Annotated in this window: 52 protein-coding genes, 1 other RNA gene and 1 pseudogene (1 of these 54 only partly in view); 33 read left to right on the forward strand and 21 right to left on the reverse strand. The window is 60.8% G+C overall.

The genetic code is table 11. From position 1 onward, the window contains the following. Positions 1–117: pseudogene (locus ACJ8PN_RS20900) on the forward strand (transketolase-like TK C-terminal-containing protein); the annotation flags it as partial. A 69-nt stretch (positions 118–186) separates the two neighbouring features. On the opposite strand, the gene brnQ reads toward ACJ8PN_RS20900, so the two are convergent. From brnQ to ACJ8PN_RS20915, 3 genes are all read right to left on the reverse strand, one after another. Next, positions 187–1509, reverse strand: a complete 1323-nt coding sequence (gene brnQ / locus ACJ8PN_RS20905) for a branched-chain amino acid transport system II carrier protein (RefSeq protein WP_351110204.1) — start codon at positions 1507–1509, stop codon at positions 187–189. Between the two features lie 199 nt (positions 1510–1708). Continuing rightward, complete coding sequence (locus ACJ8PN_RS20910; RefSeq protein WP_015379003.1) at positions 1709–2590, reverse strand: 2OG-Fe dioxygenase family protein; 882 nt, start codon at positions 2588–2590, stop codon at positions 1709–1711. Positions 2591–2620: 30 nt separating this feature from the next. Beyond that, the gene (locus ACJ8PN_RS20915; RefSeq protein WP_004931561.1) at positions 2621–2953 is read right to left on the reverse strand and encodes a tRNA-binding protein; all 333 of its coding nucleotides are present in this window, start codon (positions 2951–2953) and stop codon (positions 2621–2623) included. A gap of 287 nt (positions 2954–3240) precedes the next feature. On the opposite strand from ACJ8PN_RS20915, the gene ACJ8PN_RS20920 reads away from it, so the two are divergent. From ACJ8PN_RS20920 to ACJ8PN_RS20935, 4 genes are all read left to right on the forward strand, one after another. After that, positions 3241–4158: a DMT family transporter gene (locus ACJ8PN_RS20920; protein ID WP_442535190.1), complete on the forward strand. Its 918-nt coding sequence runs from the start codon at positions 3241–3243 to the stop codon at positions 4156–4158. A 169-nt stretch (positions 4159–4327) separates the two neighbouring features. Then, positions 4328–5416 (forward strand): ABC transporter substrate-binding protein, encoded by a 1089-nt coding sequence (locus ACJ8PN_RS20925; protein ID WP_411261751.1) that lies wholly within the window; start codon positions 4328–4330, stop codon positions 5414–5416. A 78-nt stretch (positions 5417–5494) separates the two neighbouring features. Then, entirely contained in the window at positions 5495–7264 is a 1770-nt protein-coding gene (locus ACJ8PN_RS20930; RefSeq protein WP_004931567.1) for an ABC transporter permease, read from the forward strand. Then, positions 7257–8327 (forward strand): ABC transporter ATP-binding protein, encoded by a 1071-nt coding sequence (locus ACJ8PN_RS20935; protein WP_049240099.1) that lies wholly within the window; start codon positions 7257–7259, stop codon positions 8325–8327. Before ACJ8PN_RS20930 ends, ACJ8PN_RS20935 begins: the two co-directional genes overlap by 8 nt. Before the next feature lie 30 nt (positions 8328–8357). On the opposite strand, the gene ACJ8PN_RS20940 is transcribed toward ACJ8PN_RS20935, so the two are convergent. From ACJ8PN_RS20940 to ACJ8PN_RS20960, 5 genes are all read right to left on the reverse strand, one after another. After that, a complete protein-coding gene (locus ACJ8PN_RS20940) occupies positions 8358–9323 on the reverse strand; it encodes a PDR/VanB family oxidoreductase (RefSeq protein WP_411261752.1) in 966 nt (321 codons plus the stop codon). A 41-nt stretch (positions 9324–9364) separates the two neighbouring features. Then, positions 9365–10813: an NAD-dependent succinate-semialdehyde dehydrogenase gene (locus tag ACJ8PN_RS20945; RefSeq protein ID WP_442535191.1), complete on the reverse strand. Its 1449-nt coding sequence runs from the start codon at positions 10811–10813 to the stop codon at positions 9365–9367. Between the two features lie 45 nt (positions 10814–10858). Next, the gene (locus ACJ8PN_RS20950; protein ID WP_437189658.1) at positions 10859–11983 is read right to left on the reverse strand and encodes an aromatic ring-hydroxylating oxygenase subunit alpha; all 1125 of its coding nucleotides are present in this window, start codon (positions 11981–11983) and stop codon (positions 10859–10861) included. Between the two features lie 26 nt (positions 11984–12009). Further along, positions 12010–13620 carry a BCCT family transporter gene (locus tag ACJ8PN_RS20955; RefSeq protein ID WP_171454715.1) on the reverse strand — a complete coding sequence of 537 codons (1611 nt, stop codon included), beginning with the start codon at positions 13618–13620 and terminating at the stop codon, positions 12010–12012. Positions 13621–13984: 364 nt separating this feature from the next. Then, positions 13985–15070 carry a tartrate dehydrogenase gene (locus ACJ8PN_RS20960; protein WP_004931578.1) on the reverse strand — a complete coding sequence of 362 codons (1086 nt, stop codon included), beginning with the start codon at positions 15068–15070 and terminating at the stop codon, positions 13985–13987. Positions 15071–15152: 82 nt separating this feature from the next. Between ACJ8PN_RS20960 and ACJ8PN_RS20965 the strand changes: the two genes are divergently transcribed. The 4 genes from ACJ8PN_RS20965 to fbaA all read left to right on the forward strand — a co-directional run bounded on the left by ACJ8PN_RS20965 (position 15153) and on the right by fbaA (position 19871). Next, positions 15153–16112, forward strand: coding sequence for a LysR substrate-binding domain-containing protein (locus ACJ8PN_RS20965; protein ID WP_306211264.1), 960 nt, complete (start codon positions 15153–15155; stop codon positions 16110–16112). 312 nt (positions 16113–16424) lie between these two features. Next, positions 16425–17441: an erythrose-4-phosphate dehydrogenase gene (epd, locus tag ACJ8PN_RS20970; protein WP_004931582.1), complete on the forward strand. Its 1017-nt coding sequence runs from the start codon at positions 16425–16427 to the stop codon at positions 17439–17441. A 70-nt stretch (positions 17442–17511) separates the two neighbouring features. Continuing rightward, the gene (pgk, locus tag ACJ8PN_RS20975) at positions 17512–18675 is read left to right on the forward strand and encodes a phosphoglycerate kinase (protein WP_015378994.1); all 1164 of its coding nucleotides are present in this window, start codon (positions 17512–17514) and stop codon (positions 18673–18675) included. Positions 18676–18791: 116 nt separating this feature from the next. Further along, positions 18792–19871: a class II fructose-bisphosphate aldolase gene (gene fbaA, locus ACJ8PN_RS20980; protein WP_004931586.1), complete on the forward strand. Its 1080-nt coding sequence runs from the start codon at positions 18792–18794 to the stop codon at positions 19869–19871. 219 nt (positions 19872–20090) lie between these two features. Here the strand turns inward: fbaA and ACJ8PN_RS20985 are convergent, their stop codons facing one another. Beyond that, on the reverse strand, positions 20091–20759 hold the full coding sequence (locus ACJ8PN_RS20985; protein ID WP_265261358.1) for a DUF1345 domain-containing protein: 669 nt from the start codon (positions 20757–20759) through the stop codon (positions 20091–20093). Between the two features lie 205 nt (positions 20760–20964). On the opposite strand from ACJ8PN_RS20985, the gene mscS reads away from it, so the two are divergent. Further along, positions 20965–21831 (forward strand): small-conductance mechanosensitive channel MscS, encoded by an 867-nt coding sequence (gene mscS, locus ACJ8PN_RS20990; RefSeq protein ID WP_015378992.1) that lies wholly within the window; start codon positions 20965–20967, stop codon positions 21829–21831. Between the two features lie 82 nt (positions 21832–21913). On the opposite strand, the gene ACJ8PN_RS20995 is transcribed toward mscS, so the two are convergent. The 3 genes from ACJ8PN_RS20995 to ACJ8PN_RS21005 all read right to left on the reverse strand — a co-directional run bounded on the left by ACJ8PN_RS20995 (position 21914) and on the right by ACJ8PN_RS21005 (position 25470). After that, on the reverse strand, positions 21914–23263 hold the full coding sequence (locus ACJ8PN_RS20995; RefSeq protein ID WP_442535192.1) for an MFS transporter: 1350 nt from the start codon (positions 23261–23263) through the stop codon (positions 21914–21916). A 172-nt stretch (positions 23264–23435) separates the two neighbouring features. Further along, positions 23436–24467 (reverse strand): methionine synthase, encoded by a 1032-nt coding sequence (locus tag ACJ8PN_RS21000; protein WP_171454712.1) that lies wholly within the window; start codon positions 24465–24467, stop codon positions 23436–23438. A 25-nt stretch (positions 24468–24492) separates the two neighbouring features. Then, complete coding sequence (locus ACJ8PN_RS21005; protein WP_171454711.1) at positions 24493–25470, reverse strand: DUF1852 domain-containing protein; 978 nt, start codon at positions 25468–25470, stop codon at positions 24493–24495. Between the two features lie 304 nt (positions 25471–25774). Between ACJ8PN_RS21005 and ACJ8PN_RS21010 the strand changes: the two genes are divergently transcribed. After that, positions 25775–26314 (forward strand): DUF2058 domain-containing protein, encoded by a 540-nt coding sequence (locus tag ACJ8PN_RS21010; protein ID WP_004931599.1) that lies wholly within the window; start codon positions 25775–25777, stop codon positions 26312–26314. Between the two features lie 7 nt (positions 26315–26321). On the opposite strand, the gene ACJ8PN_RS21015 is transcribed toward ACJ8PN_RS21010, so the two are convergent. Beyond that, the gene (locus tag ACJ8PN_RS21015; RefSeq protein WP_442535193.1) at positions 26322–27020 is read right to left on the reverse strand and encodes an RluA family pseudouridine synthase; all 699 of its coding nucleotides are present in this window, start codon (positions 27018–27020) and stop codon (positions 26322–26324) included. Positions 27021–27231: 211 nt separating this feature from the next. On the opposite strand from ACJ8PN_RS21015, the gene argO reads away from it, so the two are divergent. Next, the gene (argO, locus tag ACJ8PN_RS21020; protein WP_171454709.1) at positions 27232–27849 is read left to right on the forward strand and encodes an arginine exporter ArgO; all 618 of its coding nucleotides are present in this window, start codon (positions 27232–27234) and stop codon (positions 27847–27849) included. A gap of 121 nt (positions 27850–27970) precedes the next feature. Continuing rightward, positions 27971–28702 (forward strand): oxidative stress defense protein, encoded by a 732-nt coding sequence (locus tag ACJ8PN_RS21025; RefSeq protein WP_031300626.1) that lies wholly within the window; start codon positions 27971–27973, stop codon positions 28700–28702. 48 nt (positions 28703–28750) lie between these two features. Here the strand turns inward: ACJ8PN_RS21025 and ACJ8PN_RS21030 are convergent, their stop codons facing one another. Further along, complete coding sequence (locus ACJ8PN_RS21030) at positions 28751–29644, reverse strand: LysR family transcriptional regulator ArgP (protein WP_004931613.1); 894 nt, start codon at positions 29642–29644, stop codon at positions 28751–28753. A 204-nt stretch (positions 29645–29848) separates the two neighbouring features. Here ACJ8PN_RS21030 and rpiA point away from each other — a divergent pair, with 204 nt between their 5' ends. Both rpiA and serA read left to right on the forward strand, forming a co-directional pair. After that, positions 29849–30505, forward strand: a complete 657-nt coding sequence (rpiA, locus tag ACJ8PN_RS21035; RefSeq protein WP_004931614.1) for a ribose-5-phosphate isomerase RpiA — start codon at positions 29849–29851, stop codon at positions 30503–30505. Between the two features lie 292 nt (positions 30506–30797). Then, positions 30798–32036, forward strand: coding sequence for a phosphoglycerate dehydrogenase (serA, locus tag ACJ8PN_RS21040; protein ID WP_004931617.1), 1239 nt, complete (start codon positions 30798–30800; stop codon positions 32034–32036). 48 nt (positions 32037–32084) lie between these two features. On the opposite strand, the gene ACJ8PN_RS21045 is transcribed toward serA, so the two are convergent. From ACJ8PN_RS21045 to zapA, 3 genes are all read right to left on the reverse strand, one after another. Next, complete coding sequence (locus tag ACJ8PN_RS21045) at positions 32085–32693, reverse strand: 5-formyltetrahydrofolate cyclo-ligase (protein WP_033632150.1); 609 nt, start codon at positions 32691–32693, stop codon at positions 32085–32087. 52 nt (positions 32694–32745) lie between these two features. Then, positions 32746–32928: non-coding RNA, 6S RNA (gene ssrS / locus ACJ8PN_RS21050), on the reverse strand. Positions 32929–32968: 40 nt separating this feature from the next. Further along, positions 32969–33298: a cell division protein ZapA gene (gene zapA / locus ACJ8PN_RS21055; RefSeq protein WP_004931621.1), complete on the reverse strand. Its 330-nt coding sequence runs from the start codon at positions 33296–33298 to the stop codon at positions 32969–32971. A gap of 319 nt (positions 33299–33617) precedes the next feature. Here zapA and ACJ8PN_RS21060 point away from each other — a divergent pair, with 319 nt between their 5' ends. From ACJ8PN_RS21060 to ACJ8PN_RS21095, 8 genes are all read left to right on the forward strand, one after another. Then, complete coding sequence (locus ACJ8PN_RS21060; RefSeq protein WP_004931622.1) at positions 33618–34196, forward strand: YecA/YgfB family protein; 579 nt, start codon at positions 33618–33620, stop codon at positions 34194–34196. A 55-nt stretch (positions 34197–34251) separates the two neighbouring features. Next, positions 34252–35568 carry a Xaa-Pro aminopeptidase gene (gene pepP, locus ACJ8PN_RS21065; protein ID WP_004931624.1) on the forward strand — a complete coding sequence of 439 codons (1317 nt, stop codon included), beginning with the start codon at positions 34252–34254 and terminating at the stop codon, positions 35566–35568. Position 35569: 1 nt separating this feature from the next. Then, positions 35570–36748, forward strand: a complete 1179-nt coding sequence (gene ubiH / locus ACJ8PN_RS21070; protein WP_442535194.1) for a 2-octaprenyl-6-methoxyphenyl hydroxylase — start codon at positions 35570–35572, stop codon at positions 36746–36748. Between the two features lie 81 nt (positions 36749–36829). Beyond that, complete coding sequence (gene ubiI / locus ACJ8PN_RS21075) at positions 36830–38032, forward strand: FAD-dependent 2-octaprenylphenol hydroxylase (protein ID WP_411261760.1); 1203 nt, start codon at positions 36830–36832, stop codon at positions 38030–38032. Between the two features lie 506 nt (positions 38033–38538). Continuing rightward, entirely contained in the window at positions 38539–39636 is a 1098-nt protein-coding gene (gene gcvT / locus ACJ8PN_RS21080) for a glycine cleavage system aminomethyltransferase GcvT (protein ID WP_442535195.1), read from the forward strand. Positions 39637–39681: 45 nt separating this feature from the next. Continuing rightward, the gene (gene gcvH / locus ACJ8PN_RS21085) at positions 39682–40068 is read left to right on the forward strand and encodes a glycine cleavage system protein GcvH (protein WP_004931633.1); all 387 of its coding nucleotides are present in this window, start codon (positions 39682–39684) and stop codon (positions 40066–40068) included. 92 nt (positions 40069–40160) lie between these two features. After that, a complete protein-coding gene (gene gcvP, locus ACJ8PN_RS21090; protein WP_346596508.1) occupies positions 40161–43040 on the forward strand; it encodes an aminomethyl-transferring glycine dehydrogenase in 2880 nt (959 codons plus the stop codon). 108 nt (positions 43041–43148) lie between these two features. Then, positions 43149–44114: a quinone oxidoreductase family protein gene (locus ACJ8PN_RS21095; RefSeq protein ID WP_171454703.1), complete on the forward strand. Its 966-nt coding sequence runs from the start codon at positions 43149–43151 to the stop codon at positions 44112–44114. A gap of 9 nt (positions 44115–44123) precedes the next feature. Here ACJ8PN_RS21095 and ACJ8PN_RS21100 read toward each other — a convergent pair whose 3' ends face one another. The 3 genes from ACJ8PN_RS21100 to ACJ8PN_RS21110 are packed head-to-tail and all read right to left on the reverse strand — an operon-like array spanning position 44124 to position 46733. Continuing rightward, a complete protein-coding gene (locus ACJ8PN_RS21100) occupies positions 44124–44651 on the reverse strand; it encodes a GNAT family N-acetyltransferase (protein WP_031300620.1) in 528 nt (175 codons plus the stop codon). 11 nt (positions 44652–44662) lie between these two features. Further along, the gene (locus tag ACJ8PN_RS21105) at positions 44663–46069 is read right to left on the reverse strand and encodes an ATP-binding protein (protein WP_411261761.1); all 1407 of its coding nucleotides are present in this window, start codon (positions 46067–46069) and stop codon (positions 44663–44665) included. Between the two features lie 4 nt (positions 46070–46073). Next, positions 46074–46733, reverse strand: a complete 660-nt coding sequence (locus ACJ8PN_RS21110) for a response regulator (RefSeq protein ID WP_442535196.1) — start codon at positions 46731–46733, stop codon at positions 46074–46076. Positions 46734–46922: 189 nt separating this feature from the next. Here ACJ8PN_RS21110 and ACJ8PN_RS21115 point away from each other — a divergent pair, with 189 nt between their 5' ends. The 10 genes from ACJ8PN_RS21115 to rbsK all read left to right on the forward strand — a co-directional run bounded on the left by ACJ8PN_RS21115 (position 46923) and on the right by rbsK (position 56281). Further along, entirely contained in the window at positions 46923–47156 is a 234-nt protein-coding gene (locus ACJ8PN_RS21115; RefSeq protein WP_004931645.1) for a hypothetical protein, read from the forward strand. 96 nt (positions 47157–47252) lie between these two features. After that, a complete protein-coding gene (locus ACJ8PN_RS21120; RefSeq protein WP_031300616.1) occupies positions 47253–47999 on the forward strand; it encodes an SDR family oxidoreductase in 747 nt (248 codons plus the stop codon). 343 nt (positions 48000–48342) lie between these two features. Then, entirely contained in the window at positions 48343–49161 is an 819-nt protein-coding gene (locus ACJ8PN_RS21125) for a DeoR/GlpR family DNA-binding transcription regulator (RefSeq protein WP_004931653.1), read from the forward strand. A 47-nt stretch (positions 49162–49208) separates the two neighbouring features. After that, entirely contained in the window at positions 49209–50192 is a 984-nt protein-coding gene (locus ACJ8PN_RS21130; RefSeq protein WP_141998910.1) for a substrate-binding domain-containing protein, read from the forward strand. 2 nt (positions 50193–50194) lie between these two features. Beyond that, complete coding sequence (locus tag ACJ8PN_RS21135; RefSeq protein ID WP_411261763.1) at positions 50195–51712, forward strand: sugar ABC transporter ATP-binding protein; 1518 nt, start codon at positions 50195–50197, stop codon at positions 51710–51712. Then, the gene (locus tag ACJ8PN_RS21140; protein WP_171454697.1) at positions 51705–52691 is read left to right on the forward strand and encodes an ABC transporter permease; all 987 of its coding nucleotides are present in this window, start codon (positions 51705–51707) and stop codon (positions 52689–52691) included. The genes ACJ8PN_RS21135 and ACJ8PN_RS21140 overlap by 8 nt, the downstream gene beginning before the upstream one ends. Before the next feature lie 10 nt (positions 52692–52701). Further along, entirely contained in the window at positions 52702–53736 is a 1035-nt protein-coding gene (locus ACJ8PN_RS21145; RefSeq protein WP_004931662.1) for an ABC transporter permease, read from the forward strand. Between the two features lie 31 nt (positions 53737–53767). Then, positions 53768–54439, forward strand: coding sequence for a D-allulose 6-phosphate 3-epimerase (gene alsE, locus ACJ8PN_RS21150; RefSeq protein WP_033632165.1), 672 nt, complete (start codon positions 53768–53770; stop codon positions 54437–54439). A gap of 10 nt (positions 54440–54449) precedes the next feature. Further along, positions 54450–55358 (forward strand): allose kinase, encoded by a 909-nt coding sequence (gene alsK / locus ACJ8PN_RS21155; protein ID WP_171454696.1) that lies wholly within the window; start codon positions 54450–54452, stop codon positions 55356–55358. After that, entirely contained in the window at positions 55355–56281 is a 927-nt protein-coding gene (gene rbsK, locus ACJ8PN_RS21160) for a ribokinase (RefSeq protein ID WP_015378971.1), read from the forward strand. The genes alsK and rbsK overlap by 4 nt, the downstream gene beginning before the upstream one ends. A gap of 323 nt (positions 56282–56604) precedes the next feature. On the opposite strand, the gene ACJ8PN_RS21165 is transcribed toward rbsK, so the two are convergent. Further along, positions 56605–57030, reverse strand: the 3' portion of a protein-coding gene (locus ACJ8PN_RS21165) for a DUF4214 domain-containing protein (RefSeq protein WP_442535197.1). The gene runs 2727 nt beyond the window's last position; the window shows 426 of its 3153 coding nt (coding positions 2728–3153); its start codon lies beyond the right edge, outside the window; the stop codon is at positions 56605–56607.

Below are 57030 nucleotides of genomic sequence, written 5' to 3' on the forward strand. Positions count from 1 at the left end.
GGCGCCATCGTGGGCATGACCACCTTCGGTGAGTCGGCGCCGGCGGAGCAGCTGTTCGCCGAGTTCGGCTTCACCGTGGACAACGTGGTGGCGAAGGCGCAGGCGCTGCTGAAGTAAGCGGCCTGGCGCCAGCCGATAAAAAAGCCGGTCATGATGACCGGCTTTTTTTATGGGCGGAAATCGCGCTTACGACGCGGCGTTGGCGCTTTCGACGCCGCGCACACGGTCGTAAGCCGCCGCCAGCAACAGCACCAGCAGCGTAGGCTGCAGCCAGACCAGCCCCTGTTCGGCCAGCGGCAGCTTATCGAACCAGGCGGGCAGCAGGTCGCTGAAGCTGGAGGCCTTCAGGCCGTCGGCCAGACCAAACACCAGGCTGGTGGCGATCACTGGCGCAAAGACGCGCCTGGCGCTGCGCCAGCGGTTCTGGCTGAAGCTGAGCAACACCAGCGCGATGCAGGGCGGGTAGATCGCCGTCAGCACCGGCAGCGAGACGCGGATCAGATTGGCCAGCCCCATGTTGGAAACCAGCATGGCGAAGAGGGCGAGGATGACCACCAGCGTGCGGTAAGAGAGCGGCAGGTAGCGTGAGAAGAAGTCTGCGCAGGCGCAGGTCATGCCAACCGCCGTTACCAGGCAGGCGATGAACATCAGCACCGCCATAAAGACGCTGCCCAGATCGCCGAAGGTGTGCTGTACATAGGCGTGCAGGATTGAAGCGCCATCCTGAGCACCGCTGCCGACCAGGCTGCCGCTGCCGGCGCCGAGTTTGAACATGCAGATATAGACCAGCGTCAGGCCGACGCCGGCGATCAGGCTGGCCCACAGCGTATAACGCAGCAGCAACCCGCTGTCGCTGACGCCGCGCGAGCGGGCGGCGGTAACGATAATCGAACCGAACATCAGCGCCGACAGCGTGTCCATGGTTTGATAACCCTGTACGAAGCCGGTGGAAAACGCCGAGGCCTGATAGCTGCCGACGGCGGAGAGCGGCGCGCCTGCGGGCCAGATCAGGGCGGCGATGCCGAGCGCGGCCAGCGCCAGAATTTTCAGCGGCGCCAGAATATGGCCGACGTTATCGAGCAACCGTCCGGGATATAGCGACACAATCATCGCCAGGGTAAAGAACAGCAGGCTGTAGATGAACTGCGGCAGGGCGCCGTCGCCGGTGAAAGGCGCAATGCCGAGGGCGAAAGAGACATTGGCGGTTCGCGGCGTGGCGAACAGCGGGCCGAGCGCCAGATAGCAGACGGTCGCCAGCAGCAGGCCGGCGGTGCGGCCGATGGGGCCGGTAAGCAGGCTGATGCTGCCGCCGACGCGCGCCAACGCGATCACGGCGATCACCGGCAGGGCGACGGCGGTCACCATAAACCCGAGGGCGGCCGGCCACAGATGTTCGCCGGACTGCAGCCCCACCAGCGGCGGGAAAATGATGTTGCCGGCGCCGACAAACAGGGCAAAGGTCATAAAGCCCAGGGCGATAATGTCTTTCGGGGATAAACTCTTGGTCATAACGGTATGGCACTGCCTGTATTCATGAAATAAACGGGCCGCCTGCAGAGGGCTGGCGCGTGGGGCAGCGAGCGCCCGCAAAAATTTTCGTCCGGCAGGATATAATAATTCGGCGACAAAAACCTGATTAATCCAGAGCTGTTTATCCTGGCGTGAACCGGCCGCACAGAGGGATCCTGGCGGCCGGCCCGGCAGCGCGTTAGCTCGCGCGCGCCACCATGTCTATCGACAGCGGGATTTCGATATGCGGCTTGAAAGAGTCATACGCGAAAGAGACGTGGCCGTCTTCGACCGGTTTGCGGGTGAAAAAGATCAGCATATCGCGGGTTGAATCCTTACGTTTGTCCTGCGCTTTTACCGGAGAGAGGCTGTGTTTGCGCTCGTGGTCGACAATCAGCAGGGTGTCGAGGAAATGCCGATGCTGTATTTCGCCCAAAATCCATTCGGGCCGGGCCCGATCGAATTTGATCCCGCTGGTTTCGCGCATATCGTGAATAAAGGTCTTGGCGCTGTCGTCGGTCATGTTGTCGCAGCCGAGGAAGGTTGTCATGGTGTGGTCGACGCCGTCGCTGTGCACGCCTTCCAGCGCCGGTTCGCCCAGCATCTGCGGCGTGGTGACGGTGCGCAGGTTGAATACGGTGCAGACGAACTTGTTGATCTTCTGATTAAGCCGGGGGCGCGGCGTCACGCCCACGCCATCGATCACGTAGGCTTTGAATTTCATCAGCGCCTGAAAGGCCGTATTCAACTGCAGATCGTCGTTGATGCCGCGGAAATGGCGCACCTTTCCCGAATCGTAGCGGATGAAGTCTTCCTCGACCGAGAGCACGAAAGGCTGGAACTCCAGCCGCTCAATCCGGGCGCGATCGAAGTCGAAACAGAAACGGCCGTTTCTGGACTTGCGGAAAGGCAGCGTGGGATCGTCCGCCAGATTGGCGCTGACCTGCTGCAGCCTGGCGAAATCTTCCGGCCGCGCGCCCAGCGCCAGCAGGATTGCCTGCATGGTAGCGCCGGGGATAAAGGCTGAACGGTGTTCCTGGTATGCCTTCTTAACTTCATCAAGCAGAGATAACTGTCGCATTTCTCGGTGGCCTCACGAATGATGGGGCGGTTATAAAATCTTGCTGCCTATCTCCACGTCGAAATCGGGTTTCAGCAAGACGGTGCCTTGATCCCTAGTGACCGCGGCAAGAACCAGCACTTCGGATTTAAATCCGGCAACCCGCCTGGCGGGGAAATTAACGACGGAGATGACTTTTCTGCCAAGCAGGTCATCTTCCTGATAGTTTTCGCATAATTGTGCCGAGCTGTTTTTAATGCCAATTTCCTCGCCGAAATCAATGCGCAGCTTATAGGCGGGTTTTAACGCCTTGTCGTTATATTCCACGGAAATAATTTCGCCAATACGCATATCCAGTTTCATAAAATCAGTGATTTCGGCCATGAGTCAGTCCCGTTAATTAAATGGCTTCAGAAAGGCTAGCAAAGGGGAATTATCCCGACAATGTCGCCAAGAGGGGAATATTTATACTCGATGTAGCAATTAATTTACATTGTCGTAACGTAGCGTAATTAATTATAAGCTTGATGAATTATATGAAATTGAAACTTCATTATTCACCGGTAATTATGTGCACCATCTGAACTTGGGCGTCCGCTCGGCACTGTTAAGCCCGTGTTAAATTGGTTAGTATGCCTTTATTCATCAACCGCATTCTTTCAGGTAGTGATATGGAAATAACCCCGCGTGAAAAACGCGATCGGCGAAAGGCATTTATCGCGCCGTTTTTCCTGATATTAATTTGGTCGACGGGTTTTATTGCCGCGCGGGCGGTGGCGGATCATGCCGATCCCAACCTTTTCCTGACCTTTCGCTTTTTGATCGCCGCCGCGGTATTCGCTTTGCTGGCATTGCACTGCGCCTGGCCCAAGGGGCGGCAGTTCGTGATGCACCTGCTGACCGGCATGTTGATGAATGGCGTTTATCTCGCTGCAAGCTGGTGGGCGGTAGCGAACGGCCTGGCGGCCGGGGTGATGTCGCTGATCGGCGGCTTGCAGCCGCTGTTCACCGCGCTGATTTTCGCGTTGGTGCTGCGCAAATCGATAGGGTTACGCTCCTGGGCCGGGCTGGCGATCGGCTTTATCGGCGTTGCGCTGGTGCTTTCTCCCCGGCTGACCGGCATTGATGTCGGCAATATGGCGCTGTTGCCGATCCTGATGGGGTTTGGCAGCATCGTCGCGCTGACGATCGGCATCATGGTGCAGAAGTCTTCGCTGGCGGCGGCCGATCTGCGGGCGGCGGGCGCCATTCAGCACCTCGGCGCGGCGATCGTGACCGGCGCGTTGGCTGCCGTGATGGGCTCCGGCGCCTGGGACAATTCGCCGACGCTGTGGTTCTCGCTGCTGTGGTCGGCCGGCGTGTTGTCGCTGGGCGGCACCGCGCTGTTCATCTGGATGGTGCGCCACGGCGATTTGACTCGCATTACCGCGCTGATGCTGCTGGTGCCGCCGGCGGCAGCGCTGCAGGCTTATGCGCTGTTTGGCGAGGCGCTGTCGCTGGTGCAGTTGGCGGGGTTTACCTTGACCCTGCTGGGGGTCGCCATCGTACAGCGAATTCGCCTGCTGCGGCGTTCTCGCCTGGCCGAATAGTTTGCGACTGGAAGTGCCGTAAAGCCCGCGCTGCCGGGCTTTTTTATTGGCTGAAAAACGTCCAACCTCACAAAACCGAAAGATAACAAAGCAACGCCGTTGCCTCGTCACAGTTATTAACTATATGTTAATTTTTGGTTTATTAAATGTGATCAGGGGATGGATGATGATGATGAAAAAAATCAGCGCGACCGTAGCGGCAATCACCTTGCTGGGCTCCGTTTCCGCCTATGCGGCCTTCCCGGCGGGCTACCCCGCCGACTATCAGAAACTGGTCGACGGCGCGAAGAAAGAAGGCAAGGTGGTGATTTACTCGACCACCGACACCAAGGCGGCGGCGCCGCTGATCCAGGGGTTTGAGGCGTTGTATCCGGGCATCAAGGTCGAATACAACGACATGAACAGCACCGAACTGTATAACCGCTTCATCAGCGAGCAGGCGGCCGGCGGCACCAGCGGCGACCTGGTGTGGAGTTCGTCGATGGACACCATTTTGAAACTGGCGGGCGATTACGCGCAGGAGTATGCCTCTCCGGAGCGGGCTCAGCTGCCGAAATGGGCGGTATGGCAAGATAAAGTGTATGGCACCACCTATGAGCCGGTGGTGTTCATCTATAACAAACGCCTGATCCCGCAGGGCGATGTGCCGGATTCGCACGCGGCGTTGGCCAAGCTGATCGCCGGCCAGACGGACAAATTCAAGAAGAAAGTCACCACTTACGACATCGAAAAATCCGGCGTTGGCTTCATGCTGTCGGTGCAGGACTTCAAGGCCGATCCCAACTACTTCAAAACGCTGGCCGACGTGGCCAAGGGCGGGTTGGCGGTGCAATCCTCCACCGGCACCATGATGGAACGCGTTTCCTCCGGTGAAAACCTGATCGGCTTCAATATCCTCGGTTCGTACGCCGAGGCCCGCGCCAAGAGCGACCCGTCGCTCGGCATTGTCTATCCGAAAGACTATACCCTGGTGCTGTCGCGCGTGAGCTTCATCAGCAAAGAGGCCGGCAACCCTAACGCCGCCAAGCTGTGGTTCGACTACGTGCTGTCGGAGAAAGGGCAAAATATTCTCGCCAATCAGGCTGATATCCCTTCGATCCGCAACGATGTCGAAGGCAAGAACGACATCGACGGCATGACCAAGCTGCTGGGCAACGCGCTCAAGCCGATCCCGGTCGACGACAGCCTGCTGGAGTATCTGCAGCCGGCCAAGCGTCTCGACTACATCAAACAATGGCGCGCCGCCGCGGCGAAATAACAGGGACTGCATTCGGACGCGCGCCTGACGTACAGGCGCGCGCCCTTTGGTCGTCGTTTACAACCATAGGGAGCATTTATGCAAGCATGGCGCAGAAAGTGGCAGAGCCTGCCGCGCGGCCTGGTGGTGTTGATAACCGCGCTGGTTATCTATGTCCCCCTGTCGTTTATCATCATTCAAAGCTTCCTCTCGGCACCGTTTTTCTCTCCTTCCAAGGTCTTCAGCCTTGAGGCCTTCGAGTTCATCTTTACCGATCCGGATTTTTACAAAGCGCTGAAAAGCGGCTTTATTCTGGCATTCGGCCTGGTGATTATCGCCATCCCGCTCGGCGGTATTTTGGCCTTCCTGATGGTGCGCACCGATCTGCCGGGGCGGCGAATCATCGAACCGCTGATTCTGGTGCCGATCTTCGTGTCGCCGATGGTGCTGGGTTTCGGTTACGTGGTGGCGGCGGGGCCGGTAGGCTTCTTCTCGCTGTGGGCGGAGGCGCTGCTGGGCTTCGTGCCGTGGAACATCTACTCAATGGCCAGCATCGTGGTGATAGCCGGATTGACGCACGTGCCCCACGCCTACCTGTACATCTCCTCGGCGCTGCGCAGCGTGGGTTCCGACGTTGAAGAAGCGGCGCGCACCGCCGGCGCCACGCCGCTGCAGGTGATGACCGCCGTCAGTCTGCCGATGGTGCGGCCGTCTATCTTGTACGCCGGGGTGCTGCTGTTCTTCCTCGGGCTGGAAGTGTTCGGCCTGATGCTGGTGCTGGGCGATCCGGAAGGCAACCTGGTGCTGGCGACCTACCTGTACCAGTTGACCAACAAGCTGGGCACGCCGTCTTACCATCTGATGGCGGCGGTGGCGGTGGTGCTGATTTGCATCACTATTCCGTTGGTGATGCTGCAGCGCCGGCTGATGCGCACTGCCAACCGCTTTGTCACCGTCAAGGGCAAAGCCTCGCAGGCCCGCGCGCTGCCGCTGGGTAAATGGCGCTGGGTGGCCGGCGCGGTGGTGGTGTTCTGGCTGACCGTGACCATCGGCGTGCCGCTGATCGGCGTGGTGCTGCGCGCCTTTATCTCCAACTGGGGCGTGGGCGTGTCTGTCTGGGACGAACTGTCGATCAACACCTTTCGCACCATCTGGGCGCAGCCCAACCTGCTGCGCGCCATCGTCAACTCGATGGCGATCGGGGTGATCGGCGGGGCACTGGCGGTGGCGTGCTACCTGTTTATCGGCATCGCGATGCACCGCAAGCCGGATGGCGCCACGCGCTTCCTCGACTACAGCGTGCTGGTGCCGCGCGCGGTGCCGGGGCTGCTGGCCGGTTTGGCGTTTCTGTGGGTGTTCCTGTTCCTGCCGATGTGGCTGGACAAATCGCTCAAGGAAGGCTGGCTGTCGGCGTTGCCGATGGCCGAGTGGCTGCGTGCTAACTGGATTGTCTGGCTGCGTTCGCTGCGCAGCACCATCTTCAGCGTCTGGCTGGCCTACACCGTAGTATGGATGGCCTACGGCCTGCGGCTGATCTCTTCCACGTTGCTGCAGGTGGGGCCGGAGCTGGAAGAGGCGGCGCGTAGCGCCGGCGCCAGCCGCGGCCAGATCACCCGCCACGTCACCATTCCGCTGTCGCGCTATGGCCTGATCGGCTCCTGGCTGCTGATGTTCCTGATTTTTGAACGCGAATATTCCACCGGGGTGTATCTGCTGTCTCCGGGCACGGAAACCATCGGCTCGATGCTGGTTTCTCTGTGGGCCGCGGGCGCTATCGATATCGTCGCCGCGCTGTCGTTCATCAATATTCTGCTGGTGGTGCTGGGGCTGGGGATCGCCTTGCGCTTTGGAGTGAAATTACATGATTGAACTTTCGGTAGAGAATCTGCATTTGACCTATGGCGACAACCCGGTGCTGAAAGGGGTGTCGATGGATCTGAAACGGGGCGAAGTGGTCTCGTTGCTGGGCCCGTCGGGCAGTGGCAAAACCACGCTGCTGCGGGCGGTGGCCGGGCTGGAGAAACCGAGCCAGGGGCGGATCGTCATCGGCAACAGCGCGGTGTACAACGGCAGCGCGCGCAGCGAAATTCCCGCCGAAGAGCGCAACCTGGGGTTGGTGTTTCAGTCCTACGCCCTGTGGCCGCATAAAACGGTGTTTGAGAACGTCGCTTACCCGCTGAAGCTGCGTAAGACCGGCTCGGCGGAAATCGCCCAGCGGGTACAGGCGGTGCTGGATCAGCTCGGGCTGGGGCATTTAGCCAAGCGGCACCCGCACCAGCTTTCCGGCGGCCAGCAGCAGCGTGTGGCGATCGGGCGTGCGCTGGTCTACAACCCGCCGGTGATCCTGCTGGATGAGCCGCTGTCCAATCTCGACGCCAAGCTGCGCGAAGAAGCGCGGGTATTCCTGCGCGAGCTGATCATCAAGCTCGGTCTGTCGGCGCTGATGGTGACCCACGATCAGAACGAGGCGATGGCCATTTCCGATCGCATCCTGCTGCTCAATAACGGCAAAATCGAACAGCAGGGCACGCCGCAGGAGATGTACGGCTCGCCCACCACGCTGTTCACCGCCGAGTTCATGGGCAGCAACAACCGCTTGCCGGGCAAGGTTGTCGCGCTGGAAGGCGACAGGGCGCGCATCGAAGGCAAGGATTGGGCTCTGTGGGGCAAAGCGGGCGCAGGCGTGCAGGTCGGGCAGGAGGGCACGGCGGTGATCCGCGTGGAGCGCGTGCAGTTGGGCGAAGATCCGCAGGGCAACCAGCTTGAGCTGCCGTTGTTGACCAGCATGTATCTTGGCGATCGCTGGGAATACCTGTTCCGCACCGTGGCCGAAGACTTCGTGGTGCGCGCCTATGGGCATGAGGCGCGCGATCGGGCGCTGTGCCGGCTCTCCCTGCCGGCCGAGCATCTGTGGATATTCCCGAAAGCCTAACCAGGACGCCCGCCGATGCGGGCGCTCCTTTTACAAATCCAGCACCAGCCGGCTGCCTTTGGCGCGCGAGCAGCAAATCAACAGGGTTTGCTGCGCCGCGCGTTCTTCGTCGCTGAGATACTGATCGCGGTGGTCGGCTTCCCCCTCGACGATGCGGGTTTCACAGGTGCCGCAAATGCCTTCGCGGCACAGGCACTCGACCCTGGCCGCCTTGCTGTTTTCCAGCGCCTGCAGGATGGTCATGTCTTCCGCCACTTCAAGTTCAATACCCGACCGGGCCAGCACCAGCGTAAAGGCGCCGCCCGCCGTGTCTTCGGCGGCAAAGGCTTCGCTGTGTAAACGCGCGGCGTCGATACCCCGTTCGGCGGCGATCCGGTAGACCGCTTCGTTCAGCGCCGCCGGGCCGCAGACATAGATATGGGCGCCGGGTTCCACGTCGGCCAGCGTGCGCGCCAGATCCAACCGGCCGCCAAGGCTGGAGATATGGCAACTGACGTTGTCTGCGAACGGCGCTTGCGTCAGCTGCTGCTGGAAGGCATTGTGCTCTTCACTGTGGAAGCAGTAGTGCAGATGGTAGCGTTGGCCGCTGCGTTGCAGCTCATGCAGATGGGCCATAAACGGCGTGATGCCGATGCCGCCGGCGATCAACACGTGATGCTGTGCCTCCGGCGCCAGCGCGAACAGGTTATTCGGGGTGCTGATGGTCAGCGTATCGCCGATCGCCAGCCGATCGTGCATGAAGTCGGAACCGCCTTTGGAAGGGGACTCGCGCCGAACGGCGATCTGGTAACGGTCGAGCTCGAACGGTGAGCTGAGCAGCGAATAAGCGTTGCTGTAGCGCTGCTCGCCGTCCAGCATTTGCACGATGATGTGGCTGCCGCCGCTGAAGGCGGGCAGTGGCCGGCCTTGCGGATCCGCCAGGGTAAAGCGCTTGACCTGTGCGGTGACGGTTTCGATGTCGACGACGCGAACATCAAGCATCTGATAGCTGGTCATTCATTGGCTCCAAAGCGCGGGCGTCCCCGCGCATAAAAAAGTTATACCGCCTGGCACAGGTATTTGAGCTCCAGATAGTCTTCGATGCCGTATTCGGAGCCTTCACGCCCCAGGCCTGACTGTTTCACTCCGCCGAACGGCGCCACCTCGTTGGAGATAAGCCCAGTATTGATGCCGACCATGCCGTACTCCAGCCGCTCCGAAACGCGCCAGATGCGCGCCGCATCGCGGGTGTAGAAGTAGGCGGCCAATCCGTAGATGGTGTCGTTGGCCTGGCGGATCGCCTCGGCTTCGTCATCGAATATCACCAGCGGCGCGACCGGGCCGAAGATCTCTTCTTCCAGCAGTAGCGAGCCGGGCTGCACGTTGCCCAGCACCGTCGGGGTGAAGAAATTGCCGCCCAGCGCGTGCGGCGTGGCGCCAGTCAGCACCTGAGCGCCTTTGCTCTGCGCGTCATCGAGCAGCTCCAGCACCTTGTCGCGCGCCTTGCGGTTGATCAGCGGGCCTATTTGCACGCCCGGTTCGAAGCCGTTGCCGACCTGCAGCGCCGCCACGCGGGCGACAAACTTCTCGGCGAACTGCGGGTAAACGCCGCGCTGCACGTAGAAACGGTTGACGCAGACGCAGGTCTGCCCGGCGTTGCGGTATTTGGCGATCAGCGCGCCTTCCACCGCGGCATCGATGTCCGCATCGTCAAACACGATGAACGGCGCGTTGCCGCCCAGCTCCAGCGACACTTTCTTGATGGTGTCCGAGCTCTGGCGCATCAGCAGCCTGCCCACCGGCGTGGAGCCGGTAAAGCTGAGTTTGCGCACCTGCGGGTGGCGGGTCAGCTCGGCGCCGATCGCCTGCGAGTTGCCGGTCACTACGTTGAACACCCCGGCGGGAATGCCGGCGCGCTCGGCCAGTTCGGCCATCGCCAGCGCCGAATAAGGGGTTTCGTTGGCGGGTTTGACCACCAGTGTGCAGCCGGCCGCCAGCGCCGGCGCGGCCTTGCGGGTGATCATCGCCGCCGGGAAGTTCCAGGGCGTGATCGCCGCGCACACGCCGATGCCCTGCTTCAGCACCATCAGGCGTTTATCGCTGCTCGGCGAGGGGATGATGTCGCCATTGGTGCGCTTGGCCTGTTCGGCGAACCATTCGATAAAGGAGGCGGCGTAGCGGATTTCGCCCAGCGATTCCGCCAGCGGTTTGCCTTGTTCCAGCGTCATCAGGCTGGCCAGATCCTGCTGGTGTTCCAGCATCAGTTCGAACCAGCGGCGCAGCAGCTGCGCGCGCTGTTGCGCCGGCAGCGCGCGCCAGCCTTCCAGCGCCTGCTGGGCGGCGTCGATCGCCGATTGGGTTTCGGCCGTCGCCATGTTGGGCACGCTGCCGATGAGTTGGCCGGTGGCGGGATCGCTCACCGGCAGGGTTTCCTGGTTGTCGGCGTCGCGCCATTGGCCGTTGATGTAGGCCTGTTGGCGGAATAGCGCCCGATCGGAAATATTCACGAGAACCTCACAAGTCAGGGGAAGGGGCCCTTGGGCCCCGTCGCATCAGGGTTGATAAACCTGCGCCAGCAGGTTGTGGAAGTGGGCGATGCCGTGCTCGCTGACGCCACTGCCGGCGCCGTCGGCCATGATGCGCCCCTGGCCGCGATAGCCGCGCGATTTGAGGCCTTTTTGCACGCTCTCCACCAGCCGCAAATCTTCCGGGCGGAACACGTCGCGGTACCAGTCGATCAGTTTGAGCTGTTCGTCGCTCAAATCGGCGTTGGTGAAGTAGATGTCGTAGTGCTGCAGGGTGGTTTCCGCATCGACCGGGAACTCATAGATCACCGTCATCATGCCTTCCAGCGGCGGCATGTTGAACATGGTGCACGGCCACAGCCAGATGCCGTGGAAGCTGGCTTCTTTACCCTCTTCAAACTTGAACGACTGCTCGGAAGGGCGGGCGTAGCCGAACTGCAGCGTCCAGTTGCCGTGCAGGGTGTGCCAGTAGCGGTCGACCTGCACCGAGTCGGCGAAGCCGGGGTGCGCCGGGCCACAGTGGTAGCACTCGAGGTAGTTGTCGACGATGTTCTTCCAGTTGGCCGGGGTACGGGTGACGAAGCGCGCCGCCAGCTTGAGATCGTCGACCTGCGGGCAGGCTTCGCGCACTTTGGCGCCGAGGCCCGGCAGTTGGTCCTCCACCGTGCCGGCCTGCGAGTCCATATTGACGTAAATAAACCCGGCGTATTCTTCGACCCGCACCGGTATCAGGTGCGAGTTTTCTTTATCGAAGTTCTGCACGTTTTCACAGTTGCGCGCGTGCGCCAACTCGCCGTCCAGCTTGAACGCCCAGGCGTGGTAAGGGCAGGTGATGACGTTTTTCGCCCGGCCGTCGCCCGCCAGCAGCTGGTGGCCGCGGTGCGGGCAGACGTTGTAAAAGGCGCGCAGCACTTTGTCGCGGCCGCGCACCACCAGAATGTTTTCACCGATGATCTCACGGGTGATGTAGTCGTTCGGTTCGGCGAGCTCGCTGCGGTGCGCCACGCAGATCCAACTGGTGGCGAACACCTGCTCTTTTTCGTGCTCGAACGCCGCCTGGTGGGTATAAAAGCGGGCCGGAATGGTGTAAGCCTCGCGGGCGTCGGCGCAGAAATCTTTCGGTAAGGTAAATTCAGGGATCAGAGTGCTCATAAGTTAACCTTCCTCTTTTCTTATTGTCATTTCGCCATAGGGCGCGGTTGATACGACGATGGAGCGGAGAGTTCGGCGGCCGGCGGCGCGTCTGGCAGCGCCGGCGGGCTGCTTTCGATCAGGTGCGCCGGGATGGCCGCGTAGTCCTGTTTCAGCCAGCGGGCAAAGCCGTAGGTTTTCACCAGCAGCACCAGCAGGAACGGCAGCGCGGTCAGGATCACCGTGGTTTTCATGGTGTCCAGCGAGGCGCCGGTAAACAGGATCGACAGCGGGATCAGGGTGATTACCACGCACCAGAACAGGCGCAGCATCGGGCTGGGATCTTGCCCTTCCTGCAGGTTGCGGGTGCTGGTGGCGGCCATGGTGTAGGCCACGGCGTCCATGTGCGAGGCCAGGAAAATGATCATGATGAACAGATAGGCGGCCAGGAACAGCTTGCCGAGCGGCAGCGCCGTCAGCAGCATCTGCACGGCGGTTTCGCCGCCCTGAGTGCTGAGGATCTCCGGCACGTTGAGCTGCCCGCTGATGAACTGGTGCATGGCGTAACTTTCCAGCGAGCCGAAGAAGAACCAGCAGCCGAGGGTGCTGCCGAGCAGCAACGCCCAGATCACCTCTTTAATCTTGCGGCCGCGCGAGACGCGGGTGACGAACATCGCCACGCCCGGGGTATAGGAGATCCACCACAGCCAGTAGAACACCGTCCAGCTGCGGCTGAAGCTGCCGTCGCCCATCGGGTCGGTGAACAGGCTCATCTGCAGGAAGTTTTGCGCCGTCAGGCCGATGGCGTTGATGGTGTTGTTGATGGTGAACTCGGTGGGGCCGACCAGCAGCACCAGCCCGGCGAAGGCGAAGGCGCCCCAGCCGACCATTTTGCTCAGGCGCTGCATGCCGCCGTCGATGCCGATGTAAGAGCTGAGACAGAAGATCACTGCCGCCAGCAGGATCACCGTCGCCTGTACCGTGAAGTTATCCGGGATGCCGGTCAATGCCGTCAGCCCGCGGGTAAAGGTGGAGGCCGTCAGCACCAGCGAAATGGTGAGGGCGCCGACGGTGGCGACCAGGAAAATCAGATCCACCATCCGCCCGATCGGACCGTTGGCACGCACGCCGGTGATGGCGGCAATGATCCCCGACAGGCTGAGCCCTTTGTTCTTACGCACGTGGAAGTGGTAGGCCATGATCAGCGAGGCGAGGGCGTAGGTCGCCCAGGCGCTCAGGCCCCAGTGGAAGAAGGAGTAGCTGATGCTGTATTCCAGCGCCTTTGGGGTGCGCGGCGCGATGTTCAGCCCCGGCGTTTGGTAGTAATACGCCCATTCCATCACCCCCCAGTACAGGGTGGACGAGCCCAGGCCGGCGCAGATGAACATGAACAGCCAGGCCAGCGTGGAGTATTGCGGTTTGCCTTCGCCGAGGCGGATGTTGCCGTATTTGCTCAACGCCAGATACAGCACCACCAGCAGGGCGATCAGCACCAGGATTTGAATGGTTGAACCGAACAGCCGGGTGACGCCGTTGAAAATGGTGTTGGCGATAAGCGCGGATTGAGCCGGAAAGAGCATCAGGCAAATGGCGATCAGCGCAATACTGCACAGGCTGATGGCGATGAGCGTGACATCCTTTTTAGGGGTGCTCTGCATGGGAGTGAACTCCTGTTATCGGTGGTGGGCCGGTGCGCGAAGCGTAGGGTGCGCCCGGGCCTTGTTGGTTTGAACCCTTTGTTTTGTTACACCGCGAGGAGCAAACGCCCCGACAGAACGCCACCGGAAATGTTTACTCTTCATTAACATTTTTGAGTGTGCACAAATTACAGGAGGGCCACAATTGGGGCATCTGTAAAAGGATAAAACACAGTATGTAAACAATTTGTTGTGATCTTGACCGGGGTATTGGCGTGCTTTCTGCGGTGATTTTCAGTGGATTTGCGGCGGCGATCGAAGCGGAAAAACGGACGTGGCAAAGCAGGGCGCGAAAGGGCGCCCTGCGCAGGAAAATCAACGGCGTTTAGCGTTGCAGCAGGGCGGCGATCGCCTGGCCGACTTGCTGGGTGGAGGCGTCGCCGCGCATGTCCGGCGTGCGCGGCCCGTCGGCGATAATGCGCTCAATCGCCTGCAGGATGCCGTCGTGCGCCTGGCGGTAGCGGGCATCGCCGTCGCCGAGGAAATCCAGCATCATCGCGCCGCTCCAGATCATGGCGATCGGGTTGGCGATGTTCTTGCCGAAAATGTCCGGCGCCGAGCCGTGTACCGGCTCGAACAGCGACGGGAAGTTGCGTTCCGGGTTCAGGTTGGCCGACGGCGCGATGCCGATGGTGCCGGTACAGGCCGGGCCGAGATCCGACAAAATATCGCCGAACAGGTTGGAAGCCACCACCACGTCGAAGCGTTCGGGGTTCAGCACGAAGCGCGCGCACAGAATATCGATGTGCTGTTTATCCCAGGCGATATCAGGGTATTGGCGCGCCATCTCCGCCACGCGCTCATCCCAGTACGGCATGCTGATGGCCATGCCGTTGGACTTGGTGGCGGCGGTCAGACGCTTGCGCGGGCGCTGCTGCGCCAGCTCAAAGGCGTACTTGAGGATGCGGTCCACGCCCTGACGGGTGAACACCGACTCCTGGATCACCATCTCGCGTTCGGTGCCTTCGAACATCCGTCCGCCGAGCGAGGAGTATTCCCCTTCGGTATTTTCGCGCACCACGTAGAAATCGATATCGCCCGGCTGCTTGTTCGCCAGCGGGCAGGGCACGCCGGGAAACAGCCGCACCGGACGCAGGTTGACGTACTGTTCGAAGTCGCGCCGGAATTTCAGCAGCGAACCCCACAGCGAGATATGATCGGGCACCGTGTCCGGCCAGCCGACGGCGCCGAAATAGATGGCGTCGAAGCCCTTGAGCTGCTCAAACCAATCGTCCGGCATCATCTGGCCGTGGTGCTGGTAGTAGTCGCAGCTGGCCCACTCGAAGGTGTCGAATTCCAACGACAGATCCCAGCGCGCCGCCGCCGCCTGCAATACCCGTATGCCTTCCGGCAACACTTCCCGTCCGATACCGTCCCCGGGGATAGCGGCAATCTTGTAAGTTTTGCTCATACAGAGGTCTCATTTGTAGGTAGGGGAGATTGACAACACTCTTATCCTATAATTGACTAACTGTTAATCAATCGCGAAAACGGTGAAACATAAAACACGAATCATGAACAATATGCCGATCCTGAGTGACCTGCGGGTGTTCGTGCTGGTGGCGCGTCGCGCCGGGTTCGCCGCCGCCGCCGAAGAGCTGGGCGTTTCGCCTGCCTTTATCAGCAAGCGCATCGCGCTGTTGGAGAAGGCGCTGGACGTGTCGTTGCTGCACCGCACCACGCGGCGGGTGGCGATCACCGAAGACGGCGAACGCATCTACGAATGGGCGCAGCGCATTCTCAACGATGTCGATCAGATGATGGACGAACTGTCCGAGGTGCGCCAGGCGCCGCAGGGCATGCTGCGCGTGGTCAGCAGCTTCGGCTTCGGCCGGCGTTTCGTGGCACCGGCGCTGTCGGCGCTGGCGCGGCAGTACCCGCAGCTGGAGCTGCGGCTCGACGTGTCCGATCGGCTGGTGGATCTGGTCAGCGAAGGATTCGATCTGGATATCCGCATCGGCGACGATATCGCCCCCAATTTGATTGCGCGCAAGCTGGCGGACAATCAGCGCATCCTGTGCGCTTCGCCGGCGTACCTGCAGCGCCACGGCGTGCCGAAAAATCCGGCTGAGCTGGCGGGCCGCACTTGTTTGGTGATCAAGGAACGCGATCACCCGTTCGGGCTGTGGCGGCTGCAGGGGCCGGGCGGCGAAGAGACGGTGAAGGTGACGGGGGCGCTGGCGTCGAACCACGGCGAAATCGTGCACCAGTGGTGCCTGGACGGGCAGGGCGTCGCGCTGCGTTCCGCCTGGGACGTGAAAGAGAACATCGACAGCGGCCGGCTGGTGCACATCCTGCCGGAGTATTATCAGCCGGCCAACATCTGGGCGGTATACGTTTCCCGGCTGGCAACGTCGGCGAAAGTGCGGGTGACGGTCGAATTTTTGCGCGACTATTTCCGCGAGCACTACGGCGAAACGGGGGCGGCAAGCGAAAATCCACCGCGATCTTAAGGCCAAAAATGTGCGCCAGATCATCTTATGCTCGTAAAACTCCCCTCCGTTACTTGTGGGACTGTTGCACCTGTTCCTTTTGCCAAAACTTTGGTTTATGCTCAGCTGAAGCGTTTCAGTTGAGGCACTCTTCGACAGAAACGCCGATGTGACGGCGGCGAAAAGCCGCTGAAGCGCGGGAATAATGCAAACGCGGCGATTCACAGCGGGCGGTGCGATCCACTACTCTATGCGGGTTAGTGAGACAACCAGTCAGCGCCGACCGGTGCCGGTGAGCCAACCCGGCGTGGACGGCCCTTTTTCAGGAGCAGCATGACCATCCGCATAGCGATAAACGGCTTTGGCCGCATCGGCCGCAGCGTATTGCGCGCACTGTACGAATCGGGACGACGGGCGGAAATCTCCGTGGTGGCGATCAACGAGCTGGCGAACGCCGAGGGCATGGCCCATCTGCTGAAGTACGACTCCAGCCACGGCCGCTTCGCCTGGGATGTGCGGCAGGAGTGCGACACGCTGAGCGTCGGGGACGACGCGATTCGCCTGTTGCATCAGCCGGCGGTGGAGCAGTTGCCCTGGGGCGAATTGGGCGTCGACGTGGTGCTGGACTGCAGCGGCGTGTACGGCAGCCGGGCGGATGGCGAAGCCCATCTGGCGGCGGGGGCGAAGAAAGTGCTGTTCGCCCACCCGGGCGGCAACGATCTGGACGCCACCATCGTGTTCGGCGTCAACCATCAGACGCTGCTGGCGGAACATCGCATCGTGTCCAACGCCTCGTGCACCACCAACTGCATTATTCCGGTGATCAAACTGCTGGACGACGCCTACAGCATCGAATCCGGCACCGTGACCACCATTCACTCGGCGATGAACGATCAGCCGGTGATCGACGCGTATCACGCGGATTTGCGGCGCACCCGCGCGGCGAGCCAGTCGATCATTCCGGTCGATACCAAGCTGGCCGCGGGCATCACCCGCATCTTCCCGCAGTTTTGCGACCGCTTCGAGGCGATCTCGGTGCGCGTGCCGACCATTAACGTGACGGCTATCGATCTGAGCGTCAGCGTGAGCGCCGCGGTGAAGGTGGCGGAGGTCAACCAGCTGTTGCAAAAGGCCGCACGGGAATCATTTCGTGGTATAGTTGACTACACGGAATTACCATTGGTCTCGATCGATTTTAACCATGACCCGCACAGCGCTATCGTCGACGGTACGCAGACCCGGGTCAGCGGGCAGCACCTGATAAAGACCTTGGTCTGGTGCGACAATGAATGGGGCTTTGCCAATCGGATGTTGGATACAACACGGGCAATGGCCGCCAGCGGTTTCTAGTACGGCGGCGCCGGCGTGATTGGCGCGCTGCTCAGGCAATTTTATAGAGATTCAATAAAGAGGGTTCACCATGTCTGTAATTAAGATGACCGATCTGGATCTGGCGGGTAAACGCGTACTGATCCGCTCCGATCTGAACGTGCCGGTAAAAGACGGTAAAGTGACTTCCGACGCGCGTATCCGCGCTTCCCTGCCGACTATCGAAGCTGCGCTGAAGCAAGGCGCCCGCGTGATGGTAACCTCCCACCTGGGTCGTCCTACCGAAGGCGAGTACAACGAAGAATTCTCCCTGCTGCCTGTGGTCAACTACCTGAAAGACCACCTGAAATCCCCAGTGCGTCTGGCGAAGGATTATCTGGATGGCGTCGACGTCGCCGAAGGCGAACTGGTGGTGCTGGAAAACGTCCGCTTCAACAAGGGCGAGAAGAAAGACGACGAAACCCTGTCCAAGAAATACGCGGCGCTGTGCGACGTGTACGTGATGGATGCATTCGGCACCGCGCACCGCGCGCAGGCTTCCACCCACGGCGTGGGCAAGTTCGCGCCTGTCGCCTGTGCCGGCCCGCTGCTGTCCGCCGAACTGGAAGCGCTGGGCAAAGCGCTGGGCAACCCGGCCCGTCCGATGGTCGCCATCGTGGGCGGTTCTAAAGTCTCCACCAAACTGACCGTGCTGGATTCCCTGTCCAAAATCGCCGATCAGCTGATCGTCGGCGGCGGCATCGCCAACACCTTCGTGGCGGCGCAGGGCAACAACGTGGGCCAGTCCCTGTACGAACCTGACCTGATCCCGAACGCGCAGAAACTGCTGGAAACCTGCGACATTCCGGTGCCGACCGACGTGCGCGTAGCGACCGAGTTCTCCGAAACCGCAACCGCGACCGTGAAGCCGGCGAGCGAGATCCAGGACAACGAGCAAATTCTGGATATGGGCGACGTCTCTGCCGAGCGTCTGGCCGTTATCCTGAAGAACGCCAAGACCATTCTGTGGAATGGCCCGGTTGGCGTATTCGAGTTCCCTAACTTCCGTAAGGGCACCGAAATTGTCGCCCGCGCGATCGCCGATAGCGACGCTTTCTCTATCGCTGGCGGCGGCGACACTCTGGCAGCCATCGATCTGTTCGGTATCGCTGACAAAATTTCCTACATCTCCACCGGCGGTGGCGCATTCCTGGAATTCGTTGAAGGGAAACCGCTGCCTGCAGTCGTGATGCTGGAAGAGCGCGCTAAGCAGTAATTCAGACAACGGGAGGCGAAAGCCGCCCGTTTGTTTTATACCGCGCGGCTAACGCTGCGCGGCGTGAAAACATCGATTTACATCCATCTACGGCCGACGAAACAGGACAAAGTAACATGTCTAAAATTTTTGATTTCGTAAAACCGGGTGTCATCACGGGTGATGACGTTCAGAAAGTCTTCGCAGTTGCTAAAGAGAACAACTTTGCGCTGCCAGCGGTAAACTGCGTGGGTACCGACTCCATCAACGCAGTGCTGGAAGCTGCGGCTAAAGTGCGCGCGCCGGTCATCGTTCAGTTCTCCAACGGCGGCGCCGCGTTCATCGCCGGCAAAGGCGTGAAGACCGATGTGCCTCAGGGCGCAGCGATTCTGGGCGCTATCTCCGGCGCACACCACGTTCACCAGATGGCTGAACACTACGGCGTGCCGGTGATCCTGCACACCGACCACTGCGCGAAGAAACTGCTGCCATGGCTGGACGGCCTGCTGGACGCCGGCGAGAAGCACTTCGCCGCTACCGGCAAACCGCTGTTCTCTTCCCACATGATCGATCTGTCTGAAGAATCTCTGGAAGAAAACATCGAGATCTGCAGCGCCTACCTGAAGCGCATGGCCAAAATCGGCATGACGCTGGAAATCGAACTGGGCTGCACCGGCGGTGAAGAAGATGGCGTGGACAACAGCCATATGGACGCTTCCGCGCTGTACACCCAGCCGGAAGACGTGGCTTACGCGTACGAAAAACTGAACGCCATCAGCCCGCGCTTCACCATCGCAGCCTCGTTCGGTAACGTGCACGGCGTGTACAAGCCAGGTAACGTTAAGCTGACTCCGACCATCCTGCGCGATTCTCAGAAATACGTTTCCGAGAAATTCAACCTGCCGCATAACAGCCTGAACTTCGTGTTCCACGGCGGTTCCGGTTCCAGCGATGCGGAAATCAAAGAGTCCGTCAGCTACGGCGTGATCAAGATGAACATTGACACCGACACCCAATGGGCGACCTGGGACGGCATCCTGCAGTACTACAAAGCGAACGAAGCTTACCTGCAGGGCCAGCTGGGCAACCCGAAAGGCGCCGATCAGCCGAACAAGAAATACTACGATCCACGCGTCTGGCTGCGCGCAGCGCAGACCAGCATGGTGACGCGTCTGGAGCAGGCCTTCAAAGATCTGAACGCGGTAGACGTTCTGTAATCTTCGGCACCTGTTGCACGATGCAAAAGGCTCCCTGCGGGGAGCCTTGTTGTTTATGACAAGCCTGATGGCGTTGCCTGGCTTGCCGTTGGCAAAATATAAAAAATAAGGAAAATCAATTTATTGATTTTCGGCTGATGATCACAAAGGAGGAAAAACCACGTTTTTTCCTCCTTTGTTTGTGATTTAAAGGCTCCCTGCGGGGAGCCTTTTTCGTTTTCAGCTCAGCAAGCCGGCGCCGACGTTGATGGACAGGCCCAGGATCAGCATGTTGAACACGAACGAAATGACCGACTGCACGAGCGCGATTCTACGCACCTCCGCGGCGCCGACCGCCACGTCGGCGGTTTGCGACGCGACCGCGATGGTGAAGGAGAAGTAGGCGAAGTCCAGATAGGTCGGCTCGGTGAGGTTGCCGGGGAACAGCAGCGGCAAAGGATCCTGCTGTGCGCCCTGGCGATAAAACTGATGAGCATAGTGCATGGTGAAGGCAGTTGGCAGCAGCAGCCAGGAGACCGCCAGCGTTCCGCCGGTTAGTGCCAGATGCAGGGTTTTCAGCGAGTCGCTGGCCTGTTTGGCGCTGCTCAATTCGAACAGGATCGCCAGAATGCTCACCAGACAACCGAAACTGACCAGCGCCAACACTGTGCTGGCGCTTTCATCCTGTCGCCGGGCGATCTGGCGAATGTGCTGCGGCGTGCTGACCAACATCAGCCGCCAGAGAAACAGCAGATAGAGCCAGGCCAGCGTATTCCAGCCGATCATCAAACGCTGCAGCAACGAGAGCTGGGCGGGCAGAAGCAGGAAGCACAACAGCCCGGCGCCGACGGAAAACAGCAGCCTGGGCCGCACTTGCCAATAGTGTTTAAGCGAAGAGCGAATGTGCATGAAGAACGGATCCCTTGTCGTGAAATGGCCAACGCGCTGTTTTCAGCATAGAAGAAGCGGCGGGCGGTTTCGGCTATTTTTAACGCTGACGGTTGGCATGAGCCTTTAATGTTGGTTACCCTTAGGCGGTGGTTTCCTACTGGCTGACGAAGCCAGTGTATTTTTGCAAGTTTCTCCCGTTAGGGACTGAGTTAGGACGACACGAATGAAAGATTTGAATGTAGTAGACGGCATCAACGGTGCCGGCGACTGGTTGGTGAAGAACCAGGATCTGTTGATCCAGTATGCGGTGAATATCGTCGCCGCCATCGTTATCCTGATCATCGGTTCGATCGTGGCGCGCGTGGTTGGCAATGCGCTGAACCGCGTAATGAAGCTGCGCGGCATCGACGCCACGGTGGCGGACTTCCTGTCGGCGATCGTGCGCTACGGCGTGCTGGCATTCACCTTCATCGCGGTGCTGGGGCGCGTCGGCGTGCAGACCACCTCGGTGATCGCCGTGCTGGGTGCCGCCGGTTTGGCCGTCGGCCTGGCGTTGCAAGGCTCGCTGTCCAACTTCGCCGCCGGCGTGCTGCTGGTGATCTTCCGCCCGCTGCGCGTGGGTGAGTATGTCGATCTGGGCGGCGTGGCCGGTACCGTCGATCAGGTGCAGATTTTCTCCACCACCCTGCGTACCGCAGACAACAAAACCATCGTGGTGCCGAACGGTAAAATCATCGCCGGCAACATCATCAACTATTCCCGCGAACCGAACCGCCGCGTGGACATCGTGGTAGGCGTGGCCTACAACGCCGATATCGATGTGGTGAAGAAGGTGTTGGGCGACGTGATCGCCGCCGACAAGCGCATCATGCACGCTAAAGGCGTGACCGTGCGTCTGAACGAGATGGCGCCGTCCTCTCTGAACTTCGTGACCCGTTCCTGGACCACTAACGCGGAATACTGGAACGTGTACTTCGATCTGATGGAAAACTTCAAGCGCGCGCTGGATGCCCACAACATCGGCATTCCGTTCCCGCAGATGGACGTGCACCTGTATCGCACTGAAGACGCTTCCGCCAAGGCGGAATAACAGAGAAGGGGGCCTTGGCCCCCTTTTTTATTGCAGGCCGAGACGTCACTGATGGCGCCTCGGCCTTTTATTTTCCGCGAGTTCAGATGCCGGCCGCCGGCTCCGTGAGCGGCGCGCGGCGGCGCAGGCTGAGGCGATAGAGCAGGAAGATGGCGACGGCGCCCAGCAGCGCCGGCAGCGCCAGCCAGAGGAAGAACACTTCCGCCGATCCGGCGGCGGTCATCATCCAGGCGCCGAGCATCGAGCCGACGATCGAGCCGAAGCGGCCGTTGGCCATGGCCCAGCTGACGCCGGTCACGCGGGCTGCGGTCGGGTAAAGGGTGGCGGAGACCAGGTTCAGGCCGTTTTGCGCACCGGCCACGCCGAAGCCAATCAGGAACACGACGGCGGCCAGCGTGTAGACGTCGCCCATCAGATACCCGGTCGCGCCGATCACCAGCGCTGCGCCCAGGTAGGAGACGGCCAGCACGCGGTAGGGCCCGACCCGGTCCATCAGCAGCGCCATCAGGATGGCGCCCAGGGTGCCGCCGAGCGGCACCATCGCCCCGATGCGCGAGGCGTGGGCGATATCGTAACCGGCGTCTTTGAGGATCGTCGGCAGCCAGCTGGTGAGCAGGTAGAACACGAACAGCGAGCAGAAGAACGCCGCCCACAGCAGCAGGGTGCGCACGGCGCGCCCTTCGATAAACAGGTGCGAGATCGGCGACCTGGCCTGTGCCGGGCGCTCGTCATCGACGATGGTGACCCCCGTCCAACGCTGGCCGGTGATACGCTCGACCACCCGGCGCAGCCGATCGGCATGTTTGGCGTTGGCGGCCATAAAGCGTACCGACTCGGGCATCTGCCAGGCCAGCAGCGGCAGCAGCGCCAATGGCGCAATGCCGCCGACCAGCAGCAGGCCGCGCCAGCCGAACGCCGGGATGATCTGCCCGGCCAGCAGGCCGCCCAGGGCCAACCCGGCGGTAAAGCCGCTCCAGCTCAGGGTGACCATCAGCATGCGGCGGCGCGCCGGTGAGTACTCCGAGCTGAGGGTGATGCAGGTCGGTATCGCGCCCCCGAGGCCAATGCCGGTGATAAAGCGCAACCAGGTCAGGGATTCTATCGATTGCGTATAGGCCGAAGCCAGGGTGCAGCCGCCAAACACCAGCACCGCGACGAGCAGCACGCGTTTGCGGCCGATGGCGTCGGCGATCGGCCCGAACAGCAGGCTGCCGATCAGCAGACCGAACAGCCCCGCGCCGAAGGCGGGGGAGAGCTGCGCAGGCAGCAGATCCCACTCTTCGCGCAGCGCCGGGGCGATATAGCCGATGATGGCGGTATCGAAGCCGTCCAGCAGGGCGATGAGGAAACATAAGGTCAGGATCAGGATTTGGTAGGGTGAGATCCTGGCGCGATCGATGATTTCGCTGATGCGAGCGGTATCTGGGCTCATGAGGGTTCCACTGTTATTAAGCTGTTGTGGGCTGGCTGAGGGGCCGTTCAGGCCGCTGTGGCTGGCATCGCGTAGAAACCCGAGTATACACCAGAGGGGGGGCGTTGCGGGGAGCGGGAGTTGATGATCATCGCCCGCCGCAGGAGGTACCTGTGGCGGGCGCTTGGCAAGGTTATTTGGCCAGCAGTTCCCGGCGCACGATCTCGGCGCCTGCACTTAAGGCATTCAGCTTGCCGCGGGCGACCTGACGAGGCAGAGGGGCCATGCCGCAGTTGGTCGACGGATAGAGCTTGTCGGCATCGACAAACTGCAGCGCCTTACGCAGCGTAGCGGCCACTTCTTCCGGCGTCTCAACTGCATGATTCGCCACATCAATGGCGCCGACCATCACTTTCTTTCCGCGAATCAGTTCAAGCAGCTCCATCGGCACGTGCGAGTTATGGCACTCCAACGAGATAATATCGATAGTCGACGTTTGCAGCTTGGGAAACGCCTCTTCATATTGCCGCCACTCAGAGCCCAGCGTCTTTTTCCAGTCGGTATTGGCCTTAATGCCGTATCCATAGCAGATATGTACGGCCGTTTCACACTTAAGCCCTTCAACGGCTCTTTCCAGGGCGGCGATGCCCCAGTCATTCACCTCGTCAAAGAACACGTTAAATGCGGGCTCATCAAACTGAATAATGTCGACGCCGGCGGCCTCAAGCTCTTTGGCTTCCTGATTGAGGATCTTGGCGAACTCCCAGGCCAATTTCTCGCGGCTTTTATAGTGGTTGTCATAAAGCGTGTCGATCATGGTCATCGGCCCCGGCAGGGCCCATTTAATCGGCTGCTGGGTCAGCTGGCGTAAAAATTTGGCGTCTTCAACGAAAACGGGCTTTTGACGCGAGACCGCCCCCACCACGGTTGGCACGCTCGCCTCGTAGCGATTGCGGATTTTAACCACTTCGCGTTTCTCGAAATCGACGCCGCTGAGATGCTCGATAAACGTCGTGACGAAGTGCTGGCGCGTTTGCTCGCCATCGCTGACGATATCGATGCCGGCCTGTTGTTGCTCTGCCAGCGACAAACGCAGGGCGTCTTGCTTGCCTTCGATTAATTCTTCATTTTGCAATTTCCAGGGCGACCACAGGGTCTCCGGTTGGGCCAGCCAGACCGGTTTGGGTAAGCTGCCGGCGGTCGATGTGGGGAGCAATATTTTCATGATAGGTGACCTGTATTTAAGTGAATCAAAGCGCGTAGTGAGCAGACCATTGCTCAAGAATAGGCTTGTAGGGTTTGATAAATTGCTCTTCCGTAAATTTCCCCTGCTCAATCGCTAACTGGCTACGCTCTTCGCGATCGTAAACAATCTTGGTTAATGAATGATCCTGGTTATTCAGGCTTGGCTGATAGCATTGCCCCGCCGCCGAGTTGGCATTGTAAATTTCAGGCCGATAGATTTTTTGGAAGGTCTCCATCGTGCTGATGGTACCAATCAGCTCCAGATCGGTGTAATCGCTCAGCAAATCCCCGGGGAAATAAAACGCCAGGGGCGCGACGCTATTTTTCGGCATGAAGTAGCGCACCTGCAGACCCATTTTTTTAAAATACCGGTCGGTCAGCGAAGCGCCGTCTTGCCGATACTCGTCGCCCAAGATCGGGTGTTGATTGCCCGTCCGATGATAGGTGTCTTTGCTGGACACGCTGAGGCAGATCACCGGCGGTTTGCTGAAATTCTCATGGTATTCGTTTGAATTGACGAAGTGCTTAAAGATATTGCCGTGCAAATCGCCGAAATCATCCGGAATGGTAAATTCCGCCGTGTTTTTATTGTGCGCCGGCAGCAAGACGCTAAAGTCGTAATCGCGCACGTAAGAGGAGAAATTGTTCCCGACGATGCCCTCGATACGCGTTTGCGTTTTTTTATCAAGGATGTTGGTTTTCAGGATTTCTATCACCGGGAAGCTGGCGCTGTGATCTTCAATGCGCATCTCAACCGAAATGATTTCAAGCTCGACCGCATAGCGATCGGCCTTGGGGTTATCCCAATGCGCCAACGAATTGAAGCGGTTGTTAATCATCACCAGCGTGTTGCGCAGGTTCTCCCGGCGATTTTCCCCTCTGGCCAAATTGGCGAAGTTGGTGGTGATACGCGTATTTTCAGAAGGGTTATAATCTTCATCGAAAGAACTGCTCTTAATCGTAAAGGTAAAGTCTCTATTCATCGTCTTATAGCATCCTGTTATATGATATGAAGGCTGGTTTTATCCATTTATTTCAATGGCTTGTTTTTCTATTTTTTCATTCAGCCGATTTCATATTGTCTGTCGTTAATGAGGTCTATTTTTGCCAGAGTCCCGGTGGGAGTGAAAGAGACTTAATTTCATTACCACATGAGCCACATTCATGATCTGGGGTTCAGGTGGGTTTGCCGCCGTCGCCCTGCGGTGCAAGCCGCCCGGCAAGCTGGTGCAGCCTGAAAAATTACGGGTATAATCCCCCCATGACCCCAAGGCTTCAGACACGAACATGACAAAACTCACCTTACAAGAGCAGATGCTCAAAGCGGGCTTGGTAACCAGCAAGAAAATGGCCAAAGTCCAGAGAACGGCTAAAAAATCACGCGTTCAGGCACGCGAAGCCAGAGAGGCGGTGGAAGAGAATAAAAAGGCGCAGCTTGAGCGCGATAAGCAACTGAGCGAGCAGCAAAAGCAGGCCGCGCTGTCCAAAGAATACAAGGCGCAGGTGAAGCAGCTGATCGAGATGAACCGCATCGTCCTGGCGAAAGGCGATATCGGTTTCAACTTCACCGACGGTAACCTGATCAAGAAAATCCTGGTGGATAAAGCGACCCAGACGCAGCTGATCAATGGCCGCCTCGCCATTGCCCGCTTGGTTGTCGAGAGCCGCGAAGAGTGTGAATATGCGATTATCCCCGCGAGCGTCGCCGATAAAATCGCGCAGCGCGATGCGGCCAGCATAGTGCTGCACAGTGCGCTGAGTCAGGAAGAGCAGGATGAAGACGATCCGTACGCCGACTTTAAAGTGCCCGACGATTTGATGTGGTAAGCCGCGTTCAGAACGGCGCGGCGTGACGAGCGGCTATCCGCTCTCCGCTGATGGGGTGTACAAAGTCCAGCTCGCTGGCGTGCAGCATCAGCCGCGGCGTCTGCTCGGTACCCGGCAGCAGGCGCCCGCCATACAGATCGCAACCTAAAATAGGATGGCCCAATTGCCGGCTGTGAATACGCAGCTGGTGGGTGCGTCCGGTCTCCGGGGTGAGCTGCACCCGCGTCAGCGGCAGCGAGATCCCGCCTTCCGTTTCACGATAAAAACGCTCGATGACCCGATAGCGGGAGCGGGCGGGCTTGCCGTGGAGGGCGCAAATCGACATCAGTGGGAACAGCGCCGGATCTTTGGCGATCGCCGCGTCTATTACTCCTTCGTTATCCGCCAGATGGCCGCAGAGCAGCGCGCTGTACACTTTGCCGACGGTGCGTTCGCTGAACTGCCGGCAGAGCGCGGCGTTGACGGCCCTGTTGCGGGCCACCACCATCAAACCGGACGTGCCGAAATCCAGGCGGTGCGCCAGGGCGCAGCCGGGGAACAGCTGTACCAGCCGATGGTGCACCGAATCGAGATTCTGCGGATTTTTGCCCGAGAGGCTGAGCAGCCCGGCCGGCTTATTGATCAGCGCCAGATGATCGTCCTGATAGAGGATCTCTATCTGGTCATGGCATGGCGGGGCGATAAAGGTATCGGTGATCGTAGACATCGGGCGACCGGCTGGAGGGGTGGGGGCGGATGATAGCGAATTTCGCGTCGATGAGCGAATTTGACGGCGCAATCCCGCCGCTTGGAGTATTAGTGCTTCTGATACTGGATTAGAAACATCAATTTCACCTAATGATCGCTTCCTCGTATGATGCGCGTGTTGACCGATACGCGCCCACGTCCGGCGCCTTTTATCATTCGAGGAATCTCCCATGTTAGCCGTCTTCCTGCAGGGTTTTGCCCTGAGCGCCGCCATGATCCTGCCGCTGGGCCCGCAGAACGTATTCGTGATGAATCAGGGCATTCGCCGTCAGTACCATCTGATGATCGCCTCATTGTGCGCACTGAGCGATATCGTGCTGATCTGCGCCGGTATTTTCGGCGGCAGCGCGTTGCTGACCCGCTCGCCGCTGCTGTTGGCGCTGGTCACCTGGGGCGGTGTGGCGTTTCTGCTGTGGTACGGCTGGGGCGCGTTCCGTTCCGCCTTCAGCCCGCAACCGGCGCAGGCCGCGGCGCAGGAGCTGGCGCAGAGCCGCTGGCGCATCGTGGTCACCATGCTGGCGGTCACCTGGCTGAATCCGCACGTCTATCTGGACACTTTCGTGGTGCTCGGCAGCCTGGGCGGACAGCTAACGGCGGATGTGCGCTCCTGGTTCGCGCTTGGCGCGGTCAGCGCGTCGGTCGTGTGGTTCTTCGGGCTGGCGCTGCTGGCCTCCTGGCTGGCGCCGTGGCTGAATACGCAGCGGGCGCAGCGCATCATCAATGCGCTGGTCGGGCTGGTGATGTGGGGCATCGCGCTGCAGCTGGCCTGGCAGGGGGCAAATTTATAAGAATTTGTCACTAATCCGAATTCAAAACGCCGTGCGATATGCTACGTTTGATGCTAGGAATCCGGCGGTTCTCGCAGGGAAAAGCCGGCGATCAGAGACAGCCTGTCATTAAGGAGACACTGTGAAGCTAAAAGCATTGGCTATGGCCGCAATGGTCGGATTAGGGACGCTACCGATGGCGCTGCAGGCGGCTGAATTGCCTGAAGGGCCGCACGTCGTCACCTCCGGCACCGCCAGCGTGGACGCCACGCCGGATATCGCCACCCTGGCGATCGAGGTAAGCGTTTCCTCCAAAGACGCCGCCCAGGCGAAGAAGCAGGTAGACGAGCGCGTGGCGCAGTACTTTGATTTCCTGCAGAAAAACAACATCGAGAAGAAAGACATCAGCGCCGCCAACCTGCGCACTCAGCCAGAATATGACTACCTGAAAACCGGCGAGTCGGTGCTGAAGGGTTACCGGGCGGTGCGCCAGGTGCAGGTCACCCTGCGCCAGTTGGACAAGCTGAACGAGTTGCTGGATGGCGCGCTGAAATCCGGCCTGAACGAGATCCGCGCGGTGGAGCTGGGCGTCGCCAAACCGGACGTGTATCGCGAGCAGGCGCGGCAAAAAGCGATCGAGAACGCGACTCAGCAGGCCGAATCCCTGGCCAAGGGCTTCCACGCCAAGCTGGGGCCGGTGTACAGCATTCGCTACCGGGTCGCCAACTACCAGCCGATGCCGGTGGCGCGGATGTATAAGGCGGCCGGCGCGGCGGCGGAAAACGACGCGGCACAAACCTATGAACAGCAAAGCATTCACTTCGACGATCAGGTGGATGTGGTGTTTGAGCTGCAGCGTAACGCCGCGCAGTAAGGGTGTGGTATTGAAGAAAAGGTTCGCTGCGGCGAACCTTTTTTCGTTTTAATCCTGGCGCAATACCTGATGCCCGTGCTCCAGCAACGCGTCGGTCACTTTACGCATCATGCGGCTCTCCGGCGCGAAGCGGTGCCAGTACAGCATGCGGCGCTGGTACAACCCCGGCGTCAGATCGATCAGTTCGCCGGATGCCAGCTCCTTTTCGATCTGCAGATGCGGGATCATACAGCAGGTGGTGCCCTGACGCGCCAGCTGGACGAAGGCTTCCGATGAGTTCACGATGTGGCAGGGCACGCTGCCCGGCGACAGATCGAAGTTCTGCTGCAGGAATGCCTGGTGCATGTCGTCGAGATGGTCGAAGGCCACCGCCGGCGCTTTCAACAGCGCGGAGCGGGTAACGCCGTTGGGGAAGTAACGTTCGGCGAAGCCGCTGGAGGCCACAAACAGGTAGTCCAGCGCCCCCAGCCGATCCACCAGGCAGCTCGGCAGCGGCTGCGGCTGAATACTCACCGCGCCCACCACCTCACCGCGGCGCAGCCGCTCCTGGGTGCGGGTTTCATCTTCCACCTGCAGATTCAGGCGAATGGGGGAGTCCGCCAGCACCGGCTTCAGCGCCGGCAGCAGCCAGGTCGCCAGACTGTCGGCGTTGACCGCCAGCGACAGCAGCAGCGGCGTATCGACACCGGTGTCGTTGCCCAGCCACTCTTCTTCCAGCAGCTCCACCTGGTGCAGCAGCGCCAGCAGCTTTTGCCCTTGTTCGGTCGGGCGCGGCGGCACGGTACGAACCAGCAGCGGTTGGCCGAACAGGTTTTCCAGCTGTTTGATGCGTTGGGATACCGCCGATTGCGTGATACAGAGTTTTTGCGCGGCGCGCTCGAAGCCGCGCTCACGGATCACCGCGTCCAGCGCTTGCAGCGTACGATAGTCTGGGCGTTTCATCGGAAAGATATCCCTTAAATTAGAATGATACCGGCACTATGCCACATTTTACGCATGGCGCAGGTGGAAAAATCACGCCCCCAGCTCGCCGCCAGGCGGGTAAAAATGCGGGCTGCGGTAAATAAGTGTGATCCTGCCGGCGTGAAAAACAGCGTTTTACCCTATAATACGCACACGTTTTCGTACAGAGGCAAGGGACATATTATGACGCAGGATGAACTGAAAAAAGCGGTGGGCTGGGCGGCGCTGGAATACGTGACGCCGGGCACCATCGTCGGGGTCGGCACCGGCTCTACCGCCGCCCACTTTATTGACGCGCTGGGCTCCATCAAGCACCAGATCGAAGGCGCGGTGTCCAGCTCCGATGCCTCCACCGCCAAGCTGAAAAGCCTCGGCATCCACGTGTTCGACAGCAACGAAGTGGACTCGCTCGATATCTACGTGGACGGCGCGGACGAAATCAACGGCCATATGCAGATGATCAAGGGCGGCGGCGCGGCGCTGACGCGCGAGAAGATCATTGCCGCCATTGCCAAGAAATTTATCTGCATCGTCGACGCCAGCAAGCAGGTGGACGTGCTGGGCAAGTTCCCGCTGCCGGTGGAAGTGATCCCGATGGCTCGCTCTTACGTGGCGCGTGAGCTGGTGAAACTCGGCGGCCTGCCGGAGTATCGCCAGAACGTGGTGACCGACAACGGCAACGTGATCCTCGATGTGCATAACCTGAGCATTACCGACGCCGTGGCGCTGGAGAACAAGATCAACGGCATCGCCGGCGTGGTGACCGTGGGGTTGTTCGCCAACCGTGGCGCGGACGTGGCGCTGGTCGGCACCCCGGAAGGCGTGAAAGTGGTCAAATAAGCTTCTGCCGTTTGTGGCCCGGCGGTGCCGGGCCGCATAATTCTTCGGTTAAAATATCTTTTCTGAAAAACGGCAAATTTGGTGACTTATGTCACATTGTGAAAACTGACTCCCCAAAGCTTCTGCCGAAAACTTTCCCTATGGCATTTTCTGTCGTAAACCGCCATCAACGCTGCGCCTTGTCCTGCCGGGCAGGCAATCGTTTGTATTGCCGCCCGCGTTATTTTTGTTATGTTGGATGGGAGCTGTGTCGTCACAGCCGCTTCTGAAGTCTGAACATAGGGTCGGGTAAATGGCAAAAGTATCATTGGAGAAAGACAGGATTAAATTCCTGTTGGTGGAAGGGGTTCATCAGAGCACGGTCGATAATTTGCGTGCCGCCGGTTATACCAACATCGAATACCACAAGGGTGCGTTAGACACCGAATCGTTGAAGGCATCCATCCGCGATGCACACTTCGTCGGCATCCGATCGCGTACGCATCTGACCGAAGAGGTGTTCGCCGCCGCAGAAAAACTGGTGGCGGTGGGGTGCTTCTGCATCGGCACCAACCAGGTTGATCTGAAAGCGGCGACCAAACGCGGTATTCCGGTCTTCAACGCTCCCTTCTCCAATACCCGATCCGTGGCCGAAATGGTGCTGGGCGAGCTGCTGTTGATGCTGCGCGGCATTCCGGCTGCCAACGCCAAGGCGCACCGCGGCGTGTGGCACAAACTGGCCGTGGGCTCCTATGAGGCGCGCGGCAAAAAACTGGGCATCATCGGCTACGGCCATATCGGCACCCAACTGGGCATTCTGGCCGAAGGGCTGGGCATGAAGGTGTTCTTCTACGACATCGAGAACAAGCTGCCGCTGGGCAATGCGCAGCAGGTGCGCCATCTGTCCGATCTGCTCAATATGAGCGACGTGGTGACGCTGCACGTGCCGGAAACGCCATCGACCAAAAATATGATGGGGGCGGAAGAACTGGCGCTGATGAAACCGGGCGCCATTCTGATCAACGCCTCGCGCGGCACCGTGGTGGATATTCCCGCGCTGTGCGACGCGCTGGCCAGCAATCACCTGGCGGGCGCGGCGATCGACGTCTTCCCGGAAGAGCCGGCGACCAACAGCGATCCGTTCAACTCGCCGCTGTGTGAGTTCGACAACGTGCTGCTGACGCCGCACATCGGCGGTTCCACCCAGGAAGCGCAGGAGAACATCGGCGACGAAGTGGCCGGCAAGCTGGCGAAATACTCCGACAACGGATCGACTCTGTCCGCCGTCAACTTCCCGGAAGTGTCGCTGCCGGCGCATGGCCCGAACGCCAGCCGCCTGCTGCACATCCACGAAAACCGTCCGGGCGTGCTGACGCAGATTAACCAGATCTTTGCCGAAGAGGGAGTTAACATCGCCGCACAGTATCTGCAAACCGGGCCGGAAATCGGCTATGTGGTGATCGACATCGAAGCGGAAACCGCGCGCGCCGACGCCGCGCTGCAGCGTATGAAGGCCATCGACGGCACCATCCGCGCCCGCCTGCTGTTCTGATTCGGCGGCATGCCGCAACGAAAAAGGCCGGAGCGATCCGGCCTTTTGCTATTTTGGCTCATGCCACGCCCAGCTGCAGAGCGGGGTGAGGATTTCCGGCAGCGGGATATCCCAGTGTTCGGTCGGCAGATGCTCCACCTGCTGGCAATCATGGGCCAGGCCGATGGGATAGGGGCCGCCGCTGCGCCAGTTTTGCAGGGTGCGATCGTAAAAGCCGCCACCCATGCCCAGACGCTGCCCGGTATGATCGAACGCCACCAGCGGTGTCAGCACCACCTCCAGTTCACCCAGCGGCAACACCTTGCGCACATCGAGGCGCGGTTCGAGAATATTGAAGCGATTGCGCACCAGCGGCGTTTCCGGCGCATAGCGCAGGAACAGCAGGTGGCCCGGGCTGAAAGGATGCAGCACCGGCAGGTAAACCCGTTTGCCGAGCGTCCACAGCCGTTCGATCAGCGGCCCGGTATCGAGTTCGCCGTCAAACGACAAAAACACCGCGATGCTGTGCGCCGCCTGAATGCGTTCATGCGTGACGAGGCGTTCGGCTATCTTTTCTGCGGCAAAGCGTTGCTGGCCCGGCGTAAGCTCGCGCCGACGTTGGCGAATGAGTTGACGAATGGTTTGGCGCTGCTGCGCGAATTGGGGTTGAAAAGGCATCGTATCAGGCTTGCTCTGTGTGGTGTTCAGCACACATAAACCGCTGAGAAGGGGAATCTCCGAGATGCCGTCGCAGGCTGTAACCCTTGAACCCATGGTTCAAGGTGAACGTGCCGTCGCAATCTTAAGGCTTCTCGGCGCACCGAGCGTGCTCACCGATCGCGGAGCAACACATTCTGTTTGTACTAAATATCGGCTCAGGGGACTGGCCCGCTGGCGAACATCTCAGAGAAATTTTGTACTCGTTGCCGAAACTTTGATTTCAACAACTTAAGTTATTCGAATTGTGCATCCTGACGTTCAGAGATGCGACCTTGTTCAAGCAGCGCTTGTTCAATGGTCTGCTGCAGCATCCGTATGCGTTGTTCCATATTGGACGCGTAGTCACGGGTTTTCAACCGTTCTTGAGCAAGTTCGTGACAGACGTTCAATGCCGCGATGAAAACCAGTTGCTCAGTATTGGAGACTCTAGTGCGAACTTTAAGATCTTGCAACCGTTGGTTAAGATCGTCCGCCGCCATATTCAACGCATCTTGTTGTTCTGGCGGGCAATTGACTCTTAACGAGCGGCCAAAAATTTGAATATCTACCGGTTGTGCAGACATGCCACCTTCCTGCCTAAATTTCGCGCCAGCCTTGTCCGCCCTGGCCGGGTCGTCAAAGCGGGCGCCACTATATATACCTCGGTACCAAGATACAACCCCTTTTTCAGTACCTGGTTGTAATCTACTGTGGCGCACATTGCCAGTCAAAAAAGGGTTTCAAAATGCGTATTTACCGCACTTTCGTCACCCGCCGGCGCAGTGTGAAACCTGCCACATCGCGATTATAACTAGCCACTGAGGTGTCGCGCTTATCTGGTATAGCGACGGACCTTGGTGGTAGCATAACACGAACTTATCCTGCCAACGATGACGAATGCGCATGTCTATACAGAATACATTTCCAAGTTACCAATCTTTAACCGTGGCCCTCAACCAGCAGTCGGTGGCGCTGACCGCGGCAGAAATGCACGGCCTGATCAGCGGCCTGCTGTGTGGCGGCAGCCGTGACGCCGGCTGGCAGGCACTGGTGCACGATCTGACCAACGAAGGCGTCGCCTTCCCACAGGCGCTCAGCCAACCGCTGCAGCAGCTGTATGAAGCGACGCGTGACACGCTGGAAGATGACGAATTCCTGTTCCAACTGATGCTGCCTGAAGGGGAGATCGTCAGCGTGTTCGATCGCGCCGACGCGCTGGCTGGTTGGGTCAACCACTTCCTGCTCGGGCTGGGCATGATGCAGCCGAAGCTGGCTCAGGTGAAAGACGAAGTCGGTGAAGCGATCGACGATCTGCGCAACATCGCGCAACTGGGCTACGACGAAGACGAAGATCAGGAAGAATTGGAACAGTCGTTGGAAGAAGTGGCGGAGTATGTGCGGGTCGCCGCCATCATGTGCCACGGCGAATTCACCCGTCACAAACCGACGGCGCCGGAAAATATCAAACCGACGCTGCACTAAACGTTCTATCGCCCCTCCGCCGGCGGTGCGGATGGCATGATTTCAGGAGAAGGTAATGACTCAGCAGGAATTCAACAACCGCCGCCAGGCGCTGTTGGCGAAAATGGCGCCGGCCAGCGCGGCGGTTATTTTCTCTGCGCCGGAAACGACGCGCAGTGCAGATTCAGACTATCCCTACCGGCAGAACAGCGATTTTTGGTACCTAACCGGCTTCAATGAGCCGGAAGCGGTGCTGGTACTGATTAAAAGCGACGAAACGCACAACCACAGCGTGTTGTTCAACCGGGTGCGCGATTTGACGGCGGAAATCTGGTTTGGCCGCCGCCTGGGGCAAGACGCCGCACCGGCAAAGCTGGGCGTGGATCGCGCGCTGCCGTTCGATGAAATCAATGACCAACTGCACCTGCTGCTCAATGGCCTGGATGCGGTCTACCACGCGCAGGGCGAATACGCCTATGCCGATCAGATCCTGTTCGGCGCGTTGGACAAGCTGCGCAAGGGGTTCCGCCAGAATCTGCAGGCGCCTGCCACCGTGACCGACTGGCGGCCGTGGCTGCACGACATGCGCCTGTTCAAATCGCCCGAAGAGCTGGCGGTGATGCGCCGCGCCGGTGAGATCAGCGCGTTGGCGCATACCCGCGCGATGGAAAAATGCCGCCCGGGCATGTTCGAATATCAGCTGGAAGCAGAAATTCATCATGAGTTCACCCGCCTCGGCGCTCGCTATCCGTCTTACAACACCATCGTCGGCAGCGGCGAAAACGGCTGCATCCTGCACTACACCGAGAACGAGAGCCAGATGCGCGACGGCGATCTGGTGCTGATCGACGCCGGTTGCGAGTTCCAGGGGTATGCCGGCGACATCACCCGCACCTTCCCGGTCAACGGCAAGTTCAGCCGGCCGCAGCGAGCAGTGTACGATATCGTGCTGGCGTCGCTGCAGCGTGCGCTGGAGCTGTTTAAGCCCGGCACCAGCATCCGCGAAGTCAACGACGAAGTGGTGCGCATCATGGTGGTCGGGCTGGTGGAGCTGGGCGTATTGAAAGGTGAAGTCGATCAATTGATCGCCGAGCAGGCTCACCGTCAGTTCTTTATGCATGGGTTGAGCCACTGGTTGGGTCTCGACGTGCACGACGTTGGCCACTATGGCACGCCGAGCCGCGATCGGCTGCTGGAGCCGGGCATGGTGCTGACCGTGGAACCGGGGCTGTATATCGCGCCGGATGCGGACGTGCCGGAGGAATACCGCGGCATCGGCATCCGCATCGAGGACGACATCGTGATCACCGCCGACGGCAATGAAAACCTGACCGCCACCGTGGTGAAAGACGCCGATGCCATCGAGGCCTTGATGGCGGCGGCAAGGTCATAGCATGAGCGTCATTATCGTTGGTGGCGGTATGGCGGGCGCGACGCTGGCGCTGGCTATCTCGTCGCTTACTCAGGGAAGAATGGCGGTGGATCTGGTCGAGGCGACCCGGCCGGACGACCGCAGCCATCCTGGCTTTGACGCCCGCGCCATCGCTTTGGCGCAGGGCACCTGCCAACAGCTGGCGCGCATCGGCGTTTGGCCGGCGCTGCGCGACTGCGCCACGCCGATCACTCAGGTGCACGTCAGCGATCGCGGTCACGCCGGTTTCGTTAATCTGCAGGCGCAGGATTATCAGGTCGATGCGCTCGGCCAGGTGATCGAACTGCACGACGCCGGGCAGCGGCTGTTCGCGCTGCTGGCGAAGGCGCCGGGCGTCACGCTGCACTGCCCCGCGCGGGTGGTGGACGTGATTCGCACCGCGGAGCGGGCGGAAGTGCTGCTGGACAACGGCCAGCGTCTGCGTGGGCAGCTGCTGGTGGCGGCCGACGGCTCACGTTCGGCGCTGGCGCAGGCCTGCAACGTGCAGTGGCGGCAGGAGGACTATCCGCAGTTCGCCACCATCGCCAACGTCACCACGGCGGAAGATCCGCAGGGGCGCGCCTTTGAACGCTTTACCCGTTATGGGCCGCTGGCGCTGTTGCCGATGTCACAGGGGCGCAGTTCGCTGGTGTGGTGCCATGCGCGCGAAGATCGCGCCCGGGTGGATGCCTGGGACGACGCGCGTTTTATCGCCGAGCTGCAACAGGCCTTCGGCTGGCGGCTGGGGCGCATCCTCAAGGCCGGTAAGCGGCACAGTTATCCACTTGGCTTGCTGACCGCCGATCGTCATGTCAGCCACCGGCTGGCGCTGGTGGGCAACGCGGCGCAGACGCTGCATCCGATCGCCGGGCAGGGGTTCAACCTTGGTCTGCGCGATGTGATGTCGCTGGCGGAAACGCTGGCGGAAGCGATGAACAGCGGCGAAGACGCCGGCGGTTATGCGCTGCTGAGCCGCTATCAGCAGCGGCGGCAAAACGATCAGCAGGCAACGATCGGCGTGACCGACGGATTGATCCGCCTGTTCGCCAACCGTTATGCCCCGCTGGTGTTCGGCCGCAATCTGGGGCTGATGGCGATGGAGCGTTTGCCGGCGGTGCGCGACGCCTTCGCCAAGCGCACATTGGGCTGGGTGGAACGTTAGACACAGAATCGGGCGCCCTGTGGCGCGCCCAAAAACGCGGCGTGGCAAGGCGTCGCGCGTTATTTAAGGAAATCGAGCAGCATGCAATCATTTGACGTGATTATCGCCGGTGGCGGTATGGTGGGGCTGGCGTTGGCCTGCGGCCTGCAGGGCAGCGGGCTGCGCGTAGCGGTGCTGGAGCAGCGCCAGCCGGATATGGCGCCGCCGTCGGAGCAGCCTGCGCTGCGCGTTTCCGCCATCAATGCCGCCAGCGAGCGTTTGCTGCAGCATATCGGCGTGTGGGACGACATCCTCCAGCAGCGCGCCAGCGCCTACAACGCGATGGAAGTGTGGGATCGCGATAGCTTCGGCAAAATCGCCTTCCGCGGCGACGAGTGCGGTTTCAGCCATCTCGGCCACATCATCGAAAATTCGGTGATCCAGCAGGCGCTGTGGAAGCGCGCCGAAAGCCTGTCGGACATCACGCTGATTACCCCGGCCGCGCTCAAGCAGGTGGCGTGGGGCGAGAATGACGCCTTCATCACGCTGGAGGACGGCCGTATGCTGACCGCCCGGTTGGTGATTGGCGCCGACGGCGCCCAGTCGTGGCTGCGCCAGCATGCCGATATCCCGCTTACCTTCTGGGACTATCGCCACCACGCGTTGGTGGCCACCATCCGCACCGAAGAGCCGCATCAGGCCACGGCGCGGCAAATTTTCCACGGCGACGGCATTCTGGCGTTCCTGCCGTTCAGCGATCCGCAATTGAGCTCCATCGTCTGGTCGGTCGCGCCGGAAGATGCTGAGCGTCTCAAGCAGCTGGAGCCGGAACAATTCAACCGCGAACTGGCGATGGCCTTCGATATGCGGCTGGGCGCCTGCAGCCTGGAAAGCGAACGGCTGGCGTTCCCGCTGACCGGCCGCTATGCGCGCAGCTTCGCGGCGCACCGCCTGGCGCTGGTGGGCGATGCGGCGCATACCGTGCATCCGCTGGCCGGACAGGGCGTGAACCTGGGCTTTATGGACGCCGCCGAGCTGATTTCCGAACTGCGCCGCCTGCAGCGGCAGGGCAAGGATATTGGCCAGCACCTCTATCTGCGCCGCTATGAGCGCCGCCGCAAACACGGCGCGGCGGTGATGTTGGCCAGCATGCAGGGTTTCCGCGAACTGTTCGACGGCAACCACCCGGCCAAAAAGCTGCTGCGCGACGTGGGGCTGCGGCTGGCGGACAGCCTGCCTGGCGTCAAGCCTAAGCTGGTGCGTCAGGCGATGGGCCTGAACGATCTGCCCGAGTGGCTTGCCTGACACCTGCCTTCTGCGAGCCCGCAGCGGGCTCGCGCTTCTCGCCTTATGCCATCGCGTTTCCTTATATAACCCTTCATTTGAAATAATCTAATTTCAGCCGCTTTTTATCATTACTTTTTCTAATTCCATGTTCGATTATCAAAAGTCCGGATCCCATATGCGGCCATAGGTTTGTTATATAAGTTCGGCGTTTTGCCGCTTTAATTGTTAATTTTGTGCCTTAAGGCGCATTTTTCCAGTGAAAAACTCTGCACACTAGCCCGGCACTTTACCTCCCCGGAACGGCGATGAGCCTATTTTAACTTATGGTTAATGTGGTCGTTCGGTGATAAGTTCGGGGGAAAGGTATCGTTTGCGTCACGGCGGTTGCACGCAGTTTTCGCCCGTCCCGGCGCAGCATTTGTGTTGAGCAGTCAGTGCGCCATGGCGATCGGGCCGCGAGCCAGGCTCCGCCGCATTGCGTGGCAGCACCCTAACTTCTAGCGACGAGTGGAAAGAGGGAAAAGATGGCAAAGCAAACCCCACTGTACGACCAGCACGTGGCGTGCGGTGCGCGCATGGTAGACTTTCACGGCTGGATGATGCCGCTGCACTACGGCTCGCAGCTCGATGAGCACCACGCGGTGCGTCAGGATGCCGGCATGTTCGACGTGTCTCACATGACCATCGTGGATCTGCACGGCGCTCGCACCCGCGAGTTCCTGCGCTACCTGCTGGCGAACGACGTCGCCAAACTGACCCAACCCGGCAAGGCGCTGTACACCGGCATGCTGAATGCCTCCGGCGGCGTGATCGACGACCTGATCGTTTATTTCCTCACTGAAGACTATTTCCGCCTGGTGGTGAACTCCGCCACCCGCGACAAAGACCTGGCCTGGATTGAAGAGCACGCCGCGCCGTATGGCGTCGCGCTGACGGTGCGCGACGATCTGGCGCTGATTGCGGTGCAGGGCCCGCAGGCCAAAGAGCGCGCCGGCACCCTGTTCACCCCGGAACAAAAAAGCGCGGTCGAAGGCATGAAGCCATTCTTCGGCGTGCAGGCCGGCGAGCTGTTCATCGCCACCACCGGTTACACCGGCGAGGCCGGCTATGAGATCGCGCTGCCGAAAGAGCAGGCGGCGGATTTCTGGCAAAAATTGCTGGCCGCGAGCGTCAAGCCGGCCGGTCTGGGCGCGCGCGACACCCTGCGCCTGGAAGCGGGCATGAACCTCTACGGGCAAGAGATGGACGAGGGCGTTTCGCCGCTCGCCGCCAACATGGGCTGGACCATCGCCTGGCAGCCGGAAGATCGCCGTTTCATCGGCCGCGAAGCGCTGGAACAACAGCGCGAGCAGGGCACCGAGCAACTGGTCGGCTTGATCATGACGGAAAAAGGCGTATTACGTAATGAGCTGCCGGTGCGTTTCACCGACGCGGCGGGGCAAACCCACGAAGGCGTGATCACCAGCGGTTCGTTCTCCCCGACGCTGGGCTTCAGCATCGCGCTGGCGCGCGTGCCGGCGGGCATCGGCGAGCAGGCCATCGTGCAGATCCGCAACCGCGAGATGCCGGTCAAAGTGACCAAGCCCGGTTTCGTTCGCGCCGGCAAGCCGCTGACAAATTGATTTTTTATTGATTGATTCTTTATTTCTTCGAAGGAGTAACCGGCGATGAGCAATGTGCCAACAGAATTGAAATACGCATCCTCTCACGAGTGGGTTCGCGCAGAAGGTAACGGCGTTTACACCGTAGGCATCACCGAACACGCGCAGGAACTGCTGGGCGATATGGTGTTTGTCGATCTGCCGGAAGTGGGCCGCACAGTCGCCGCCGGTGAAGACTGCGCCGTGGCGGAATCCGTCAAGGCGGCGTCGGACATCTACGCGCCAATCAGCGGTGAAATCGTGGCGGTGAACGCCGAGCTGGAAAGCTCCCCGGAGCTGGTGAACAGCGAACCTTACGGTGACGGCTTCCTGTTCCAGATTAAAGCCTCCGACGAAGGCGAGCTGGCGAACCTGCTGGACGCCGCGGCTTATCAGGCCTCGATCGACGAGTAATCGTGCCCACGCCCCAGGCCTTTCGGCCGGGGCGTTTTAGTTACCGTTCAAGCTATATCCCGTATCACGCAAGCATTCAGGAATTTGTAGCAATGACTCAGACACTCAGCCAACTCGAACACAGCGAAGCGTTCATCGAACGCCACATCGGCTCTTCTGCGGAACAACGCCAGGAGTTGCTGGCAGCGGTGGGCGCTCGCTCGCTCAGCGCGCTGATCCAACAGATCGTGCCGGCGGACATTCAGCTGCCGGGGCCGCCGCCGGTTGGCGACGCGGCGACCGAACACCAGGCGCTGGCTGAGCTGAAGGCGATCGCCTCGCAGAATCAGCGCTACAAATCCTATATCGGCATGGGCTACAGCGCCGTGCTGACGCCGCCGGTGATCCTGCGCAATATGCTGGAAAACCCGGGCTGGTACACCGCTTACACCCCTTATCAGCCGGAAGTGTCGCAGGGCCGTCTGGAAGCGCTGCTGAACTTCCAGACCGTGACCCTCGATCTGACCGGCCTGGATCTGGCCTCCGCATCGCTGCTGGATGAAGCCACCGCCGCCGCCGAGGCGATGGCGTTGGCCAAACGCGCCAGCAAGCTGAAAGACGCCAACCGCTTCTTCGTGGCTGACGACGTGCATCCGCAGACGCTGGACGTGGTGCGCACCCGCGCCGAAACCTTCGGCTTCGACGTCATCGTCGATAAAGCGGAAAAAGTGCTGGAGCTGGACGGCGTGTTCGGCGTGCTGCTGCAGCAGGTGGGCACCACCGGTGAACTGCACGACTACAGCGCGCTGCTGGCCGAACTGAAATCGCGCAAAATCATCACCAGCGTGGCTGCCGACATCATGGCCCTGGTGCTGCTGACCGCGCCGGGCAAGCAGGGCGCCGACGTGGTGTTCGGCTCCGCGCAGCGCTTCGGCGTGCCGATGGGCTACGGCGGCCCGCACGCCGCCTTCTTCGCCTGCCGCGACGAGTTCAAGCGCTCGATGCCGGGCCGCATCATCGGCGTTTCCCGCGATGCCGCCGGCAACACCGCGCTGCGCATGGCGATGCAGACTCGCGAGCAGCATATCCGCCGCGAGAAAGCCAACTCGAATATCTGTACCTCGCAGGTGCTGCTGGCCAACATCGCCAGTCTGTATGCGGTGTATCACGGCCCGCAAGGGCTGCAGCGCATCGCCGGGCGCATCCACCGCCTGACCGACATCCTGGCCTCCGGGCTGCAGAAGGCCGGCCTGACGCTGCGCCACAACACCTGGTTCGACACCCTGACCGTTGAAGTGAAAGACAAGGCGGCGGTGCTGGAGCGCGCGCTGAGCTTCGGCATCAACCTGCGTACCGACATCCACGGCGCCGTCGGCATCACGCTGGATGAAGCCACCTCGCGTGAAGACGTGCAAACGCTGTTCGCACTGCTGGCGGGCGACAATCACGGTCTGGACATCGACGCGCTGGACGCGGCGGTGAGCAAAAACAGCCAATCGATCCCGGCCGCTATGCTGCGCCAGGATCCGATCCTGACCCACCCGGTATTCAACCGCTATCACAGCGAAACCGAGATGATGCGTTACATGCATCGCTTGGAGCGCAAGGATCTGGCGCTGAACCAGGCGATGATCCCGCTGGGTTCCTGCACCATGAAATTGAACGCCGCGGCGGAAATGATCCCGATCACCTGGCCTGAATTCTCCGAACTGCACCCGTTCTGCCCGCCGGAGCAGGCGGCCGGTTACCAGCAGATGATCGGCCAACTGTCTCAGTGGCTGGTGCAGCTGACCGGCTATGACGCGGTGTGCATGCAGCCGAACTCCGGCGCGCAGGGCGAATACGCCGGCCTGCTGGCGATCCGCCGCTACCACGAAAGCCGCAACGAAGCGGGCCGTCACGTCTGCCTGATCCCGAGCTCGGCGCACGGCACCAACCCGGCCTCTGCCCAGATGGCGGGCATGAGCGTGGTGGTGGTGGCCTGCGACAAGAACGGCAACATCGATCTGCATGATCTGCGCGTCAAGGCGGAGCAGGCAGGCGAAGAACTCTCTTGCATCATGGTGACCTACCCGTCGACCCACGGCGTGTATGAAGAAACCATCCGTGAAGTGTGCCAGATCGTGCATCAGTTCGGCGGTCAGGTGTATCTCGACGGCGCCAACATGAACGCCCAGGTGGGCATCACCACGCCTGGCTACATCGGCGCGGACGTTTCGCACCTCAACCTGCATAAGACCTTCTGCATCCCGCACGGCGGCGGCGGCCCGGGCATGGGCCCTATCGGCGTGAAAGCGCACCTGGCGCCGTTCGTGCCGGGCCACAGCGTGGTGCAGATCGACGGCGTGACCACCCAGCAGGGCGCGGTCTCCGCGGCGCCGTTCGGCAGCGCCTCCATCCTGCCTATCAGTTGGATGTACATCCGCATGATGGGCGCGGAAGGCCTGAAGCAGGCCAGCCAGATGGCGATCCTGAACGCCAACTACATCGCTACCCGTCTGAAAGACGCGTATCCGATTCTGTATACCGGCCGCGATCACCGCGTGGCGCACGAATGCATCCTCGACATTCGTCCGCTGAAGGAAGAGACCGGCATCAGCGAAATGGACATCGCCAAGCGCCTGATCGACTTCGGTTTCCACGCCCCGACCATGTCGTTCCCGGTGGCGGGCACGCTGATGGTCGAGCCGACCGAGTCGGAAAGCAAGGTGGAGCTGGATCGCTTTATCGATGCGATGCTGGCGATCCGCAGCGAAATCGACCGCGTCGCCAAGGGCGAATGGCCGTTGGAAGACAACCCGCTGGTGAATGCGCCGCACGTGCAGGCGGAGCTGGTCAACGACTGGCAGCACCCGTACAGCCGCGAGCTGGCGGTGTTCCCGGTGGCCGGCGTACGCGAGAACAAGTACTGGCCGAGCGTTAAGCGTCTGGACGACGTGTACGGCGACCGTAACCTGTTCTGCTCTTGCGTGCCGATGAGCGATTACGAATAACACGTTCGGCAAAGTTTGTGTTTGGGGGACACCGCATCATGCGGTGTCCCTTTTTATTTTATCGCGGCCTATTCTTTCCTGTACGTTCCCACGATTTGAGGAGTCATCATGCAAGCGGCAATCGTAACAGCGCTGGGGCAAGCCCCGGTTTTCGGCACCTTTGAGGAGCCCCAGGCGCAGGCGAATGAAGTGCCGATCGACGTTCTGGCGGCCGGCATCAAGCAGCTGGATCGCGCCACCGTCGCCGGCACTCATTATTCCAGCCCGAAGCAATTGCCGATCGTGCCCGGCACCGACGGCGTGGGCCGTACGGCGGACGGGCAACGGGTGTACTTCGCCTCTTTCCGTCGCCCTTACGGCGCGATGGCAGAGCGCAGCGTCGCGTCCTGGACGGTGCCGGTGCCGGAGACGGTGGACGACGCCACGGCGGCCGCGCTGATCAATCCGGCCTTCGCCGCCTGGCTGCCGCTGCGTTGGCGGGCGGATCTGCAGCCCGGAGAAACGGTGCTGATCATTGGCGCCACCGGCACCTCGGGCAAGCTGGCGGTCGCGGCGGCGCGTCAGGCGGGAGCCGGGCGCATCGTTGCCGCCGGTCGGCGCCTGAGCGTGCTGGAAACATTGGGCGCAGACGCCACGGTGGATCTGAGCCTGCAGGGCGAGGCGCTGGCGCAGGCCTTCGCGGCGGCGGCGGGGCCGGGTGGTTATCAGGTGATTGTCGATTACATTTGGGGCCCGGCGACCGAAGCGCTGCTGGCGACGCTCAATAATCACGATCTCTCGTCTTACGCCGGGGGGCGCGGCATTCGCTTGGTCAACGTCGGCTCGATGGCCGCGCCGGACATCCGGCTGCCGGCGGCGGTGCTGCGCAGCAATCAGCTGCAGATCCTCGGCAGCGGCACCGGCAACTTCCCGCCGATCCCGGAGATGCAGCGCTACGCGACCGAGATTTTGGCGCTGGCGGCGACGGGAGCGCTCACCGTCGAGACGCAGGAGCACGCGCTGGCGGATATCAACGAGGTGTGGGATCTGAACAAGAAAAGCGACGTGCGTTCGGTGATACGCATCGCCCGTTAATCCCGGCCGCTAGCGGCAGAGGCAGACCAGGTGAATGTCCTCCGGCTCACGGGCGAACAATTCGGTATCCGGCTGTTCGATGAGCCGGCAGCCCTGCGCCAGATAGAAGTCTACGGTGCTTTTGTTGGGAATGGAGGAGACGTACAGCCCGGCGGCGCCTTCTTGCGCCGCCTGCCGCAGGCAGAGCTGGAACAGCTGCTTGCCTAACCCCTGGCCGCGTTGGTGCGCGCTGACGTAAAAGAACAGCAATTGGCGCAGATCTTGCCGCGGGCCGCGCGGCTCGGTGTCCAGTGCCGCCGCTGCCACGATCTCCTCGCCTTCGAACAGCGCGAAGAACGCGCCGCCGCGATCGAAGCACGCTTCGTGGATCGGCGTATAGGTTTCCCGATCGTGCGGATCCCAGCCGCGCACATCGTAGTAGTCCGGGTAGGGGTGTAGCTTGCCGTCCTGCAGGCGATACAGAGTGTCGATAATTTCGCTGCGGTCGATATCCCATAGCCGGTCGAGTTGCTGCCGTTGCAGCAGTACAGGGGCGATCATGCTCGTGGTTAACTCTCAATCTGTGGCCGGTAACTTTCCGGCAAATCGATGATAAAGCCGATGCCGCGATCGTCGAGGCCTTCGGTGACGCGCAGCTGCGCGCCGATTTTGTCGGCCAGGTTGCGGGCGATGGCCAATCCCAGCCCGCTGCCGGTCTGCTGCGTGCCGGGCACGCGGTAAAAGCGCTCAAACAGGCGCGGAAGGTGCTCTTCGTTCACCCCGGGGCCGTTGTCGCGCAATGTAATATAGCAGCCGAGCGGCGCCAGCGAGCGGATATTGGCTTCGATGCGGCTGCCGGGCGGCGCATACTTGAGCGCATTGTCCAGCAGGTTGGTGAAGATGGCGATCAGCGCATGGCGGTCGGTACTCACCACCACCTCCTCGCTGCCGTCGAGCGACAGTTCGACATCTTTTTCCAGCGCATAGGGGACGTGCTGCGCTATGCATTTGCCGATCTCCGCATAGATATCCACCGCCTCAATCTTCAGCGGAAAATCTTCCGCCTCCAGCTTGGCCAGGTTGATCAGCTGGCGTGACAGCGACGCCGCGCGGTCCAGCCCTTGCTGCATGTCGCCGATGATTTCCCGGCGTTCCTGCTGCTCGCTGACCTGAGTCAGCAAATGCAGCTGCGCCAGCACGGCGGCGATCGGCGTGCGCAACTCGTGCGCGGCGTCGGCCATAAATCGTTTCTCGCGCTGATTGGCGGCGTCGATGCGCGCCATCAGTTTGTTGACCTCCATCACCACCGGCCGGATTTCCTGATACTGCTCGCTGACGTTGATCGGCGACAGGTTGCCGGGCTGACGATCGGAAATGGTGCGGGCGATCTGGCGCAGCGGCCGCAGGCTGAAATAGGCGGTAAACAGCAAGGTGATGATGATAGCCGCCAGAATGCCCAGCAGCGGCACGGCGGTGCTCTCCGCCGGGTTGCCGAACAGCGTGGTGCGATCGTTGAACGATTCGCCGACGATCACCCGGTACTGGCGATTCTCGCTCCAGCTGCCGGCGAGATGCCAGTTGGCGCCGGCGTAATTGACCGAGCCGGACAGCACCGAAGGCGGCAGGCGCAGCGGCTCTCCCTGCGTTTGCGAACTGTAAAGCACCCGGTTGTCTCGATCGTAAACCACAAACAGCGGGTGATAGTCGATTTCATCCTGCATGCCGTTATTGATGGAATCAATGTACATGCCTTCAATGGTCTTGATGATGCTGCGGTAATCGATATGGTCAGTGCCGGTTTCGTCGAGAATATTGGCGATGCCTGCAGCGACGATGCGTTGCTGGTTATCGAAATATTTCTCCATGTCGGGGTAATACCAATATTTCACCCAGGCGACGAGGAGCCCCCACAATAATAAAATGGCCAGCACCTGGAAAATAATGGTACGCATAAAGAAGGATTTGAAACCGATCATTTCGCTACTCTTTCTTCAGCAAATAACCAATGCCGCGTACGGTAATAATTCTTTCTTTACCGATCTTGCGCCGTAAATTATGCATGTGCACTTCCAGCGAGTTGCTTTCCACGCTGTCGCCGTGGCCGAACAGCCGCTGTTCCAACACCGCTTTGCGCACCACGGTACCGGCGCAGCGCATCAGTTCGTGCAGCAGGTGATACTCTTTTTTCGACAGCATCAGCAGTTCGTTATCCAGCATGGCCTGATGGTTGACCGGATCGAGATACAGCGCGCCGAGGCTCCAGGTTTGTGACGCGAAGCCCGCCATGCGCCGGTTGACCGCCTTGACGCGCGAGATGAGTTCGGGCAGCGCAAAGGGTTTGGCCAGAAAGTCGTCCGCGCCGGAATCCAGGCTGTTCACCAGGCTTTCAATGCGGTCGCGGGCGGTCAGGATGATGATCGGGATATTTTGCCCGGTGGCGCGCCAGGCGATCAGCCTCTGCAAACCGTCACCGTCCGGCAGCGTGAGATCCAGCAGCATCAAATCGAACCCGCCGGATGAAAGTTTATTTTCCGCGTCGACGAGCAGGCGCACCCAGCACAAATTAAAGCCGGCCAGCTCCAATGCTCGGCACAGCGCCTTGCCTAATTGCAGGTCGTCTTCCACCAACAGTATGTTCACGTTATTTCCGCTGAGATCCTTGAGTCGCGCTTATCTAACTATAACGCTGACGGGAAGACAACGGGGAAACCTGCGCTGCCTGCACGTTCTTAAGCAAACCTTAATCTGGCTTTAATCTCGCGTTAAGGGAACGAGAGGGGATTTCAGTTATTTTGCTGCCATTCGAAATCATGGCTGAGGGAGCGAAACATGCAGACTGACGGTTCCCCGCTCGCGGGCGCCTCGCGGCGGCTGATGTATTCAGGCGTGGCGATGCTGCTCGTGCTGTTGATGCTGTCGTTTCGCGGCGATGTGCACAGCCCTGCTCACAAAGGCCTGCATGCTTCCGGTTTGCAGCGGGGCCATCAGGTGGCGGTAACGGACGCCTCCGGCTGCGCGAAATATCGGATTAAAAAGCTGCTGCGCCGCCTGGCTCAGCTCTGAAGCGTTTTCTAGAGCGCCGCTCTATACTCTGACTGGCAAACGGGGAGCCTGTGCGCAGGCCGTTATTTTTATATCGCCAACCAGAGAAAAAATACGATGACGAAAGTGGCATTGGTGACTGGCGCAAGCCGGGGAATTGGCCGCGCGACCGCTTTGCTGCTGGCCCGGCAGGGCTATGCGGTGGGCGTGAATTACCTGCGTGACGAAAGTGCGGCGCGGCAGGTGGTGGCGGAGATTGAGACGCAGGGCGGTAAGGCGCTGGCATTGCAGGCTGACGTGGCCGACGAAGCGCAGGTGATGGCGATGTTCGGCGCACTGGATGCCGGGCTGGGCACGCTCAGCGCGCTGGTCAACAACGCCGGCATTCTGTTCCAGCAGGCGAACATTGAACAGTTGACCGCCGAGCGCATCAATCAGGTGCTCGGCACCAACGTTACCGGTTACTTCCTGTGTTGCCGCGAGGCGGTGAAGCGCATGGCGCTGCGCTATGGCGGGCGGGGCGGCGCCATCGTCAACGTTTCCTCCGCGGCGTCCCGACTGGGGGCTGCGGGAGAGTACGTCGACTATGCCGCCTCGAAAGGCGCCGTCGATACGCTGACCATCGGGTTATCGCGGGAAGTGGCGGCGCAGGGCATTCGCGTCAACGGCGTGCGGCCCGGATTCATCTATACCGAGATGCACGCCAGCGGCGGCGAGCCTGGCCGGGTGGATCGCGTGAAGGACAGTTTGCCTATGCAGCGCGGCGGCCAGCCGCAGGAAGTGGCGGAGGCGATCGCCTGGTTGCTGTCTGACGCCGCATCTTACGTGACCGGCACCTTTATCGAGGCCGCAGGCGGGCGATAGAGGGGCATTCTTGGGGGGATGAGTCAGGATAACCTCATTGCAGGATACCGTTTTACTCGGCGCTCGGTCAAAACCACACAAACGGTCATTAACGGTCATGCTGCGGAGCGTGGAATTGTGACCGTTTACCGTTTCTCTCCTGTTTACCTCAGGCGTACGCGCATCATAACTGCCTGTTACTCCACACTTTCGTAATTATTCATTTCATTTCCTTCCCGATTTTTTTGACAACTATCACATCGCGATCGTTGACCGATCGCAGGGCGATGCGCTTTGCGTCCGCGCGCAAAACGCGGCGCGGCAAATCGATATCGTAATCAACGTTGTGGAGGAGAAAAGAAACATGCTGCCTGTAGAACGTCATCGCTTTATCACCGAAGTCTTGAGCCAGCGCGGCCGCGTGATGGTGCAGGAGGTGGCGCAGCTGTGCCACATCTCTATCGAGACGGCGCGGCGTGATCTGGCCTTGCTTGAACGGCGCGGCCTGCTGCTGCGCAGCCACGGTGGCGCGGTGTTCGTCGAGCCGCCGGCGGTGGAGAAAACCTATGTGCCCGCCGAGATAGACCAGGGGGAATCTTTCCGCCAGCGCAGCAACGAGGCGCCGGAACAGAAGACGCGCATTGCCAAACGCGCGCTGGAATTTATCGCGCCGGGGGACTGCCTGCTGCTGGACAGCAGTTCCACCAGTTGGTTTTTGGCGCGCCAACTGCCGGATATCTCGCTGGTGGTGCTGACCAACTCGCTGCACATCATCCAGACGCTGGCCTGCAAGGCCAACGTGCGCACCATCGGCCTGGGGGGCGAGTATTCCGCCAAGTACGAGGATTTTATCGGCGTGCTGGCGGAGCAGATGCTGAAGGAGTTCGTGATCAACAAGCTGTTTTTCTCCTGCCACGGCATCTGCCAGGACGGCGGCATCCGCGAAAGCAATGAGCACCATGCGCGGCTGAAGCAGCAGATGCTGCTGGCGTCGGAACGCAAGTTCCTGCTGGTGGACAGCAACAAGTTCGGCCGCCGCTCGTTCGCCCGCATTTGTCATTACCGGGAAATAGACACGCTGATCACCGACAGGCTCAGCGACGACGAATTTCGTCAGGAACTGGCCTGGAACAACGTCGACGTGATTGAAGTTTCACCCGCCGCGAAAAGGGCGGCGCGATAACAACAATGAAAACCCTTATTACAGCCAACACTTGTGGAGAGAGAACAATGAAAAAATCCGTACTGGTCGGTCTGTTTGCCTCGCTGCTGCTGTCGGTCTCCGCGCAGGCGGCGGACAAGCTGAAAATGGGCGTGGTGGTGAAGATCGGCGGCATTCCCTGGTTCAACGCCATGGAGGCCGGCATCAAAAGCGAGGGCGCCAAACGCGGCATCGACGCCTGGATGGTCGGGCCGACGGCGGCGGATCCGGCACTGCAGGTGCGCGCCATCGAGGATCTGATCGCGCAGAAGGTGGACATCATCGGCGTGGTGCCGAATGACGCCCGGGTGCTGGAGCCGGTGCTCAAGCGCGCGCAGGAAGCGGGCATCAAGGTGATCGTGCACGAATCCCCCGGCCAGAAGTACGCCGACTGGGATTTTGAGCTGGTGGACGCCTCGCAGCACGGGGTCAACCACATGAAAGCACTGGCCGCCTGCATGAAAGAGCAGGGCAAGTACGCGGTATACGTCGGCAGCCTGACGGTGCCGCTGCACATCACCTGGTCGGACTCGGCCATCAACTACCAGAAGCAGCACTACCCGAACATGCAACTGGTGGGCGACAAGTTCGGCGTGGGGGAATCGCTGGATGACAGCGTGCGCACCACCAACGATCTGATGGCCAAATATCCCGATCTGAAAGGCGTGCTGGCGTTCGGCTCGCAGGGGCCGATCGGCGCCGGGCGCGCGGTGCTCAACCGCGGCAAAAGCAACGATATCTGCGTCATCGGGCCGTTCAGCCCGGGCCAGGGCGCTTCGCTGGTCAATCGCGGCGCCATCAAGGGCGGTTACATCTGGAATCCGATGGTGGCCGGCGAAGTGTTCGTGCGCATCGCCGACATGATGCACAAGGGGGAAAAAATCACCGACGGCATGACCATCGAAGGCATGGGCAAGGTGCAGGTGGATGCGCAGCAGCACACCATTCTGGGCAACGCCACCGAAAGCCTGGATAAGCAAAACCTGCCGAAACTGGTGAAGATGGGGCTGTAATCATGGCGATTTCCGGCAATACGGCAACGCAGGGCGCGCCGCTTATCGAACTGCAACAGCTGTCGATGACCTTTGGCGGGCAGCGAGCGCTGAACGATATTTCATTGGCGCTGATGCCGGGGGAGGTGCACTGTCTGGCCGGCACCAACGGCTGCGGCAAGAGCACGCTGATCAAGGCGATCGCCGGCGTCTATCAGCCGGACGACGGCAGCCGCATTACCCTCGATGGGCAAACCTTCGGCCGGCTGTCGCCGGATCAGGCGCGCGCCTTCGGCATTCAGGTGATCTATCAGGATCTGTCGCTGTTTCCCAACCTGACGGTGGCGGAAAACATCGCCTTCGAACACAACCTGCGCGGGTTGCTGGGTTGGCACCGCCCGGCGCGGCTGCGGCGCGCCGCCGAACGCCAGCTGCAATCGCTGAGTTTCAATCTGGATCTCGACAAACGGGTGGCGGAGCTGCCGATCGCGCAGCGCCAACAGGTGGCGATCTGCCGCGCGCTGGTGGCGCAGGCGCGGCTGGTGATCATGGACGAACCGACCGCTTCGCTGACCCGCACCGAGGTCAACCAACTGCTGCGCACGGTGGACTATCTGAAAGCGCAGGGCATCTGCGTGGTGTTCGTCAGCCACCGGCTGGACGAGGTGCTGGAGATCTCGGATCGCGTCACGGTGATCCGCGACGGCAACAAAGTCGGTACCTGGCCGGCGGCGCAGATCACCGGCGATCGTCTGACCGAGCTGATGACCGGTCTGAAGCTGGACTATCACCTGAAAGCGCCCAGCCTGAATAAGGATCGGGTGATGCTGGAGGCGGATCGCCTCAGCCGCGCTGGGCAGTATCAGGATGTGAGCTTCCGTCTGCATCAGGGGGAGGTGCTCGGTCTGTGCGGGCTGCTCGGCTCCGGGCGTACCGAGCTGGCGCTGAGCCTGTTCGGCATGACCCGGCCGGACAGCGGCAAACTCTACCTCGACAGCAAACCGGTGCGCTTTCGCGGCCATGAGGACGCGATCAAGGCCGGCATCGGCTACGTCTCGGAGGATCGCCTGACGCTGGGGCTGGTGCAGCAACAGTCGGTGGCGGATAACGCGGTGCTGACCATTCTCGATAAGCTGCGCGGGCGTTTTCGCCTGATCGACGATTACCGCAAGAATCGCATCGTCGCGGAGTGGATCGCCAAGCTCGGCGTGCGGGTGGCGGATCCGGAGCAGGCGGTTTCGACGTTGTCCGGCGGCAATCAGCAAAAGATCGTGCTGGCCAAGTGGGTGCTGACCCAGCCGCGGATCTTGATCCTCGACTCGCCGACCGTCGGCGTCGACGTCGGTGCCAAGGCCAGCATCTACCAACTGATCCATCTGCTGGCGCAGGAGGGGATCGCCATTTTGCTGATCTCCGACGAGGTGCCGGAGGTGTATTACAACTGCGATCGGGTGCTGCACTTCAGCGGCGGCAGCGTGATCGGTGAATACCTGCCGGGGCAGGTGAGCCAGCAACAGCTGGCGGAGGCGGTCAATGCGTAGATTCAGTTTGAAACCGAGCGGCAACGAAGGCTATCTGGCCTGGGTGTTGCTGCTGACGGTCATGGTCTTTTCACTGCTTAGCGATCGGTTTTTAACGGTGCAAAACCTGCTCGATCTCAGCGAAAGCTATGCGGTGAGCGGTATTTTCGCCCTCGGCCTGTTTGTAGTGCTGGTGACCGGCGGCATCGATATCTCCTTCGCCGCAGTCGCCTCGGTGGTGCAGTACCTGATCGCCACGCTGGCGACCCACTACGGCCTGGCCAGCCCGGCGGGCAGCATTCTGCTGGCGTTGGCGATCGGCGCCGCGCTGGGCATGGTCAACGCGCTGCTGATCTACTGCCTGCGCATCGTCTCGATCATCGTCACCATCAGCATGCAGGCGTTGTTGTTCGGCATGCTGATGTGGCTGACCAACGGCCGCAGCCTGTACGCATTGCCGGACTGGTGGACGCTGCCGCGCAGCGTGCTGCCGTTCCAGCTGGGTGAACAGAGCTATCAGCTCGGTTTGCCGACGCTGGTGATGCTGGCGGTGGCGCTGTTGACCTGGCTGCTGCTGAACAAAACGCACCTCGGGCGCCAGCTGTTTGCCGTGGGCGGTGATGCGGAATCGGCGCGGCGCATCGGCATCCGAGTTGGCCTGCTGCATTTGTTCGCCTATGGCTATCTGGGCGCGATGGCGGCGATCGGCGGCCTGGTGCAGGTGTATCGCATGGGGGAAGTGGTGCCCAACGCGCTGGTGGGCGGGGAGCTCGACGTGCTGGCGGCGGCGGTGCTGGGCGGCGCCAGCCTGAACGGCGGCAAGGGCAGCGTGGTCGGCACGCTGATGGGCGTCTTCCTGATCGGCGTGCTGAAAAACGGCCTCAACCTGATCGGCGTGTCCAGCTACTTCATGAACGTGGTGATCGGTCTGGTGATCGTCGCGGCGATCACCGTCACCCACTACAAGAAACGCAAAGAAACCGACGTCGGTTTCGCCTGAGGAGCACCTGATGGGCAACAACCTGAAATTTCGTCCGGACGGGGTCGCCGTCGGTCTGCTGGCATTGCTGCTGGCGGTGGTGCTGGCCTTTAGCCTGCTGATGCCGGGGCGCTTCTTCAGCGGCGCCACCTTCACCAGCGTGGCATTCCAGCTGCCGGAGCTGGGCCTGCTGACGCTGGCGATGTTCATCCCGATCCTCAGCGGTGGCCTGAACCTGTGCATTATTGCCAGCGCCAACCTGACCAGCCTGCTGATGGCCTGGCTGTTCATCAGCTACCTGCCGGCGGATGCCGGGCTGGGTTTGCAGGCGCTGTGGCTGGCGTTGGCGCTGGCGGCGGCGATGCTGTTGGCCGGGCTTATCGGCGCGGCGACCGGCGCGCTGGTGGCCTACGTCGGCGCGCATCCGATTCTGGTGACGCTGGCCACCATGACCACGGTCAACGGCATCGGCATCTACCTGACGCGCGGCGCGGCCCTGAGCGGCATGCCGGAGATCGTGCGGTTTATCGGCGCTGAGCGCGTGCTGGGCGTGCCGGTACCGCTGTGGATCTTCCTGGTGGTCGCCGCCTTGCTGGCGCTGTTCTTGCAGAAAACCCGGCTCGGCAAATGCATCTACATGAGCGGCAGCAACATCAACGCCACCCACTTCAGCGGCGTGAATACCCATCGGGTGTTGATCGCCATTTACACCCTCTCCAGCCTGCTGTGCGTCATTGCCGGACTGGTGATGATGGCGCGCTTCAACTCGGCGCGCATGGGTTACGGCGACTCCTACCTGCTGCTCACGGTGCTGGCGATCATTCTGGGCGGCACCGATCCGTTCGGCGGTTTTGGCCGGGTCAGCGGCGTGGTGTTGGCGCTGATCGTGCTGCAGGTGATCGCGACCGGTTTGAACCTGATGAACGTCAGCCCGCATTTCAGTCTGGCGATGTGGGGCGCGGTGCTGATCGCGGTGCTGGCGCTGAAGTTTTTCCGCCATCGCTATCGGCAGCGGCGGGCGATGCGCCGCAGCGCGGCCCAGGCCAGAATCGCGGCGGGCCACTGATCCCTTTTCCCTTTTGCGCAGGATAACGCTAATGAAATACCAGATTTCACCTTCACTGATGTGCATGAACCTGATGGATATCCGGCAGCAATTGGCGGTGCTGAATCGCCGCGCCGATATGCTGCATATCGACATCATGGACGGGCACTACGTTAAAAACATCACGCTGTCGCCGTTCTTTATCGAACAGATCCGCCCGCATACCTCGTTGTTGCTGGACGTGCATTTGATGGTGGAGAACCCGACCGATTTTATCGAGCCGATCGCCCGCGCCGGGGCGGACTTTATCTGCCCGCACGCCGAAACCATCAACCGCGACGCGTTCCGCGTGATCAATCAAATCCGCGCGCTGGGCAAAAAAGTGGGGGTGGTGCTGAACCCGGCCACGCCGGTGGAGTTTATTCGCCACTACCTTCACCTGCTGGACAAGGTCACCGTCATGACCGTCGATCCGGGCTATGCCGGGCAGCCTTTCATTCCCGAAATGCTGGACAAGATCCGCCAGTTGCGCGATCTGAAAAGCCAACAAAATCTGCGCTATCTGATCGAGATCGACGGATCCTGCAACCAACGTACTTATCGCGATCTGATGGGCGCCGGCGCGGAAGTGTTGATCGTCGGCAGCTCCGGGTTGTTCAATCTCGATCCGGATCTGGAGGCGGCATGGGAAAAAATGCTGGATCAGATGCGGCAGGCGGCCTGAGGCGGGGGACATGATGCAGCATTTTCTTGGCGTTGACGTTGGCGGCACCAATACCCGCCTGCTGTTGATGGATGATGACGGCGAGTTTAGCGCTTACCGCAAGATAGCGACCGCCGACTGGGCACAGCAGGCCGATCCGCTGGCGGCGTTGGGCCGCCTGATCGCCGGGCATAGCCAGGATCGTCAGGTGGCGCAGGTGATGCTTGGGTTGCCGGGGATCCTCAGCCGCGATCGCTCGCGGGTGCTGTCGCTGCCGTTCATTCCGGCGCTGGATGCCCAGCCGGTGGCGGCGCTGTTGGCCGATTTGCTGGCGCTGCCGGTGCGAATGGACAAGGACGTCAACCATCTGCTGTGGTGGGATTTGCAGCAGCTGCCGGCGCTGCCGCAGGTGGCGGTAGGGCTGTATCTGGGCACCGGCATGGGCAACAGCCTGTGGCTGAACGGCGATTTTTACCACGGGGCGCATGGCGCCGCCGGCGAGTTGGGGCATATTCCCTGGCCGGGCCATCTGGGCGAGTGCCCGTGCGGCAAACGGGGCTGCGTCGAGAGTTTGACCTCCGGCCATTGGCTGACCGGCTGGGCGTGCGCCAACGCGGCGCAAACGCCGTTCGACCGGCTGTTCGAACGCCATGGCGATCATCCGGATTTGCAGCGTTTCGTTGAACGATTGGCGCAGACCATCGCCATTGAAATGAATGTGATCGATCCCCAACGGCTGATCCTGGGCGGCGGCGTGATCGCCATGCGCGGTTTTCCGTTGGCGCGGCTGGAGCAAGAGATCCGCCGTCATCTGCGCGGGCCGCAGCCGGCACAGGGACTGGCGATCTCCATCAGCCGCCTGACCGATGAAACCGGCAGCAAAGGCGCTTGTCTGGCAGCCCGGCGCCACCTCCAATTGAGCAGGGAGTACCAGCAATGAAAGGCAAAGTCTGCGTGTTCGGTTCGTTCAACCTGGATATCGTCGCCGGCATGGCGCGGTTTCCGCAGCCCGGCGAATCGCTGATCGCCCGTAACAGTATGATGGGGGCGGGCGGCAAGGGTGCCAACCAGGCCACCGCCGCGCTGCGCGCCGGGGCGCGGGTGCATTATATCGGCAAGGTGGGGCGCGACGACTTCGGCACCTTCGCCCGGCGTCATCTCGCTGCCGCCGGCTTCGATGCGGTGACGCTGTTCTCGACCGGCGATTGCCCGACCGGCAATGCGCTTATCTACGTTGCCGGCGAGGATGCGGAGAACATGATCGCCGTCGATCCCGGCGCCAACCTGACGGTCAGCGAGGACGAGGTGCGCCAGTGCCGCCCGGCGATCGCCGCGGCGGATATTCTGTTGACCCAGCTGGAGAACAACCTGCCGGCGATCGAACAAGTGATCGCCATCGCCCGCGAGGCGCGGACGTTCATCATTCTCAACCCGGCGCCGTTTCAGCCGGTGCCGGACAGCCTGCTGGCGCAGGTCGATCTGCTGACGCCCAACGCCACCGAATGCACGTTGCTGACCGGCGTGCCGGTGCGGGATGTGGCTTCGGCGCGTCAGGCGGCGCAGGTGTTGCACGCCAAGGGCATTCGTTTGCTGATCGTGACCTTGGGCACGCAGGGGGCGTTGTTCTCGGACGGGGAAAACAGCGAGCTGATCCCGGCGTTTCCGGCGCAGCCGAAAGACACCACCGGCGCGGGGGATGCGTTTAACGGCGCTCTGGCGGCGCAGCTGGCGAATCAGGTGCCGTTAGCCGATGCGGCGCGCTTCGCCGCCGCCTACGCGGCGGTCTGCGTGGAACGCGCCGGGGCGGCGGGGTCGATGCCGAGTTATGAGGAGGCGTTGGAACGCCAGCAGGCGTTCGCTTGACGTTGACGGGCTGCGGCGCAGAGGCGGCAGCCCGGCTCCCTTACTTCAACCAGCCTTTGCGCTGCGCGTCCCGCAGATGTTGCTCCGTGTTCCTGCCATAAAGCGGTGAAATACTCATACAGTGCGCCTGGCAGCATGCCAATAGATGGCGCGCCGCCGGCACTCCCTGATCGCGGATCGCCGCTGGCCTGCATTCGGGGGGCGGGGGGATTACTGAGCGCGCTGTGGGCGGTGATTGCCGCGAAGGAGAGGGCGAATAAACCGTAGTAACTTTCACGCCGGGTCAAAGCCCGGCGTGAAAGTTAAGCAATGATAAATAACAGCTATGCAGCGACGGCATCGTGAGTAAAGCTGCCAATGCCATTAACCTCCAGAACAGGTGAATCGTAATGGGCCATTTTGAAGGCATTGTCGCTTGTGAGACCAAAAATAATGTCATCGTTGTCCAAACTGTGATTCAGGTTCTTATCCACCATTACAAAATAGGATCCATTCAACGACAAGGCGCTGACTTCGCTCAATGTCCCCTGGCTGTGGCCCTGAGTGACTTTAGAGACCAGTTCAATGAACAATTGTTGCGGAGTCGTATTCGTCTGAACATTCATTCCGGAGAGTAGCACTGTCAGGTCATTCAGAGATAAACTGCCGACGAGATCGATAGTCTTGCTGCCACCTGCGGAAAAGAGCCACTGCCGATCGACATCACCGACGACAATGTTGTCGCCTTCAACCCATGATGCATTTTGCGC

Source organism: Serratia sp. CY76391 (assembly GCF_052166695.1).
Lineage (GTDB): Bacteria > Pseudomonadota > Gammaproteobacteria > Enterobacterales > Enterobacteriaceae > Serratia > Serratia nematodiphila.

Coding starts and splice junctions, on each gene's coding strand:
- brnQ (WP_351110204.1), bottom strand. CDS start 1,509: ATGACCAAGAGTTTATCCCCGAAAGACATTATCGCCCTGGGCTTTATG.
- ACJ8PN_RS20910 (WP_015379003.1), bottom strand. CDS start 2,590: ATGCGACAGTTATCTCTGCTTGATGAAGTTAAGAAGGCATACCAGGAA.
- ACJ8PN_RS20915 (WP_004931561.1), bottom strand. CDS start 2,953: ATGGCCGAAATCACTGATTTTATGAAACTGGATATGCGTATTGGCGAA.
- ACJ8PN_RS20920 (WP_442535190.1), top strand. CDS start 3,241: ATGGAAATAACCCCGCGTGAAAAACGCGATCGGCGAAAGGCATTTATC.
- ACJ8PN_RS20925 (WP_411261751.1), top strand. CDS start 4,328: ATGATGAAAAAAATCAGCGCGACCGTAGCGGCAATCACCTTGCTGGGC.
- ACJ8PN_RS20930 (WP_004931567.1), top strand. CDS start 5,495: ATGCAAGCATGGCGCAGAAAGTGGCAGAGCCTGCCGCGCGGCCTGGTG.
- ACJ8PN_RS20935 (WP_049240099.1), top strand. CDS start 7,257: ATGATTGAACTTTCGGTAGAGAATCTGCATTTGACCTATGGCGACAAC.
- ACJ8PN_RS20940 (WP_411261752.1), bottom strand. CDS start 9,323: ATGACCAGCTATCAGATGCTTGATGTTCGCGTCGTCGACATCGAAACC.
- ACJ8PN_RS20950 (WP_437189658.1), bottom strand. CDS start 11,983: ATGAGCACTCTGATCCCTGAATTTACCTTACCGAAAGATTTCTGCGCC.
- ACJ8PN_RS20955 (WP_171454715.1), bottom strand. CDS start 13,620: ATGCAGAGCACCCCTAAAAAGGATGTCACGCTCATCGCCATCAGCCTG.
- ACJ8PN_RS20960 (WP_004931578.1), bottom strand. CDS start 15,070: ATGAGCAAAACTTACAAGATTGCCGCTATCCCCGGGGACGGTATCGGA.
- epd (WP_004931582.1), top strand. CDS start 16,425: ATGACCATCCGCATAGCGATAAACGGCTTTGGCCGCATCGGCCGCAGC.
- pgk (WP_015378994.1), top strand. CDS start 17,512: ATGTCTGTAATTAAGATGACCGATCTGGATCTGGCGGGTAAACGCGTA.
- fbaA (WP_004931586.1), top strand. CDS start 18,792: ATGTCTAAAATTTTTGATTTCGTAAAACCGGGTGTCATCACGGGTGAT.
- ACJ8PN_RS20985 (WP_265261358.1), bottom strand. CDS start 20,759: ATGCACATTCGCTCTTCGCTTAAACACTATTGGCAAGTGCGGCCCAGG.
- mscS (WP_015378992.1), top strand. CDS start 20,965: ATGAAAGATTTGAATGTAGTAGACGGCATCAACGGTGCCGGCGACTGG.
- ACJ8PN_RS20995 (WP_442535192.1), bottom strand. CDS start 23,263: ATGAGCCCAGATACCGCTCGCATCAGCGAAATCATCGATCGCGCCAGG.
- ACJ8PN_RS21000 (WP_171454712.1), bottom strand. CDS start 24,467: ATGAAAATATTGCTCCCCACATCGACCGCCGGCAGCTTACCCAAACCG.
- ACJ8PN_RS21005 (WP_171454711.1), bottom strand. CDS start 25,470: ATGAATAGAGACTTTACCTTTACGATTAAGAGCAGTTCTTTCGATGAA.
- ACJ8PN_RS21010 (WP_004931599.1), top strand. CDS start 25,775: ATGACAAAACTCACCTTACAAGAGCAGATGCTCAAAGCGGGCTTGGTA.
- ACJ8PN_RS21015 (WP_442535193.1), bottom strand. CDS start 27,020: ATGTCTACGATCACCGATACCTTTATCGCCCCGCCATGCCATGACCAG.
- argO (WP_171454709.1), top strand. CDS start 27,232: ATGTTAGCCGTCTTCCTGCAGGGTTTTGCCCTGAGCGCCGCCATGATC.
- ACJ8PN_RS21030 (WP_004931613.1), bottom strand. CDS start 29,644: ATGAAACGCCCAGACTATCGTACGCTGCAAGCGCTGGACGCGGTGATC.
- rpiA (WP_004931614.1), top strand. CDS start 29,849: ATGACGCAGGATGAACTGAAAAAAGCGGTGGGCTGGGCGGCGCTGGAA.
- serA (WP_004931617.1), top strand. CDS start 30,798: ATGGCAAAAGTATCATTGGAGAAAGACAGGATTAAATTCCTGTTGGTG.
- ACJ8PN_RS21045 (WP_033632150.1), bottom strand. CDS start 32,693: ATGCCTTTTCAACCCCAATTCGCGCAGCAGCGCCAAACCATTCGTCAA.
- zapA (WP_004931621.1), bottom strand. CDS start 33,298: ATGTCTGCACAACCGGTAGATATTCAAATTTTTGGCCGCTCGTTAAGA.
- ACJ8PN_RS21060 (WP_004931622.1), top strand. CDS start 33,618: ATGTCTATACAGAATACATTTCCAAGTTACCAATCTTTAACCGTGGCC.
- pepP (WP_004931624.1), top strand. CDS start 34,252: ATGACTCAGCAGGAATTCAACAACCGCCGCCAGGCGCTGTTGGCGAAA.
- ubiH (WP_442535194.1), top strand. CDS start 35,570: ATGAGCGTCATTATCGTTGGTGGCGGTATGGCGGGCGCGACGCTGGCG.
- ubiI (WP_411261760.1), top strand. CDS start 36,830: ATGCAATCATTTGACGTGATTATCGCCGGTGGCGGTATGGTGGGGCTG.
- gcvT (WP_442535195.1), top strand. CDS start 38,539: ATGGCAAAGCAAACCCCACTGTACGACCAGCACGTGGCGTGCGGTGCG.
- gcvH (WP_004931633.1), top strand. CDS start 39,682: ATGAGCAATGTGCCAACAGAATTGAAATACGCATCCTCTCACGAGTGG.
- gcvP (WP_346596508.1), top strand. CDS start 40,161: ATGACTCAGACACTCAGCCAACTCGAACACAGCGAAGCGTTCATCGAA.
- ACJ8PN_RS21095 (WP_171454703.1), top strand. CDS start 43,149: ATGCAAGCGGCAATCGTAACAGCGCTGGGGCAAGCCCCGGTTTTCGGC.
- ACJ8PN_RS21105 (WP_411261761.1), bottom strand. CDS start 46,069: ATGATCGGTTTCAAATCCTTCTTTATGCGTACCATTATTTTCCAGGTG.
- ACJ8PN_RS21115 (WP_004931645.1), top strand. CDS start 46,923: ATGCAGACTGACGGTTCCCCGCTCGCGGGCGCCTCGCGGCGGCTGATG.
- ACJ8PN_RS21120 (WP_031300616.1), top strand. CDS start 47,253: ATGACGAAAGTGGCATTGGTGACTGGCGCAAGCCGGGGAATTGGCCGC.
- ACJ8PN_RS21125 (WP_004931653.1), top strand. CDS start 48,343: ATGCTGCCTGTAGAACGTCATCGCTTTATCACCGAAGTCTTGAGCCAG.
- ACJ8PN_RS21130 (WP_141998910.1), top strand. CDS start 49,209: ATGAAAAAATCCGTACTGGTCGGTCTGTTTGCCTCGCTGCTGCTGTCG.
- ACJ8PN_RS21135 (WP_411261763.1), top strand. CDS start 50,195: ATGGCGATTTCCGGCAATACGGCAACGCAGGGCGCGCCGCTTATCGAA.
- ACJ8PN_RS21140 (WP_171454697.1), top strand. CDS start 51,705: ATGCGTAGATTCAGTTTGAAACCGAGCGGCAACGAAGGCTATCTGGCC.
- ACJ8PN_RS21145 (WP_004931662.1), top strand. CDS start 52,702: ATGGGCAACAACCTGAAATTTCGTCCGGACGGGGTCGCCGTCGGTCTG.
- alsE (WP_033632165.1), top strand. CDS start 53,768: ATGAAATACCAGATTTCACCTTCACTGATGTGCATGAACCTGATGGAT.
- alsK (WP_171454696.1), top strand. CDS start 54,450: ATGATGCAGCATTTTCTTGGCGTTGACGTTGGCGGCACCAATACCCGC.
- rbsK (WP_015378971.1), top strand. CDS start 55,355: ATGAAAGGCAAAGTCTGCGTGTTCGGTTCGTTCAACCTGGATATCGTC.